The organism is Pseudonocardia sp. TRM90224 (assembly GCF_021245725.1).
GTDB lineage: Bacteria > Actinomycetota > Actinomycetes > Mycobacteriales > Pseudonocardiaceae > Pseudonocardia.
This window is the reverse complement of the sequence record NZ_JAJGSX010000003.1, coordinates 844633-886415: the sequence shown is the minus strand read 5'-3', so window position 1 is coordinate 886415 and position 41783 is coordinate 844633. Positions and strand designations below refer to the sequence as shown.

At 71.0% G+C, this 41783-nt stretch carries 35 protein-coding genes and 1 pseudogene (1 of these 36 running past the window's edge); 14 read left to right on the top strand and 22 right to left on the bottom strand.

The genetic code is table 11. The features are described 5' to 3' along the window. Nucleotides 1-153, top strand: a pseudogene (locus LL648_RS08390) (YbhB/YbcL family Raf kinase inhibitor-like protein); the annotation flags it as partial. Between the two features lie 222 nt (nucleotides 154-375). Here the strand turns inward: LL648_RS08390 and LL648_RS08385 are convergent. Both LL648_RS08385 and LL648_RS08380 read right to left on the bottom strand, forming a co-directional pair. Next, nucleotides 376-2538, bottom strand: a complete 2163-nt coding sequence (locus LL648_RS08385; protein ID WP_232661831.1) for a 3-hydroxyacyl-CoA dehydrogenase NAD-binding domain-containing protein — start codon at nucleotides 2536-2538, stop codon at nucleotides 376-378. Between the two features lie 3 nt (nucleotides 2539-2541). After that, nucleotides 2542-3762 (bottom strand): acetyl-CoA C-acetyltransferase, encoded by a 1221-nt coding sequence (locus LL648_RS08380; RefSeq protein WP_232661830.1) that lies wholly within the window; start codon nucleotides 3760-3762, stop codon nucleotides 2542-2544. Between the two features lie 58 nt (nucleotides 3763-3820). On the opposite strand from LL648_RS08380, the gene LL648_RS08375 reads away from it, so the two are divergent. Both LL648_RS08375 and LL648_RS08370 read left to right on the top strand, forming a co-directional pair. Then, nucleotides 3821-4546: a MerR family transcriptional regulator gene (locus tag LL648_RS08375; RefSeq protein WP_232661829.1), complete on the top strand. Its 726-nt coding sequence runs from the start codon at nucleotides 3821-3823 to the stop codon at nucleotides 4544-4546. A 14-nt stretch (nucleotides 4547-4560) separates the two neighbouring features. Further along, complete coding sequence (locus LL648_RS08370; protein WP_232661828.1) at nucleotides 4561-4983, top strand: acyl-CoA thioesterase; 423 nt, start codon at nucleotides 4561-4563, stop codon at nucleotides 4981-4983. Nucleotides 4984-5056: 73 nt separating this feature from the next. On the opposite strand, the gene LL648_RS08365 is transcribed toward LL648_RS08370, so the two are convergent. Together LL648_RS08365 and LL648_RS08360 are read right to left on the bottom strand one after the other, a co-directional pair. Continuing rightward, a complete protein-coding gene (locus LL648_RS08365; protein WP_232661827.1) occupies nucleotides 5057-5449 on the bottom strand; it encodes a DUF3224 domain-containing protein in 393 nt (130 codons plus the stop codon). A 50-nt stretch (nucleotides 5450-5499) separates the two neighbouring features. Further along, on the bottom strand, nucleotides 5500-6252 hold the full coding sequence (locus LL648_RS08360; protein ID WP_232661826.1) for an enoyl-CoA hydratase/isomerase family protein: 753 nt from the start codon (nucleotides 6250-6252) through the stop codon (nucleotides 5500-5502). Between the two features lie 95 nt (nucleotides 6253-6347). Here LL648_RS08360 and LL648_RS08355 point away from each other — a divergent pair, with 95 nt between their 5' ends. Continuing rightward, nucleotides 6348-7433 (top strand): S-(hydroxymethyl)mycothiol dehydrogenase, encoded by a 1086-nt coding sequence (locus LL648_RS08355; protein WP_232661825.1) that lies wholly within the window; start codon nucleotides 6348-6350, stop codon nucleotides 7431-7433. Further along, the gene (locus tag LL648_RS08350) at nucleotides 7430-8050 is read left to right on the top strand and encodes an MBL fold metallo-hydrolase (RefSeq protein ID WP_232661824.1); all 621 of its coding nucleotides are present in this window, start codon (nucleotides 7430-7432) and stop codon (nucleotides 8048-8050) included. The genes LL648_RS08355 and LL648_RS08350 overlap by 4 nt, the downstream gene beginning before the upstream one ends. Nucleotides 8051-8123: 73 nt before the next feature. On the opposite strand, the gene LL648_RS08345 is transcribed toward LL648_RS08350, so the two are convergent. Beyond that, nucleotides 8124-9281 (bottom strand): MFS transporter, encoded by a 1158-nt coding sequence (locus LL648_RS08345; RefSeq protein WP_232661823.1) that lies wholly within the window; start codon nucleotides 9279-9281, stop codon nucleotides 8124-8126. A 63-nt stretch (nucleotides 9282-9344) separates the two neighbouring features. On the opposite strand from LL648_RS08345, the gene LL648_RS08340 reads away from it, so the two are divergent. Next, complete coding sequence (locus LL648_RS08340; protein ID WP_232661822.1) at nucleotides 9345-10382, top strand: gamma-glutamylcyclotransferase family protein; 1038 nt, start codon at nucleotides 9345-9347, stop codon at nucleotides 10380-10382. Here the strand turns inward: LL648_RS08340 and LL648_RS08335 are convergent. The 8 genes from LL648_RS08335 to LL648_RS08300 all read right to left on the bottom strand — a co-directional run bounded on the left by LL648_RS08335 (nucleotide 10348) and on the right by LL648_RS08300 (nucleotide 20610). Beyond that, the gene (locus tag LL648_RS08335) at nucleotides 10348-11514 is read right to left on the bottom strand and encodes an MFS transporter (RefSeq protein ID WP_232661821.1); all 1167 of its coding nucleotides are present in this window, start codon (nucleotides 11512-11514) and stop codon (nucleotides 10348-10350) included. The genes LL648_RS08340 and LL648_RS08335 overlap by 35 nt on opposite strands. A 108-nt stretch (nucleotides 11515-11622) precedes the next feature. After that, complete coding sequence (locus LL648_RS08330; protein WP_232661820.1) at nucleotides 11623-12963, bottom strand: MFS transporter; 1341 nt, start codon at nucleotides 12961-12963, stop codon at nucleotides 11623-11625. Nucleotides 12964-13349: 386 nt separating this feature from the next. Continuing rightward, nucleotides 13350-14453, bottom strand: a complete 1104-nt coding sequence (locus LL648_RS08325) for an amidohydrolase family protein (RefSeq protein WP_232661819.1) — start codon at nucleotides 14451-14453, stop codon at nucleotides 13350-13352. A 4-nt stretch (nucleotides 14454-14457) separates the two neighbouring features. After that, nucleotides 14458-16143, bottom strand: a complete 1686-nt coding sequence (gene groL / locus LL648_RS08320; RefSeq protein WP_232661818.1) for a chaperonin GroEL — start codon at nucleotides 16141-16143, stop codon at nucleotides 14458-14460. A gap of 91 nt (nucleotides 16144-16234) precedes the next feature. Next, entirely contained in the window at nucleotides 16235-16609 is a 375-nt protein-coding gene (mimD, locus tag LL648_RS08315; protein ID WP_232661817.1) for a propane 2-monooxygenase effector subunit MimD, read from the bottom strand. Further along, the gene (locus tag LL648_RS08310) at nucleotides 16606-17805 is read right to left on the bottom strand and encodes a toluene hydroxylase (protein ID WP_232661816.1); all 1200 of its coding nucleotides are present in this window, start codon (nucleotides 17803-17805) and stop codon (nucleotides 16606-16608) included. The genes mimD and LL648_RS08310 overlap by 4 nt, the downstream gene beginning before the upstream one ends. Beyond that, on the bottom strand, nucleotides 17802-18860 hold the full coding sequence (locus LL648_RS08305) for an NADH:ubiquinone reductase (Na(+)-transporting) subunit F (protein ID WP_232661815.1): 1059 nt from the start codon (nucleotides 18858-18860) through the stop codon (nucleotides 17802-17804). Before LL648_RS08305 ends, LL648_RS08310 begins: the two co-directional genes overlap by 4 nt. 112 nt (nucleotides 18861-18972) lie before the next feature. Beyond that, a complete protein-coding gene (locus LL648_RS08300) occupies nucleotides 18973-20610 on the bottom strand; it encodes a methane monooxygenase (protein WP_232661880.1) in 1638 nt (545 codons plus the stop codon). Between the two features lie 402 nt (nucleotides 20611-21012). Between LL648_RS08300 and LL648_RS08295 the strand changes: the two genes are divergently transcribed. Beyond that, on the top strand, nucleotides 21013-22773 hold the full coding sequence (locus LL648_RS08295; protein ID WP_232661814.1) for a sigma-54-dependent Fis family transcriptional regulator: 1761 nt from the start codon (nucleotides 21013-21015) through the stop codon (nucleotides 22771-22773). A 3-nt stretch (nucleotides 22774-22776) separates the two neighbouring features. On the opposite strand, the gene LL648_RS08290 is transcribed toward LL648_RS08295, so the two are convergent. Further along, nucleotides 22777-24213: an FAD/NAD(P)-binding protein gene (locus LL648_RS08290; protein WP_232661813.1), complete on the bottom strand. Its 1437-nt coding sequence runs from the start codon at nucleotides 24211-24213 to the stop codon at nucleotides 22777-22779. A gap of 134 nt (nucleotides 24214-24347) precedes the next feature. Between LL648_RS08290 and LL648_RS08285 the strand changes: the two genes are divergently transcribed. The 3 genes from LL648_RS08285 to LL648_RS08275 all read left to right on the top strand — a co-directional run bounded on the left by LL648_RS08285 (nucleotide 24348) and on the right by LL648_RS08275 (nucleotide 27666). Continuing rightward, nucleotides 24348-25427 (top strand): helix-turn-helix domain-containing protein, encoded by a 1080-nt coding sequence (locus LL648_RS08285; RefSeq protein WP_232661812.1) that lies wholly within the window; start codon nucleotides 24348-24350, stop codon nucleotides 25425-25427. A gap of 107 nt (nucleotides 25428-25534) precedes the next feature. After that, a complete protein-coding gene (locus LL648_RS08280; protein ID WP_232661811.1) occupies nucleotides 25535-26470 on the top strand; it encodes an ABC transporter ATP-binding protein in 936 nt (311 codons plus the stop codon). Continuing rightward, entirely contained in the window at nucleotides 26467-27666 is a 1200-nt protein-coding gene (locus LL648_RS08275; protein WP_232661810.1) for an ABC transporter permease, read from the top strand. The genes LL648_RS08280 and LL648_RS08275 overlap by 4 nt, the downstream gene beginning before the upstream one ends. A 123-nt stretch (nucleotides 27667-27789) precedes the next feature. On the opposite strand, the gene LL648_RS08270 is transcribed toward LL648_RS08275, so the two are convergent. Next, nucleotides 27790-28734, bottom strand: a complete 945-nt coding sequence (locus tag LL648_RS08270; RefSeq protein ID WP_232661809.1) for an alpha/beta fold hydrolase — start codon at nucleotides 28732-28734, stop codon at nucleotides 27790-27792. Between the two features lie 146 nt (nucleotides 28735-28880). Here LL648_RS08270 and LL648_RS08265 point away from each other — a divergent pair, with 146 nt between their 5' ends. Both LL648_RS08265 and LL648_RS08260 read left to right on the top strand, forming a co-directional pair. Then, on the top strand, nucleotides 28881-31604 hold the full coding sequence (locus LL648_RS08265; protein WP_232661808.1) for a helix-turn-helix transcriptional regulator: 2724 nt from the start codon (nucleotides 28881-28883) through the stop codon (nucleotides 31602-31604). An 18-nt stretch (nucleotides 31605-31622) separates the two neighbouring features. Beyond that, nucleotides 31623-32147 carry an AAA family ATPase gene (locus LL648_RS08260; protein ID WP_232661807.1) on the top strand — a complete coding sequence of 175 codons (525 nt, stop codon included), beginning with the start codon at nucleotides 31623-31625 and terminating at the stop codon, nucleotides 32145-32147. A gap of 8 nt (nucleotides 32148-32155) precedes the next feature. On the opposite strand, the gene LL648_RS08255 is transcribed toward LL648_RS08260, so the two are convergent. Beyond that, nucleotides 32156-32530: a DUF6223 family protein gene (locus tag LL648_RS08255; protein WP_232661806.1), complete on the bottom strand. Its 375-nt coding sequence runs from the start codon at nucleotides 32528-32530 to the stop codon at nucleotides 32156-32158. 202 nt (nucleotides 32531-32732) lie between these two features. Here LL648_RS08255 and LL648_RS08250 point away from each other — a divergent pair, with 202 nt between their 5' ends. Together LL648_RS08250 and LL648_RS08245 are read left to right on the top strand one after the other, a co-directional pair. Then, nucleotides 32733-33935, top strand: coding sequence for a sensor histidine kinase (locus LL648_RS08250; RefSeq protein ID WP_232661805.1), 1203 nt, complete (start codon nucleotides 32733-32735; stop codon nucleotides 33933-33935). A 7-nt stretch (nucleotides 33936-33942) separates the two neighbouring features. Further along, on the top strand, nucleotides 33943-34626 hold the full coding sequence (locus LL648_RS08245) for a response regulator (protein ID WP_232661804.1): 684 nt from the start codon (nucleotides 33943-33945) through the stop codon (nucleotides 34624-34626). Between the two features lie 19 nt (nucleotides 34627-34645). On the opposite strand, the gene LL648_RS08240 is transcribed toward LL648_RS08245, so the two are convergent. The 6 genes from LL648_RS08240 to pdxH form a co-directional block, all read right to left on the bottom strand. Then, nucleotides 34646-35170, bottom strand: a complete 525-nt coding sequence (locus LL648_RS08240; RefSeq protein ID WP_232661803.1) for a sunset domain-containing protein — start codon at nucleotides 35168-35170, stop codon at nucleotides 34646-34648. A 68-nt stretch (nucleotides 35171-35238) separates the two neighbouring features. Beyond that, nucleotides 35239-36609 carry a cryptochrome/photolyase family protein gene (locus LL648_RS08235; protein ID WP_232661802.1) on the bottom strand — a complete coding sequence of 457 codons (1371 nt, stop codon included), beginning with the start codon at nucleotides 36607-36609 and terminating at the stop codon, nucleotides 35239-35241. Between the two features lie 123 nt (nucleotides 36610-36732). Continuing rightward, complete coding sequence (locus LL648_RS08230) at nucleotides 36733-38031, bottom strand: citrate synthase (protein ID WP_232661801.1); 1299 nt, start codon at nucleotides 38029-38031, stop codon at nucleotides 36733-36735. Between the two features lie 117 nt (nucleotides 38032-38148). Next, nucleotides 38149-39516 (bottom strand): APC family permease, encoded by a 1368-nt coding sequence (locus LL648_RS08225; RefSeq protein WP_232661800.1) that lies wholly within the window; start codon nucleotides 39514-39516, stop codon nucleotides 38149-38151. 69 nt (nucleotides 39517-39585) lie between these two features. After that, nucleotides 39586-40851 (bottom strand): MFS transporter, encoded by a 1266-nt coding sequence (locus LL648_RS08220; protein WP_232661879.1) that lies wholly within the window; start codon nucleotides 40849-40851, stop codon nucleotides 39586-39588. Nucleotides 40852-41172: 321 nt separating this feature from the next. Then, nucleotides 41173-41783, bottom strand: partial view of a pyridoxamine 5'-phosphate oxidase gene (gene pdxH, locus LL648_RS08215; RefSeq protein ID WP_255684557.1) — the 3' portion only. 43 nt of this gene lie beyond the right edge of the window; the window shows 611 of its 654 coding nt (coding positions 44-654); its start codon lies off the right edge, out of view; its stop codon occupies nucleotides 41173-41175.

Sequence of the window (41783 nt, the reverse complement as noted above, 5' to 3'; positions counted from 1 at the left end):
GGACACGGCCCGCACCACTACTACACCGCCGTGCACGCCCTCGACGTCGAAAGCCTCGAGATCCCCCCGACCGCCACGCCCGCGTTCCTCGGCTTCAACCTCTTCAGCCACACCCTCGCCCGCGCCGTCGTCGTCAACACGTACGAACGCTGAGCGCGCGCACCGGGTGGTCACGGTGGTGCCAGGAAAGTGGCTTTCCTGGCACTACAGGACAGGAAAGTGGCTTTCCTGGCAACCCGTGCGACGCGCGAGCACGCCCGCCCCGGCAAGCGCCGGGATGTGTGCGTTCCGCACGCGAGGGCAGGAAAGCCACTTTCAGGCCCCCTGAGGGCAGGAAAGTGGCTTTCCTGCCCTCACCCAGCTCCCGTTCGGCCGTCAGGCCGCAACCTCCGAGGCCCGCTTGCGCAGGCTCTCCGGCACCTCGAACCGGTCGCCGTACTTCGCCTTGAACTCGTCGGCCCGTGCGACGAAGCCCGCGGGACCGCCCGGGTAGCCCTCGACGTACTGCACGACCCCGCCGGTCCAGGCCGGGAAGCCGATGCCGAAGATCGAGCCGATGTTCGCGTCGGGGATGCTGGTCAGCACGCCCTCGTCGAAGCACTTCTGGGTCTCGATCGCCTCGACGAAGAGCATCCGCTCCGAGAGCTCGTGCAGGTCGACGTCGTGGTTGGTGGCGCCGAAGTGCTCGCGCAGCCCCGGCCACAGCCGCACGCGCTTGCCGTCGGCGTACTCGTAGAAGCCCGCGCCGCTGCTCTTGCCCTTGCGGTCGAACTCCTCGACGAGCCGGTCGATGATCGCCTCCGACGGGTGCGCCTCCCACGTCCCGCCGGCCGCCTCGAGGGCCGCCCGCGACTCCTTGCGGATCTTCTGCGGCAGCGTGAGGGTCAGCTCGTCCATCAGCTGGAGCACCGGCGCCGGGTACCCGGCCTGCGATGACGCCTGCTCGACGGTCTGCGGGTCGATGCCCTCTGCGACCATCGCGACACCCTCGTTGATGAAGGTGCCGATCACCCGGCTGGTGAAGAAGCCGCGGCTGTCGTTCACGACGATGGGGGTCTTCCGCATGCCGAGCGTCACGTCGAACGCCTTGGCCAGCGTCGCGTCGGAGGTCCGCTCACCGCGGATGATCTCCACGAGCGGCATCTTGTCGACCGGCGAGAAGAAGTGCAGTCCGATGAAGTCGCCCGGCCGGTCCAGGCCCGCGGCCAGCTCGGTGATCGGGAGGGTGGAGGTGTTCGAGCAGAGCAGCGCGTCGGGCTCGATCACCTTCATCGCCTCGCGGAAGACCTCCTGCTTGAGCGCGACCGACTCGAACACCGCCTCGATGACGATGTCGCAGCCGGCGAGGTCGTTGTAGTCGCCGGTCGGCGTGATGCGCTCGAGCAGCGCCTCACCCTTCTCGACGGTCGTCCTGCCGCGCTTGACGCCCTTCGCGACCAGGCCTTCCGAGTAGGTCTTGCCCTTCTCGGCCGCCTCCAGCGAGACGTCCTTGAGCACAACCTCCCAGCCCGACAGCGCGCAGGTGTAGGCGATGCCGGCGCCCATCATCCCGGCGCCGAGCACGGCCACCTTGCGCGGCGTGTACTGCTCGAACCCGTCGGGCCGCGAGCCGCCGTTGTTGATGTGCTGCAGGTCGAAGAAGAACGCCTTGGTCATGTTCTTCGAGGTCTGGCCGCAGATCAGCTCGGTGAAGTACCGGCCTTCGATGCGCAACGCCGTGTCGATGTCGACCTGCGCGCCCTCGACGGCCGCGGAGAGGATGTTGCGCGGCGCCGGCATCGGGGCACCCTTGAGCTGCTTGCGCAGGTTGGCCGGGAACGCCGGCAGGAAGGCCGCGAGCTTCGGGTTCGACGGGGTGCCGCCGGGCATCTTGTAGCCGGGCTTGTCCCACGGCTGCGCCGCCTCGGGGTTCGCCGCGATCCACGCGCGCGCCTTCTCCAGCATCTCCTCGTGCGACGAGGCCAGCTCGTCGATGATGCCGGTCTCCAGCGCGGCCGCCGGCTTGTGCCGCTGCCCCTGGGCGAGGACCTTCATGAACCCGTCGGCGATGCCGAGCATGCGCGTGATGCGGGTGACGCCGCCGCTGCCGGGCAGCAGGCCGAGCGTGACCTCCGGCAGCCCGTAGACGACACCCTTCGCGTCGAGCCCGATGCGATGGTGGCAGGCGAGGCCGATCTCCAGCCCGCCGCCTAGCGCGGTGCCGTTCATGGCCGCGACCACCGGCTTGCCCAGCGTCTCCAGCTTGCGCAGCTGGGCCTTGATCGCCGTCACGCGCTCCATGATCTGCGGAGCGTCCGCGGGCGTGGCCTTGATCATCGTGTCGAGGTCGCCGCCGGCGAAGAACGTCTTCTTGGCCGACGTGATGATCACACCGACGATGTTCTCCTTGTCGGCGGCGATCGCGTCGAGCGTCTCGCCCATCGCGGCCGCGTAGCGCTCGTTCATCGTGTTGGCGCTGCGGCCGGGGTCGTCGAGCGTGACGACGGCGATGCCGTCGGCACCCTTTTCCCAGCGCACTGCCTTCTCGTTCGCACTCATGGTTCAGACACGCTCCACAATCGTCGCGATCCCCATGCCGCCGCCCACGCAGAGCGTGGCGAGGCCGTAGCGCAGGTCACGCCGTTCCAGTTCGTCGATGAGGGTGCCGAGGATCATCGCCCCGGTGGCGCCGAGCGGGTGGCCCATGGCGATCGCGCCGCCGTTGACGTTGACCTTCTCGTGGTCGAGCCCGAGGTCGCGCATGTACCGCAGCGCGACGGCCGCGAACGCCTCGTTGATCTCGAAGAGGTCGATGTCGTCGACCGTGAGGCCGGCCTTGGCCAGCGCCTTGCGGCTGGCGGGCGCCGGGCCGGTGAGCATGATCGTCGGGTCGGCGCCGGACAGTGCGGTGGAGACGATGCGGGCGCGCGGGGTCAGCCCCTGCGCCTTGCCCGCCGCCTCGGAGCCGATCAGGCAGAGCGCGGCGCCGTCGACGATGCCCGACGAGTTGCCGGCGTGGTGCACGTGGTCGATCTTCTCGACCCAGTGGTAGCGCTGCAGCGCGACGGCGTCGAAGCCGCCCGCCTCGCCCATCATCGCGAACGACGGCTGCAGCCCGGCGAGGCTGTCGAGCGTCGAGCCGGCCCGGACGTGCTCGTCGCGGTCGAGGATCGGCAGGCCGTTGCGGTCCTTCACCGGCACGACCGACTTCGCGAAGTAGCCGTTGGCCCACGCCTTCGCGGCGCGGGTCTGCGACTCGACGGCGAACGTGTCGACGTCCTGGCGCGAGTAGCCCTCCAGCGTCGCGATCAGGTCGGCGCCGATGCCCTGCGGCACGAAACCGGTGGTGTAGGCGGTGTCCGGGTCCATCGCCCACGCGCCGCCGTCGGAGCCCATCGGCACGCGCGACATCGCCTCGACGCCGCCGGCGAGGACCATCTCCTCCATCCCGGAGCGCACTTTCTGCGTCGCGACGTTCACGGCCTCCAGGCCCGAGGCGCAGAAGCGGTTGAGCTGCACGCCCGCCACGGTGTCGGGCAGGCCCGCGGCGATGGCGGCTGTCTTGGCGATGTCGCCGCCCTGGTCGCCGATCGGCGAGACGACGCCGAGCACGACGTCGTCGATGATGTTGGTGTCCAGCTCGGGGAAGCGGGCGCGCAGCTCGTCGATCAGCCCGACGACCAGCGAGACCGGCTTGACCTCGTGCAGCGAACCGGAGGCCTTGCCCCGGCCGCGCGGCGTGCGGATGGCGTCGTAGACAAATGCCTCGGGTATCTCGGTCATGGGTCTTTGTTACAGCAGCACTGTCACATAGGTCAAGGTGTGACGTAACCTGCCATCCATGGCCGCACCATCCGTACCCGACCAGGGGCTTCTCACGATCGACCAGCTCGCGGAACGCAGCGGCATGACCGTCCGCACGATCCGGTTCTACGCCGGCAAGGGCCTGCTCCCGCCGCCGCAGCTGCGCGGCCGCACGGGCCTGTACGGGCCGGGCCACCTCGCCCGGCTGGAGCTGGTCGGCGAGCTCACCGCGCTCGGGTTCTCGCTCGCGGCCATCGAGGCGCAGCTGGAGAAGCTGCCCGACACCGTCGGCGCCGAGGAGCTGGCGCTGCACCGGGCACTGCTCACACCGTGGGTCCCCGAGCAGCTCGAGGAGCTCACGTCCGACGAGCTGGAACGCCGCGCCGGCCGGCCCCTCGCGGCGGCCGACCTCGACGTGCTCGAAGGGCTCGGCGTGCTGCGCCGGCTCGACGACGGACGAGTGCGGGTGCACGGCGCGGCGACCCTGTCCGAAGGGCTGGCCATCATCGACTCGGACCTGCCGGCCGAGGCGTGGAAGCGCGCGCACTCGATCATCGAGATGCACACGACCGCACTGGCCGAGGACCTCATGACGATGTTCCAGCAGGAGGTCCTGCAGCCCTACCGCGATCGCGGACGCAGGTCGGAGGAGCGCCACCGGCTCGCCGCAGCGCTCACCCAGCTCAAGCCGCTGACCGTGCGCGGGGTCGTCACGGCGTTCGGACGTGCGATGAACCGCACCATCAGGGACCGCGTCGAGTAGGCCAGTATCGGCGCATGAGCGTCCCGATCATCCACCCGCTGACGGTCCGCTACATGGAGGTCGACGCGCAGAACGTCGTCTTCAACGGGTGGTACTTCACCTACTTCGACGAGGCGATGGGCACGTTCCTGCGCGAACGCGGGCTCAGCTACCCCGGCATGATCGCGTCCGGCTACGACGTGCAGGTCGTGCACAGCGAGATGGACTGGAAGTCGGGCGTGCGCTGGACCGACGACGTCGCCGTGGCCGTCTCGACCGCACGCATCGGGCGGACTAGCTTCGCGCTCGACTTCGAGCTGCGCCGCAACGGCAGCGAGGTCACCTGCTCGGCCCGCAACGTCTACGTCGTCATCGCGGCCGACGGGAGCGGGAAGCGCGAGATCCCGCCCTCCATCGCGGCCGTGCTGGGCGCCCCGTCACCCCTCCGCCCAGCCTGACCCCAACTTCCCCACCGTTTTGGGTGGATGCGCGCCGAAAACGCGCGCAGGTGCACAAAACGGTGGGGACCTTCTACGGCAGGTCGTAGGTGAAGGTGTAGGTGTGCTCGCCCTCGTCGGATCGGACGATGTCGAGGGTGCCGGTCAGGCCGTGCAGGTCGCCCGTTCCCGAGTTCGGGACGACGTCGACCTGCATGGTGCCCTCGGTACCGTCGTGGTAGGCGGAGTGGCGCAGCACGAACGTGCCCTTCCGCCCGTCGATCTCCGCGGTCACCCGCTCGATCCCGACGTAGGCCGCCGAGTCCTGCGGCGCGACGGCCAGCAGCAGGTCGGCGACGCTCGTGCCGTTGATCCCGCCCTCGAAGGACTTCGTGTTGCGGACGCGCTGCAGCGTCGCGCCTTCGGCCTCGTCGTACGTCTCGTCGTCCCAGCTGGTGAGGTCGAAACGGCCGGTCGCTGTCGTCATACCGCGATCGTCGCCGCTCCCGGGCCACGGCCATAGGACAAACGCGACACCTATCGCCGCGTCACCGCCTTGAGGTAGCCGTCGGTCCACCCGTCGCCCGACCTGACGTCCCAGAGCTTCGTGACCTCCAGCTCCTCGTCGGCGTAGCGCTCCATCCGCTCGACGTGGTCGCGGCGCAGCTGCGCCTTCGTGGTCGCGAACGTGTCGCCGGGCACGTCGTCGGCCAGCGCCAGCGCCTCGGCCACCGCACGGGCCTGCAGCACCTCGGGCGCGACGATCTCGTCGACGATCCCGAGCGCCGCCGCTGCCTCCGGCCGGTGCGTCGCCGCCCCGATGATCAGCTTGCGCGCGGTGACGTCGCCGACGGCGTACCGCACGATCTCCAGCGGCACACGCGGGAACGGCACCCCCACCTTGATCTCCGGCACGCCGATCCGACCAGGACCTTCCGCCGCCAGCCGGACGTCGGCGCACATCGCGAGCACGCAGCCGCCGGCGATCGCGTGCCCGTTGACGGCAGCGACCAGCGGCTTCGGGAACTCGAACGCCGCGCGCAGCATCGCGCTGAGCGCCGGGAGGAACGCCGCGACGTAGGACGGCCCGCCGTCGAGATATCTGCGCAGATCCACCCCTGCCGAAAAGGTGGGGCCCGTACCGGTCAGCACGACTGCACGGACGGGCTCCGACGCGAGCGCGTGGAACGTCGCGTCGATCTCGCGGCAGAGCTCGATGTCCATGGCGCTGACCGGCCCGTGCGCCAGCCGCAAGACAGCGACGTAGCCGTCGTCCTCGCGTTCGATCACAGCCGCAAGCTACCCCGGTGCGCCCTCAACACGGCACCCGTTCCCATGGCAGGCTGCGCATGAAAAGGACTCAGCGTCGAGGGAGAGCAGTCAGCATGCCGCAACAGGTCCGCGGGGTCGTCGCGCACGGCAAGGGCAAGCCCGTCTCGCTGGAGACGATCACCGTGCCGGATCCCGGCCCCGGCGAGGCGGTCGTCGCGGTGCAGGCGTGCGGGGTGTGCCACACCGACCTGCACTACCGCGAGGGCGGGATCAACGACGAGTTCCCGTTCCTGCTCGGCCACGAGGCCGCCGGGATCGTCGAGTCGGTCGGCGAAGGCGTCACCGACGTCGCGCCGGGCGACTTCGTGATCCTCAACTGGCGCGCCGTCGACGGGACGTGCCGCGCGTGCCGTCGTGGTGAGCCCTGGTACTGCTTCTCCACCCACAACGCCACGCAGAAGATGACCCTGGAGTCGGGCCAGGAGCTCTCGCCCGCGCTCGGGATCGGCGCGTTCATCGAGAAGACGCTCGTGCACTCCGGGCAGTGCACGAAGGTCGACCCGGCGGCGAAGCCCGAGGTGGCGGGCCTGCTCGGGTGCGGCGTGATGGCCGGCATCGGCGCTGCGATGAACACCGGCGGCATCCGGCGCGGCGACTCCATCGCGGTGATCGGCTGCGGCGGGGTCGGCAACGCCGCCATCGCGGGCGCCAAGCTCGCCGGCGCGACGACGATCATCGGGATCGACATCGACGACCGGAAGCTGCAGTGGGCCACCGAGTTCGGCGCCACCCACACGATCAACTCGCGCGAGCAGGACCCCATCGAGGCGGTCAAGGCGCTGACCGGCGACAACGGCGCGAACGTCGTCGTCGACGCGGTCGGGCGGCCGGAGACGTTCAAGCAGGCGTTCTACGCCCGCGACCTCGCCGGCACCGTCGTGCTGGTGGGCGTCCCGACCCCGGACATGACGGTCGACCTCCCGCTCATCGACGTGTTCGGCCGCGGCGGCGCCACGAAGTCGTCCTGGTACGGCGACTGCCTGCCGAGCCGCGACTTCCCGATGCTGATCGACCTGCACCTGCAGGGCCGGCTGCCGCTGGAGAAGTTCGTCAGCGAGACGATCGGGCTCGGCGACGTCGAGGAGGCGTTCCACCGCATGGAGCGCGGCGAGGTGCTGCGGTCGGTGGTCCTGCTGTGATCGACCACGTCGTCACGTCCGGCACGTTCTCGCTCGACGGCGGGACGTGGGACGTCGACAACAACGTCTGGATCGTCGGCGGCGAGCGCGAGGTGCTCGTCGTCGACGCCGCCCACGACGCGGAGAAGATCGCGGCGGCGGTCGGCGACCGGCGGGTGGTCGCCGTGGTGTGCACGCACGCGCACGACGACCACGTGAACCAGGCGCCCGCGCTGGCCGACCGGTTCGGCGCGCCGATCCTGCTGAACCCGGCCGAGGCGCCGCTCTGGGAGCTGACCCATCCCGACCGCAAGCCCGACGCCGAGCTGTCCGACGGCGACGTGCTGACCGCGGGCGGGGTGACGCTGCGCGTGCTGGCGACGCCGGGGCACTCCCCCGGCTCGTCCTGCCTCTATGCCCCCGACCTCGGGACGGTCTTCACCGGCGACACCCTGTTCCAGGGCGGCCCCGGCGCGACCGGCCGATCGTTCTCGTCGTTCGACACGATCATCGAGTCGATCAAGGGCAAGCTGCTCACGCTGCCGGGCGACACGACCGTCCGCACAGGCCACGGCGACTCCACAAGCATCGGGGCGGAGCTGCCACACCTGGAGGAGTGGATCACGCGCGGCCACTAGGAGAGAGCGTCGACAACGACGTTCTGGCTGTTTGTTAGCGCTAACATCAGCCAAAACGTCGTTGTCGACGTACTCACCGCCGGCGCAGGGCGGCCGCCGCGCAGAGCACCGCCGACGTCGCGAACGCCGCGCCGTACCCGAACGGCTCCGCGACCGCGCCGAGCCCGACGGCGCCGACCCCGGTGCCCGCGTCGTAGGCGACGTTCCACGCCGCGCTGGCCGCGCCGTAGCGGGCGCTGCCGAACACGCCGAAGAGGCCTGTCAGCGCGTCGTTCTGGACCAGGCCGAACCCGATCCCGACGACGGCGGCGCCGGCGACGAGCAGCACTCCGTGGCCGGTCGCCGTCGCCACGATCTCGATGCCCATCCCCGCGGCGGCGGCGAGCACGCCGGGGCGTTGCAGCCGCCCGCCCCAGCCCAGCCGATCCACCAGCTCGCCCGCCAGCACCCGGCCGCCCATCGCGCCGCCCGCCGTCGCGAAGAGGGCCAGCGCCACGAGCAGCCCGGCGTCGGGCACGGCCAGCGGGAGGAACGTGACGAGCCCGCCTTGCGCGATCGAGCAGACGAGCATCGCCAGCACCGGCGGCACCGCCGCGCGAGCGACCGGCGCCGAGCTCCACGTCCCGGGCTCGACGGCGGCGCCGCGCGCCATCTTGATGGCGAGCACGACCACGGCCCCGAGCATCGGCGCGACGCCCGCCGCCACGAAGATCGCCGTGAACCCCCAGGTCTCCACCATCGCGACGCCCGCGGCGAGCAGCACCACCTGCGGCCCTCCGGTGGCTATGCCGTAGCGGGCGCCGGCCCGTCCGTGCTGCTCACGCGGCACGAGCTCGGCCACCAGCGCGCTCCCGGCGACCGTCGCCAGCCCGAACCCGACACCCCGCACCGCCGAGAGTGCGAGCACCGGCCCGAGCTCGGCCGACAGCGCGTACAGCGGGGCGGGCGCGCCGAGCAGCACGCTACCGATCCCGAGCACCCACCGGTGCCCGATCGTGCTCAGCAACCACGGCGCCGCCGGCTGCGCCAGCACGGTCGTGAGCATCAGCACGCCCGTCGTCGCGCCCGCCCCGAACGCGCCGGTGCCGCCGCGCGCCACCCACAACGGCACGACGGGCAGCAGCAACGCGTACCCGCTCGCCATCAGCGCGACGGAAACCAGCATCAAGCGGAACGGCGCACCCGCGATGCCGGCGGCCGGGCACGGCCGGGGATCGGGGAGCCTCGACACGATCCCGACGGTAACCCGCCGCCGGGGAGTACCGGCAAGCCGGAAACGTTCTACGGTCGGCGTGTGCAGTGGCCCGACTCGGACTTCCCGGAGGATCCGTATCCCGGCGCGGCGCCGCCGTCGTCGTTCGTGCACGTCGACGGCGTCTCGCACGCGACGATCCCCGGCTCGCACGGCTGGACGGTCGACGGAACCGACCTCGACGAATGGCTGGCCACGCGCGGTGCCCCACCGTCGGCGGGGCGCGTCCCGGTGCTGTCCTACGGCTCGAACAAATGCCCCTCCAAGATCACTTGGCTGCGGGCGGCGCTGGGGCTCGGCGCCGATCCCGTGGTCGTCCTGCGGGCCGCGACGACCGACGTCGCCGCGGTGTGGGCGGCCGGCCTGCGCTACCGCGACGGGCAGCGGCCCGCGGTGCTCGCCGCGTCGCCGGGGGCCGCCGAGCAGCACGCGGTGTGGCTCGCGACGCCCGCGCAGGTGGAGGTGCTCGACCGCTGCGAGGGCCGCGGCGACCGGTTCCGGCTGGCCAGGCTGCGCAGCGGCACCGTCCGCGTCGAGGACGGCACCCTCGTCGAAGCGCCCTGGTGTTACCTCGGGCACGGCAAGATCCGCAAACCGCTGCTGGTCGACGGGCAGCTGGTGCGCTGCGCGGACGTCCCCCAGCTGCGGGCACTCGCGCTCCAGGGCGAGCCCGCACCGGACGACGGGCTGAGCGCCACGACCGTCACGAGCGCGCCGGACCCCGACGAGTGGCCGGCCGCGCTGTTCACGTACGGCCTGCTGCAGCCGGGCCAGCCGTCGTGGGAGCTGGTCGCGCCGTACGCGGCCGGCGAGCCGCGCCGGACCTGGTTGCCGGGACAGGTCGCCGACACCGGGAAGGGCTACCCGGCGTGGCTCGCCGGCCGGCGCGGATCGACGCCGGGGTTCGTGGTGCCGCTGCGCGACCCCGTCGGGATGTTCCCCGCGCTGGACGAGTACGAGGGCGACGAGTACCGGCGGATCAGGGTCGCGCTGCCGGACGGCACGGTGTGCTGGGCCTACGCATGGCAGGGCGCAACGACAGGGCTCATTCCACTGCCGGCCGGCTGGCCCCCTGCCTGAACAGGACGAACGCGGCGACCCCGCTGGCCAGCGCGAGCAAGGCCCACAGCACCGGCAGCGCCCACGCCACCCGCTCGCCGCCGGTGTCGAGCACGTACCCGGTGAGTGCCTGGCCGGCCGCCGACCCGACCGGGCCACCCGCGCTGAGCAGCGCGATCGTGAACACGAACCCGTTGCGGGTCGACACCGTCTCGGCCAGCGTGACCTGCGAGATCATGAACGGCGCGATCGCGCAGCCGGCCAGCACGATCCCCACCAGCACCGCACCGCCCCATGCGCAGATCAGGAGCACGGCCATGGCGACCCCGAGCGCGGCGCAGAACACCAGGTAGCGCGCCCGCGGCGAGAACGTCTTCGGCAGCCAGGCATAGCAGATCCCGGCCACCGTGCTGCCGACGGCGAGCCCCGCGTAGAGGATGCCCGCAGGCACGCTGCCCTGGTCGGCCGTCACCGCGGTCTGGATCGTGCCGAAGATCGCGCCCATCGCGATGCTGCCCACGACGAGCACACCGACCGCCGGCCGGAACTCCCGACGCCGGGGGCCGGCCACCCGCGGACGCTCCACGTACATGGTCGCGAACGGCACTGCAGCGCCGACCAGCAGTACCGCCGACGCCGTCAGCGGGTTCGCGCCCGGCACCAGCGCCGGCACCGCCGTGAGCAACCCGACCAGCACCGGGCCGACGATGAACGCCGCCTCGTCCGCCGCCGTCTCGTACGAGAACGCGGTCGCCGTGTCACGGTCGAGCAGGGCCGCCCAGTGCACCCGGACCAGCGGCCCGACCTGCGGCTGGGTGAATCCGACGGCGATCGCGGTGAGCAGCATGCCCGTCGTCGAGTGCGCCGCGGCCGTCAGGATCAGCAGCGCGGTGGTCAGCGCGCACGCGACCGCCGCCGTGACCCCGACCCGGCGGGCGCCGAACCGTGAGACGAGCGAACCGATGGCAACACCGCCGGCCGCGGTCGAGAGGCTCTGCGCCCCGACCGCTATCCCGGCGAACGAGTAGCTGCCGGTCGCGCCCTGGATGAGGAGCAACGAGCCGAGCGGGGTGATCGCGTAGGGGACGCGGGCGAGGAACCCGAGCGGGAGGAAGGAGCGCGGCACCGCACGCACCAGCAAGCCGTAGGACACGAGCGTCTCCAGAGCACGTCGAGGAGACGCGCCTACCCTGCCGCCTAGCGCGTGCCTGTCCCGCTTGCTGTCACAGCCTAACCACCGTGATCGACGACCGGGGAGCGATCAGGCGGCCGTCGACTTCAGCACCGATGCCGGCGCTCCGGGGAGCGGCTGGCGCGCGCTCTCCCGCAGGACGATCACCGCGGCCAGCGAGACCAGCGCGGCGATCGCGACGTACGCGCCGGGGATCGCATTGTTGCCCGTGCTGTCGACCAGCAGCGCGAGGATCGCGGGGGCCGTGCCGCCGAAGATCGACGTCGAGACGTTGTAGCCGATCGAGAAGCCGCCGTAGCGGACGTCGGTGTCGAACAGCGCCGGCAGCGTGGCCGACATCGTGCCCATCAGCAGCACGAGCAGCAGCCCGAGGATCGCCAGCCCCGCGACCGTGCCCAGCGCGGTGCCGGAGTCGAGCAGCATGAACGCGGGGTAGGAGAGCACGATGAAGCCGACGCACGACGTCATGATCAGCGGTTTCCGGCCGATCCGGTCGGAGAGCGCGCCGATCGGGATGATCACGATCATGATCACGACCATCATGCCGAGGATGTAGAGCAGCGCGGGGGTCGCCTCGAGCCCGGACGTCGTCTGCAGGTAGGTCGGCATGTAGAAGAGCACCGTGTAGACGGCCACGTTGTAGAACAGCACCAGCCCGATGCAGACCAGCACCGGACGCCAGTGCTTGGTGAGCACGTCGCGCAGCGGCGAGTCGGAGACCTCGTGCTGCTGCTCCAGCGCGAGGAACGCCGGGGTGTCCTCCAGCTTGGTGCGCAGGTAGAGCCCGACGAGCCCGAGCGGGCCGGCGATCAGGAACGGCACGCGCCAGCCCCACGCCGCCATGTCCGCCTCGGACAGCCCGGTCTGCAACGCCGTCACCAAGGCGGCGGCGAGCACGAACCCGCCGGTCGTGCCGAACTCCAGGAAGCTGCAGTAGAAGCCGCGTCGCTTGTCGGGGGCGTACTCGGCGATGAACGCCGCCGCGCCGCCGTACTCACCTCCGGTGGCGAAGCCCTGCACGAGCCTCGCCAGCACCAGCAGGATCGGCGCGAGCCAGCCGACCAGCCCGAACGTCGGCAGCAGGCCGATCGCGAAGCTCGCGGCCGACATCGTCACGATCGTCAGCGCCAGCACCCGCTTGCGCCCGATCCGGTCGCCGAGCGGGCCGAGGATCGCGCCGCCGAGCGGCCGCACGAGGTAGGCGACGGCGAACAGCGCGAGCACGAGCGCGATGTGCGAGTCGTCGCTGTCGTTGGGGAAGAAGTTCGCCGCGATGTAGATCGTGACGTAGCTGTAGATGCCGTAGTCGAACCACTCGACGAGGTTGCCCATGGCCGCGGCGCCGACCGCCTTGCGCACGGTCGGTTCGTCGACCTCGACCGACTCCTTCGCGCTCTTCTCCTGGTCCATCTACCCGGCCTTTCCCCCGAAGTGTGCCGCCACGCTAGGACGGGCCCGGTACCCCGGCAACCGCTGGCGCAACCACAACTTCCCCACCGTTTTGCCAACCTGCACGCCGTTCTGCCTGTGCAGGTTGGCAAAACGGTGGGGACCTCGGGCCCGATCTCCCCACCGTTTTGGGTGGATGCGCGCCTGCGGAGCGCGCAAGTGCCCAAAACGGTGGGGAAGTTCTAGGAGGGTCCTGAACGACTGGGGCCGTAGCGAGCGGCGTCCAGGTGGTGTCATCGAAAGGCGCGCGGATGCGGCGATACCGCTGTTGTATCGACGTATCCGCGCAACGCCGCGAGGGCGCCGCCTGGGCGCCGCGCAGCAGGTCCCAGTTGTTCAGGGCGCTCCTAGGCCCCGGCGGCCGCAGCGGCGACGACGGACGGCGCCGCGGCGGGCGCGATCCGGTAGAGCCGCGCCGCGTTCCCGCCCAGCACGGCCCGGACGGCCGCGGCGTCGAAGCGGTAGCGGTGCCCCACCTCGGGCGGGAACCGGTAGGCCGCGAGCTCGCGGACCAGCCGGCCCGGCCGCATCATCGGGTAGCCGCTGCCGAAGAGCAGCCGTTCCGGCCCGAACGCCTCCAGCAGCCCGCCGAACGCGTGCGCGAAGTCGAGCGAGCCCAGCCACGGCAGGATCTCCGTGAGCATGACGTGCACGTTCGGCAGCGCTGCCAGCCGCAGCAGCTGCGAGCCGGGCAGGCAGCCCGCGCCGAGCACGAACCGGATCTCCGGCAGCGCCTCCGCCAGCTCGCGGAACTGCCTGGCGTCGGGCACGGGCGGCGCCACCCGCGCCGCCTCCCCGGCCCGCACCGGCTGGGCCGACCCCGCCTTGACGGGCTCGGCCCAGCGCGGCACCCGCGGGGGTCGGCGCGTGGCGACGGGTGGTGGGTGGTCACGCCGCCACGGCGCCGGACGGGTCGACGGCCCCACCCCGATGTGGACGACGTCGGCGCCGGCCTGCCCGCACCGGGCGAGCGTCTTGCGCAGCCACGGGTCGCCGAGCCGCAGCCATCCCGTCGGTCTGCGCCGCTCGCACAGCGTCAGCCCTCGCAGGTCGAACCGGCGCACCCGCGGGGTCATCCCGCGGGCGCCCGGCTGCCCGCCGTCCGGGTCGAGCTCGCCGCTCAGCACGAACCGGTCGGGCATCCACCCGGCCATCTCCGCGTGCCATTCGAGCGGGCTGAACCCGAGCACGAACAGGTCCCCCAGCACGACGGGTTGCAGCACAGCCCGGTCGACGTATCCCTCTTCGAACACGTCACGGGTCAGGCTGTGCTCCGAGACGCGCTCCACCTCATGTCTCGGTACGCCGGCACCGTCGAGCTCGCGGTGCCGGCGCAACAGGTCCGTCGCGTACAGCTCACCGTCGGGGATCGCCTGGTTGTGCGGGCTGGCGTCCCAGACGTGCACCTGCGCGTCGACGACGAACGTCTGCCTGCCACCGACGGTGAACACGGGTCTAGCCCACCTGCGGGCCGAGGCCGAGCGACTGCGGCGTGCTGGAGTCGGGCGACGGCTGCGGGATGCCGTCGTCGAGCGACCCGAACTCGGTCATGAGCGACTTGTTCCACGGCGTCTGCTCCTCGGCCACCAGCGAGTTGGTGGTGAGGATCAGCCCGGCGACGGACGCGCCGTTCTGCAACGCGGAGCGCACGACCCGCAGCGGGTCGATGATGCCCATCTCGACCATGTTCCCGAAGCGGCCCTCCAGCGCGTCGAACCCTTCGTCGACGCCCATCTCGGTGAGCTGCTTGATCACCTCGTGGCCCTGGTAGCCGGCGTTGTGGGCGATCAGGTACGCCGGTTCGGTCAGCGACCGCCGGACGATCTCTACGCCGATCTCGTAGTCGCCCTGCACCTCGAGCTTGTCGAGCGCCTGCTCGGCGTGCAGGAGCGCAGCGCCACCACCTGCGACGATGCCTTCTGCCATCGCGGCGCGGGTGGCCTGCAGCGAGTCGTCGACGCGGTGGCGGACCTCCTTGAGCTCCGCGTTGGTCGGCGCGCCGACCCAGATGATCGCGGCCTTGCCCGAGAGCTTGGCGATGCGGTCGTTGAGGAAGTCCTCGTCGGTGCCGATGCTCGCGCGTTCCAGCTCGGCGCGCAGCGACGTGAGCCGCAGCTCCAGCGCGTCGGGTTCGCCGCCGCCGCCGATGATCGTCGTGTGGTCGTTGGTCGCGCGGACCTGCGACGCCCGACCGAGGTGCTCGATGCCCACCTGTTCCAGCGAGAACGACGACGCCTTGCTCAGCACCTTGCCGCCGGTCAGCGCGGCCATGTCCTCCAGGAGGTGCACACGCTTCTCACCGAAGCCGGGCGCCTGGATCGCGGTGCACCTGAACGTCCCGTTGACGTGGTTGTGCACCAGCATCTGCAGCGCCGTGCCTTCGACCTTCTCCGCGATGATCACCAGCGGCCGCGGGTCGCGCATGATCTTGTCGAGCATCGGCATCAGCGACTGCACCTTGGTGATCTTCTCGGCGCAGAGCAGGATGTACGGGTCGTCGAGCACCGCTTCGAGGCGCCCGGGGTCGGTCACCAGGTAGGGCGAGACGTACCCGTTGTCGAACTCGAAGTCCTCGACGAAGTTCACCGAGAGCCCGTTCACCGGCGCGTCCTCGACCGTGACGACCCCGTCGTCGCCGACGGTGTGCAGGGTGCGGGCCACGACGGCGCCGATCGTGTCGTCGTCGTTGGACGAGATCGCCGCCACGCGGGCCAGCTCTGCCTCGCTGTCGACGGGGTGCGCGACACCGGCGAGGTGCTCGACGAGCGCGGCGACGGCGAGGTCGATACCCCGCTTGACCAGCACCGGGTTGCCGCCCGACGTGATCGCCTTCATGCCCTCGCGGACGATCGCCTGCGCGATGACGGTGGCGGTCGTGGTGCCGTCGCCGACCATGTCGTTGGTCTTGATCGCGGCTTCCTTGAGGATCTGCGCGCCCATGTTCTCGAACGAGTCGCGCAGGAAGATCTCGCGGGCGATCGTCACGCCGTCGTTGGTGACCTCCGGCGTGCCGGTGATCTTCTCGAGGATGACGTTGCGCCCCTTTGGCCCCAACGTCGACTTCACCGCTTCCGCCAGCTGGTCGACACCAGCTTGCAGCAGGTCACGGGCTTCTTGACCGAACTTCAGTTCCTTCGCCATTGATCCTTCTCCTGGTCGTGCGGGCGCGGGCCGTAACGACGTACGGGTCGCCGCCCGCGGCATTGCGGGCGACGACCCGGAGTCACTGGAACTACTTGACGGTCGAGGGCAGGTCGAAGCCGATGTACTCGGCGGCGTCCTCCGGGTTGGCGAACATGATCGTTCGGTCGTCCTCGTGGACCATCCGTCCGTAGTGCGTCGACATGTTCTCCTCGAACTCGGCGGCGTCGTAGAAGCCAGGCTCCTCACCGAGTGCTTCGGAGATCTCGTCGTAGACGAAGTCCATCCGGTTCACCGCATCGACGCGGATCATCGAGGGCAGGTGCGTGATGGTGACCTGCTCCTGCCGGTCCATCACCTCGGCCACCACCGCGCCGACCTGGTTGTTCATCAAGGTCACGCCGCAGAGGTTCGACGAGGTGTTGTTCGACTTGAACGGGCTTTCGGATGTCTTGAAAGCGGTCACTGCTTCAGCTCCTCGGGTGCGTCGAGTCCAAGATCGGAAAGGATTCCGGCGAACCTGTTCTTCGCGCGGTCGAGCGCGTCCTCGAACCGCGGCGGCTTCTGGTCGGGCTGCGACCAGAGCGGCTGCAACGTGCGGGCCGCGTCGAGGCACTGCGGCACCCAGTGCGAGAGCCAGCCCTGCATGAGCGCCTTGTTGTGGTCGGCGAACTCGCGGTCCGACGTCAGCGGGCCGAAGCACGCCTGCGTCCAGCGCAGGTCGCGTTGTGCGTAGTCGTACTCGCCGGCACCCATGACGGTCGGGGTGACGAAGTCGCCGTTGGCGGCCGCGCACTGCTGCACGAGGTTGCTGCGGAACAGCTCGCCGAGCAGCGGCTCGAAGACGACGTTCGTGGCGAAGATCGACTCGCCCCAGTCGTCGTCGACGGCGGTGAGCGCCTCGGTCACCTTCCGCACGCCCTGCCACTCGGCGTCGGAGTTCCAGGCCTCGACGTGCGCAGCACCGTCGAAGCTCTCGATCTCTTCGGAGAGCGTCAGGTTGTAGAGCGCGAGGTCCTGCGCGAACCGGATCTTGTGCATGCTGTTCACCGCCATGGCGGTGTTGTGCATGTTGGTCGGGCCGGACCGGTTGCACGCGGCGAACACGTAGAGCCCGAGGATGTGCTCGATGTGCATCCACGCGCCGACGTTGCGCTCGACGAAGTTGATCCAGTTCGGCGTCCACTGATCGAACGCCTTCGCCTGCTTCGCGTTCTCGATGTTCTGGTTCACCTGCCGGACGACGTTGGCGTTGTACCGGTAGAAGGTGAGCTCCCACTCCTCGTTGGGGTCGCGGAACTCGTGCCAGCCGTGCGCGGGCCATTCGAGGTCCTTGCCGCCGCCACCGGTGCCCGGGCCGCGCTCGGGTTCGGGCAGGTCGACGCCCCACGCCTTCAACTTCGTCCAGTGCAGCGGGTAGCCCGCGTCGCCGTTGGCGAAGCCGTAGATCCAGCCCTGCGACAGGTAGTGCCGCGGGTCGGGCTGGACGTCGACGGTCACGTCCTCGTAGTGCGTCTGCTTGCGCTTGGCCGGCTTGTAATAGTTGTAGCGCCGTGCGCTGGCACCCGAGTCCGGAAACTCCCGAGCACCGGCCTCAGCATCGGTGAACTGTGGTTTGGGAACGCTGCGTTCTGGGCGCTCTGTGGTCGTCTCGGTAGTCACTGACCGTCCTCGCCTTCTCCTTGTTCACCAGTGGTGGTGAACTTGTCGTAGAAGATGTTCTCCTCGCGCACGCCAAGTTCTGTGAGCATCGGAATTGCCGCGTCCACCATGGGCGGCGGTCCGCAGACGTAGGCGTCCATTCCTTTCAGATCGGTGCACTTGCTTTTCACGACCTCGGTGATGAGACCGACGTCGCCGTCCCACTCGTCGCCGTCGGACGGCTCGGAGAGTGCCGGGACGTAGGTGAACCCGGGCAGCTCCTCCTCGAGCGCCTGCAGCTCCTTCTCGAAGCACAGGTCGCGCTTGGTGCGTGCGCCGTAGAAGAAGGTCGCCTTGCGCTCCACGCCGCGTTCGGCCATCGAGCGCAGCAGGCCGAGCACGGGCGCCATGCCCGCGCCGCCCCCCACGAACACGATCTCCGACGTCCTGCTCTCGCGGAGCGTGAAGGTGCCGAACGGCCCCTCGACGTCGAGCCGGTCGCCGACGGCCAGCGTGTTCGCCAGGAACTCCGAGAACAGGCCGTTCGGGTAGACCTTGATGACGAACTCGAACCGACCCTCCCGACCGGGGGTGTTGGCCATCGAGAACGAGCGCGACTCGTCCGTGCCCGGCACGGTGAGGTCGAGGTACTGCCCGGGGAAGAACTTGATCTCCTCGGGCTCGACGAGCCGCAGCACCAGATGCCGCATGTCGTGCGTCACCGGCTCGTTCGAGACGACCTCGGCCACGCCTTTCCGCAGCGGCAGCCCGGATCGGATGATCTCCTCGTCGTAATTGAGGAGCTCGATCACCAGATCCTCATAGGCATGCGCCCTGCAGAGCAGCGTCGACCCTTCCTCCTTTTCGTAATCGGGCAGCGCGAACGTCGAGTACTTGTCGAGTTCGATGTCCTCGCCTTCGAGCACGAACGACTTGCACGCCGCGCATTGCCCTTCCTTGCAGCCGTGCATGAGCTGCACGCCCTGCTCGGCCGCGGCGCGCAGGATCGTCTGGTCCTCGTCGACCTCGATCTCGATGCCGACAGGCTCGAACCGCACTATGTGCTTCTCGCCCATGGGGAACCTTCGGACCCTTTCCGATTGTGACGACAGGACAACCTGGTGCGGGCATGGCAGGGAGAGGACCGGCGGAACGCACCGCCGGCCTCTCCCCTCGCCTGACCCGCGCTCAGGCGCTGGCGGGCGCCGGTCGGCCTGCCGGCCCCTGACGCCGGTAGTCCTCGACGAATGCCGTGCGCTGCTCATCGGTCATCTCGTTGAACAGCACGTTCGGGCTCTGCAGCGGCGGGCAGCGCCGCAGGTGGTCCAGCGTCCACATCTTCTTGGGGTCCAAGTTGAGGTGGGGCTGTGCCGTCATCGTCTTGCCGTCGTCACGGACGTAGCCCATGTCGGCGACCACATCGGCCCAGTTCCAGCCGTGGTAGAGCGTCTCCCATTCCCGCTTGCCGACGAGCCGGCCCATGTTCGGGGTTTCCCGGCCCATGTACGTGGGGCGGAACGCCTCGACGTCGGTCCAGCGGCAGACCTCGTGGCAGTACGTGCGGTGCACGCCGTCCACTTCGGCCGTGACGATGTCCTCACGGACCAGACACGGCACCATGCAGGTCCAGCAGCGGTTCGGGTAGACGTAGTCGACGGGCTCGAAAACGATCGGGTTGTGCCCGTTCGGCGTGGCGAGCCGGTTGTAGTTCTCCCACCACGCACCGTACTTGTCGTACCAACCCGGGTACTTGTACTCGAACCACTCGAAGTCCGTGTCGGTCATGCCGTCCATGCGCCAGTAGTTGGCGAGCCAACCGGTGCAGAAGAACTGCGCGACCTCGTGGACGTAGCCCTTCTCCCAGATCTGCTTCCACGACTCTTCGATCAGGTCGTGCGGGATGACCAGGCCGTACTTCTCGAGCGGTACCAGGTACGAGCGGTAGTAGTCGTCGTAGATCCAACGGCGCCACATCTCGGCGTAGGACTCGCGGTCCTTGCGCCGGTCCTTGGTGCCGTACTCGATGAACGTGCCGATCGCGGCGTCGACCACGCGGTGGTTGTTCCACCACGCGTAGCGCAGGTCGCGCTCCAGCAGCTGGCGGTTGTCCTCGTCGGACAGTGCCATCAGCAGCGTCGCGTAGCCGTTCGAGATGTGTCGCGACTCGTCCGACTGCACCGAGTGGAACACGGTGGGCAGCAGGTAGTCACCGTTTGCGGCCGCCTCGGCCGGCATGGCCACGAACAGGGTGTTCGTGAACGCCGTCTCGGCGACGATCGTCAGGTAGATGCTCGCCGCGGTGATCGCGTCACCGGTGATGAATCCTTCGGCGAACTGCCGGCCGATGGTGCCGCAGTAGTCGTTGTGGAAGTTGCGCAGGCTGTTGTTGAAGCCCGCTGGGTCGATGTAGTTGTTCATGTAAAGGCGCTTGAGGTTCTGCTGGATCGTCGAGTGCCGAACCTCATCGATCATCTGGATCGCCTGGCCGTTGTGCAGCTCCGGGTTCGGAACCACGTGGAACAGCATCGGCATCGAACGCGCTGCCGATACCTCCGGCAACGGGATGATCGACAGGAAGAGCTTCTGCCACTCCAGCCAACGCTCTTGGACCTGCCGGAACATGTTGCCGCGAATAGCGCCGTCGGAAGCGCCGTAAACGCGGTGGTCCTTTTCTTCCTGCATCGGGAAGTAGGACCGAAGAACCTGCTTGAGCGGATCCTTCTTGGAGGCCTTCCGGAAGGTGTAGTCGGTGCCGTACTTCATGTACGGCTCGTGATACTGCGGCTCCCAGGCGAGTTCCTGGATCTTCTGGTGAGCCTTAGCCAGACTCTGCCGACTCACGGTGTCTCCTCACGTGGTGGTGGGCCGGGAGACGCGTCCGTGCTGCGCGGTGCGCGGGACGTCCCCCGTGGTCTGCCCCCGTCCGCGGTGCCGGACCGTGGCGCGGGTGGCGCCGGCAGCGGAGGTGACCCGAGACCTCGACGCAGATTCCGAACGCGCGCCGTTGCCTCGTGCTGGGAATCACACCGCCCCGGATGAGGCGCCGAGGTCTCAATATGAGACTGTGCGCAGTTGGCTGTGCCTCTGCGCGGCCGTACCCGGTACCTTCCAATGGCGCAGGCTCCGCATTGCAGCGGAGTCCCACCACTGCGCCGAGGAGGGCATCGCTTGGCACTCGCCAACCAAGGCCCAGTACTTCGACGGCCCGACGGGACCGCCGAGAGTCTCGTGCGCGCCCGTACGTCCTTCATCGTCGAGAACAAGATCGAAGCCGGCGTCGTCCGCGACTCCATTCTCGCGTCCTGGACGCGATCGCGAGAATGGCACGTCACATCAGACAACATCGAGCTCTCGAACGACTTCGATCTCGAACCGGACTCGCCGCTGTCGCGGGCCGCTTCGCCGATTCTCTCCGACGTGGCCGACCAAATGGCGACCGAGCCCGTCAGCGTCATCCTCACCGATGCCGACGGCGTGGTGCTCGACCGCCGCACCGGCGACTCGGCGTTGCACCAGCACCTGGACAAGGTGTGGCTGGCGCCCGGGTTCAGCTATGCGGAGAAGTTCATCGGCACCAACGGCATCGGCACCGCGCTGGAGGGCCGCGGGCCCGCCCAGGTGTTCGGCCACGAGCACTACGTCGAGAACCTCGCCGACCTCGCCTGTGCCGGCGCCCCGATCTGGCACCCGGTCAGCGGCAAGCTGCTCGGCGTCGTCGACCTGACGTGCTGGCGTCGCGACGCCGGCCGGTTCATGTCCACTGCGGTCGCCCGGATCGCCCGCCAGATCGAGGGCGCACTGCTCGACCAGTCGGGGCCGCGTGAGCTGGCGCTGCTGCACGACTACCTCACGGCGTGCCGGCGGCACCGCGGCGCCGTCTTCGGCATCAGCCCCGACCTGGTGATGATGAACGACAAGGCGCGGGAGCTGATCGACCCCGCCGACCAGGTCGCGCTCATCGCCGGCGCCAGCGAGGCCATGAACACCGGGCGCCGCCTGCTGATGCTCGACCTGCCCAGCGGGGCCGTCGCGCGCGTGCAGGTGCGGCCGAGCTGGATCCGGCAGGGCATCGCGGGCGGCGTGCTGCACGTCCAGCTCGCGCCCCCGGAGATCGCCCAGAAGCCCCGCAGCCTCGCCGGCGGGCACGCCTCGCCGCTGTCGGCCGCCGTCGGCTCCAGCATGCTGTGGGCGAAGTGCTGCCAGGCGATCGACCGGCACTTCCAGAGCCGCGAGTGGCTGGTGCTGGAGGGCGAAGCGGGCACCGGCAAGACGACGGTCGCCAAGGCCACCCACCAGATGCGTTCGCCGGCCGCCCACCTGCGGATACTTGACGCCGACGACTACGGCCCACGCTGGATCGCCGACGTCATCGAGGAGCTGGAGACCGGTGGCGGCACGCTGGTGCTCACCCACGTCGACCGGTTGACGACGGAGGGCATGCAGACGCTGGCCGACGCGCTCGAGCCGCACCGCGAGTCGACCGACCCCGATCGGCCGTGGGTCGTCGCGACCGTCAGCAGCGGCGGTCTCGCCGGCGGCGAGGCCGCCAACCTGCTGGAGTCGTTCCCGCGGACGGTCGAGGTGCCACCGCTGCGCCACCACGTCGAGGACGTCGCGGAGCTGGTGCCGCACCTGATCGCCCGGCTCACCCGCGGTTCGGAGCTGACCTGCTCGCCCGAAGCGCTGCGGGTGCTGATGCGCAACCGCTGGCCCGGCAACGTCGAGCAGCTCTACCAGGTGCTGCGCAAGGTCGTGGCGCGCCGCCGCGCCGGCGTCGTCGTGCCGGCCGACCTGCCACCGGAGACGCACGCGATCACCCGCCGGGTGCTCACGCCCCTGGAGGCGATCGAGTGCGACGCGATCGTCGACGCGCTGCTGGACAACAACGGCAACAAGGCCGAGGCGGCCCGCCACCTGGGCATGTCCCGCGCGACGATCTACCGCAAGATCCGCGGGTACGGCATAACCACCGGCGCGGGCACCGGCTGACGATCAGGGCCGTCGACGATCAGGGCCGTCGACGATCGCCCGCGCGGCACCGGCTGCCTGCGCGGCGACGCCCGGGATGCTGGACGTGATGAACGACCCGCCCCCGGCGAGGTCGCCGACCACGTGCAGGCGCGGATCGAGCGCCACCAGCCCGCCCGACGGGTGCGGCTCGGCCGCGCCGTCGGCCAGCAGCGAGTCGACCAGCTGCCGCGCCCCCTGTGGCACCGACCGCGGTGGCGGGTTCACGGCGTTGACGACGACGTCGGTGGTGCTGCTGATGCGGGAGCCGCGCACCCGGAACCGGCCGTCCACCGCCTCGATCCGGTGCGCGCCCGCGGCGAGGACGAGCTGCCCGGAGTCCAGCAGCCGCATCACGACGGTGGCGTTCACCGGGACCATCGGTGAGGCGACGCTGGTCGCCACACGGAAGTGCTGCCGCAACCGCTCGCGGTCGGCTTCGGGCAGCAGCCGCCACGCGAACGGGCCGACGCTGTGCGCCGTCTCCTGGAGCACCCGCCGGCCGATGCGCGGGTCGTCGACGGCAGCCAGCTGCGCCCGCAGGCGCCGGGCCGGGTCGTCGGTCGAGGTCGCCAGCAGCTCGGCCGCGAACTCGTCGAACGACTCGCCCGCCTCGGCCAGCTCGGCGCGCAGCAGCCCGACCAGGTCGTCGAGGGTGACGACGCCGTGCTCGCGGTGCAGCGCCGCCACGCGCTCGGCGGTGACGTGCCGCGGCCGGTGGCCCGTCGGACGCTGCCAGACGTGGGGCAGCACGCCGCTGCGGGACAGCAGCGTGATCCGCCCGCTGTGGCCTCGCGCAGCGAGCGTCACGACGACGTCGACGGCGGTCAGGCCGCTGCCGATGACGGTGACGTCGGCGCCGGGCGGGACCTCGTCGAGCGTCGTGGCCAGCGGGTACGGGTCGGCGATGAAGCCGGCGGCTCCGCTCAGGCCGTAGTGGTCGTGGGGCGTCCCGCCGCCCACGCACAGCGCAAGATGATCGGTTTCGAGAGCACGGCCGTCGCGGGTGCGCAGCGACCAGCGGGCTCCCGATCTGCTCGCCGCAGTCAGGCCGGCGGGGACGACCCGCACGTCCCGGCCGTTCTCGCGCAGCATGGCCATCGCCTTCTCGGCGGTGTCGACGAGGTACTCGCCGTAGAGCGCGCGTGGGACCAGCGGCTGTCCGAGCAGGTCGTCCATGTGGGCGGCGCCGCGGGCGCCCAGCCACGACGCGTAGTGCGCCATGTCGCCGCCCCGGATCGACATGATCGCCGGTGGCACGTTGACCAGCACCGAGTCCGAATCGGGGCCGTACGGGCGGCCCTTCCACAGGTGCGGGGACGGCTCGACGACCGTGATGGTGCCGGGGCCGCTCGCGGAAGCGGCGAGCGCGTCCAGCAGACCGACCGCGGCGGCGCCCGCTCCGACGATGGTGATGTCCATGGGTCCGAGCCTGTTCGACACCGGAGCCGCCGCCCATCCCCCGCATGCGGTGAGCGGCCGGGAATCACCCCCTCAAACGGGGGGTTGGGGCCGAACAGGGGGCCGGGCACCCTGACGGGTGGGGAGGTAGCCGGATGTCCGTGATGAGAGGCCGCGCCGAGGTGCTGTCGAGCGCCGGCCGCGCCACCGACGCGCTCGGGCTCTTCAGCCGGACGTCCGCCCGGCTGCGGCGGCTCGTGCCGTTCGACTCGGCGGTGTGGGCGGCAACCGATCCGGAGACCGGTCTCATCACCGCGCCGATGCTGGTGCAGGACCTCGGCTCGCGCGAGGACTGCGCTGCCTACTGGGCGAGCGAGCTGCTGGAGGAGAACGTCGTCCCGTTCCGCGACCTCGCCCGCGCCGACGTCCCGGCGGCCGGCCTGCGCGCGGCCACCCGCGACCTGCCCGCACGCAGCGCCCGCTTCCGACGGTTGCTGGAGCGCCAGGGCGTCGACGACGAGCTGCGGGCGGTGCTGCGGATCGGCGACCGGCCGTGGGCCGTGGTGAGCCTGTTCCGCATGCACGGTGGTCGTGGTGGTGGCGCCGCGTTCGTCCCGGCCGAGACGGCGCTGCTCGCCGAGCTGTCCGGTCCGCTCGCGACGCTGCTGCGCGGCTTCGCCCGGCCGTCCACGACCGGCGGTCCCGACGGCTCGCAGGCACCCGGGCTGGTGCTCTTCGATCCCGCCGGCGAGCCGACGTCGATCAACGAGGAGGCGCGGCGGTTCCTCGCGCTGCTCCCGGCCGGCCCGTCCGTGCCGTCCCCGCTGGGCCTGCGGCTGCCGATCTGGGTGGTCGCCACGGCGCTGCAGGCCCGGGCCGTCGCCACCGGACGCGAGCGCGATGGCGCGAAGATGCGCATCCGGACCGTCGACGGCCGGTGGCTGACCTGCCACGCGTCCTGCCTCAGCGGGCCGGACGGACGGCCCGGCCCGGTGGCGCTCGTCATCGAGCAGGCGCCGGCCGCCGACCTGGCAGTGCTCATCGCGGAGGCCGACGGGCTGACGCCGCGCGAGCTGGAGATCACCCGGCTCGTCGCGCGCGGGCTGGCCACCGCCGAGATCGCGGCGGCGCTGTCCATCTCACCGCACACCGTGCGCGACCACCTCAAGACGATCTTCGCCAAGGCCGACGTCTCCAGCCGCGGCGAGCTGGTCGCGCGCCTGTTCGCGTCCTGAGCGGACACCGTCGACAACGACGTAATGGCTGTTTGTGAGCGCTAACAACAGCCAGAACGTCGTTGTCGACGGTCACTCGGTCCGGCCTGCGCGGCGTCGCGGCCGGGATGGTCGGGCCTACTAGGGTCGCTGGCGTGCTCGACATCGACGGCGTGTCCAAGCGCTTCGGCGACCGGCAGGCGTTGGACGGCGTCACGTTCTCCGTGCGGCCCGGTGAGTTGTTCGGTTTCGTCGGCGGCAACGGCGCCGGCAAGACGACGACCATGCGGATCGTGCTGGGAGTGCTGGCCGCCGACGCAGGCGAGGTGCGGTGGAACGGCAAGCCCGTCGACGCCGAGCTGCGCAGGCGCATCGGCTACATGCCGGAGGAGCGCGGGCTCTACCCGAAGATGAAGGTCGGCTCGCAGCTGCGCTACCTCGCCAGGCTGCACGGGCTGTCCGCCGCGCAGGCCAGGGCGTCGATCGAGCACTGGACGGAGCGGCTCGGCATCGCCGCGCGCACCGGCGACGAGGTGCAGAAGCTCTCGCTCGGCAACCAGCAGCGCGTGCAGCTGTGTGCGGCGCTCGCGCACGACCCCGAGGTGCTGGTGCTCGACGAGCCGTTCTCCGGTCTCGACCCGACCGCCGTCGAGGTGATGAGCGGGGTACTGCGGGAGAAGGCCGACGCCGGCGTCCCGGTGATCTTCTCCAGCCACCAGCTGGAGCTGGTCGAGCGGCTGTGCGACCGGATCGGGATCATCGCGACGGGCCGGATGGTCGCCACCGGCAGCGTCGAGGAGCTGCGGGCACGCGACGGCTCCACCGTCGTCGACGTGCACGGGCCGCCTTCCGGCTGGGCCGAGACCACCACGGGTGTCGACGTGCTGGAGAGCAACGGCACCCGCACACGCATCAAGCTCGCCGACGGCACCGACGACCAGGACGTGCTGCGCGCCGCGCTGGCGGCCGGGCCCGTGCACGAGTTCCGGCGCTGGCGACCACCGCTCACCGAGCTCTACCGCGACGTCGTGCAGGACGCGCACACCGAGGAGGCGCCGGCATGAGCACCGCCGTCCGGTCCGGGCCCATCAGCGCCAACCAGGCTGTGCTGCTGGTCGCGCGTCGGGAGTTCGTCAGCCAGGTCAGGTCGCGCAGCTTCGTGATCGGGCTGGTGATCACGCTGGCGCTGTTCGCCGGCGGCGCGCTGCTGGGCGGCTTCCTCGCGAGCCAGAGCTCCAGCAAGTCGCTCGGCATCGTCGCGGCGGCCGCCCCGCTGCGGGCGGGCATCGAGGAGGCGGCCCGCACGCAGGGCCTGGACCTGCAGATCACGGAGGTCGACGAGGCCACCGGACGGGCCGACGTCCAAGGCGACCGGCGCTCCGCGCTGCTGGTCGGCACCGCAGGCAGCTACGAGCTGGTCGGACGCGACACCGTCGACTCCGGCCTGGAGGCGATCGTCGCGACAGCGGTACAGCAGCAGGCGCTGCGCACCGCGCTGGCCAGCGCCGGCGTCGACCCCGCCCAGCTGGCGGCCGGCTCACAGGTGGCGACAACGACGACCGAACCGGTCGACCCGCACCGCGGGGAGCAGCTCGTGCTCGCCATCGTCGGCACGATCCTGCTCTTCATCTCCTTCAGCGGCTACGGCCAGCTCGTCGCAACCGGCGTCGTCGAGGAGAAGCAGAGCCGGGTCGTCGAGCTGCTGCTGGCGACGATCAAGCCGTGGCAGCTGCTCGGCGGCAAGATCCTCGGGCTGGGCGCGGTCGGGCTGCTGCAGCTGGTGATCCTCGGGGCGATCGGGGTGGTCGGCGCGTCGCTGACCGGGATGCTGACGGTGCCCGGCGCGGCGTTCGGCATGTTCGTGATGGTGATCGTCTGGTACCTGCTCGGGTTCTTCCTGTTCGCGGCGCTGTACGCGGCGATCGGCTCGACGGTCTCGCGCCAGGAGGAGCTGAACTCCGTCATCGCCCCGATGATCTTCGTGATCATCATCCCGTTCATCCTCACGCTGAACCTGCTGCCGAACGACCCGCGCAACCAGGTCGCGACCGTGCTCTCCTACGTGCCGTTCTTCTCCCAGACCGTCATGCCGGCCCGCTACGCGCTCGGCGTCGCGTCGGTCTGGGAGGTCGTGGTGTCGGCCGTGCTCGCGCTGATCGCGATCGCCGTCGTCGTGCGGCTGGCCGGGCGGGTGTACCGCAACTCGATCCTGCGCACCGGCGCGCGCGTGAGCCTGCGGGACGCGCTGCGCGGCAGCTGAGTCGGCGTTCCCCGGGATGTGTGCGGCCCGCACGCGAGGGCAGGAAAGCCACTTTCCTGCCCTGTGAGGGCCGGAAAGTGGCTTTCCTGCCCTCCCAGCCGACCGGACGGAGCAGCCCCGCCCCTATGGCCGGTCCAGGAACGCGGTTGTGGTCGCCACGACCGCGTCGCTGCGCTCGGTGAGCACGCCGAGGTGCCCGGTTGCGGGGAGCACGGTCAGCTGCGCGTCGGGCAGGCCCTTGTGGTCGCCCGGAGTCCCGCCGCCCAGCAGCTCGAAGAGCCGAGCGGCGTGGGCGATGCTGACGTCGTCCGAGTCGCCGACGATGACGAGCGTGGCGGCGGCGATCGAGGCGATCTGCTCCGGCGGCACACCTTGGAACTGCAGGTCGAGCTGCTTGACCTTCTCCACGAGCCCGGTCCAGGCGCCGGGGTCGGGCGCGACGCTCGCGTAGATCTCGGGCAGCCCCGAGCCCGCGAAGTTGTCGGGGCTCATGGCGGCGATCCCTTCGAGCACGCCCGGGTAGTACCCGGCCTTGTCGAAGGCCGCGGAGGCGACCACCAGCTTCCGGACGAGGTCCGGGTGCTGGATCCCCAGCTTCAGCGCGGTCACGCCGCCCATGCTGTAGCCGAACACGTCGGCCCGGCCGACCCCGAGGTGCCTGAGCACGGCCACGGTGTCCGCGGCCATCCGGTCGTAGCTGAGCGGGCCGCTGCGGTCGGCCGTGTGGCCGTGGCCCTGCTGCTCGATCGCGATGACCTGGCGGTCCGCGGCCAGCCGGGGGATCATCCCGCCGAACGACATGTCGATCGCGACGAGCCCGCCGTGCAGCAGCACCAGCGGGGCCTTGCCCTCGCGCGCAGCTCCGTGCACCTCGTAGTAGACGTCGATCCCGTCGACGGGCAGGTAGCCGGTGGTGCGCGGCGCCGAGCCCGGTGCCGGTTCCGGGCCCGGTGGTGCCGGGCTCGGCGTCGCGCACGCGGCCAGCAGGATCCCGAGCGCGGCGATCCCCGCCGAGGACGCCAGAAGACCTCGCCGGCTGCCCTTCAGGGCTGGAACCGTCCTGACCATGTCGAATCTCCCCTCCGCTGCTGCGCCGTTCCAGCGCGGCGGCGACGTTATGGGAGGGAAGGAGCTGCTCGAATCGGTATCGCTACCGTCGGTACCGCTGTGCCGTATCGGACGAACGACGTAGCCGCGTTTGTTAGCGTCCTCGGATGATGCTGGGCCGGGTCGCGGAGCGCGCCCGTCTCGACGAGCTGCTCGCCGGAGCGCGCGCCGGCAAGGGCGGCTCGCTGCTCGTGCACGGTGAGGCGGGCATCGGCAAGACCGCGCTGCTCGGGCACGTCGCGGAGGCCGCCGATGTGCGGGTGCTGCGGGGCGTCGGGATCGAGTCCGAGGCCGAGGTGCCCTATGCGGGGCTGCACCTCCTGCTGTATCCGCATCTCGATCTCATCGACGCCTTGCCCGCGCCGCAGGCGGCCGCGCTGCGGATCGCGTTCGGCCTGGTCGGCGGCCCGGCCGGAGAGCGGTTCCTCGTCGGCGCCGCGACCTTGTCGTTGCTCTCCGAGCTGGCCAAGGAAGGGCCGCTCGCCTGCCTCATCGACGACGCACAGTGGTTCGACCAGGCGTCGGCCGAGGCGTTGCTGTTTGCCGGGCGCCGGCTGGAGGCCGAACCGATCGCGATGGTGTTCGCCGCCCGCGACGACACCGGACGGTTCCCCGCCCGCGGGATCGAGGCACTCCCGTTGCGCCGCCTCGACGGGGAGAGCTGCGCCGACCTGCTGAACCAGCACGCGAGCGGGCTGGCCGAGCACCTCAGGGCAAGGATCCTGAGCGAGGCGCGGGGCAACCCGCTCGCCATCGTGGAGCTCACGACGGCCGCCACCGAGCAGCGCACCGACCGCACCTGGTCGGTGCCGTACGAACCGCTGCCGGTGGCCGAACGTGTGCAGAACACGTTCCAGGCCCAGGTCAACGCCCTGCCCGAGGCGACCCAGCGGATGCTTCTCATCGCGGCGGCGGACGGCACCGCCAGCGTCGAGCTGATCATGGAGGCGGCCCGGCGGCTCGGGCTGGCGGCCGGCGACCTGGAGCCTGCCGAGCGGGCGCGCCTCGTCCGGGTCACCGGCGACGCGCTGAGCTTCCGGCACCCGCTGATCCGGGCCGCCGTCTACCAGGGCGCGCCACGCGCGTGGACGGCCGACGTGCACAGGGCACTGGCCGATTCGACGACCGGTGGCCAGGAGGACGATCGGCGTGCCTGGCACCTCGCCGCCGCTTCGGCCGAGCCGGACGAGGCCGTCGCCCGCGAGCTCGACCGGGCAGCACGACGCGCCCGGCAGCGCGGCGGGTCCGCGGCCGTCGCCGCCGCGCTCGAGGGTGCCGCCCGCCTCAGCACCGACACCGCGCTCCGCGCCGAGCGGCTGGTCGGCGCGGCCCGCGCGGCCTTCGACGCCGGCCGGCTGGACCGCGCCGCGGAGTTCGCCGCGGAGGGCGGCCGGCTGACCAGCGACACCCGGCTCGTGGCCGAAGCCGTCTGGATCCGGGCCCAGATCGCCTACGAGCGGGAGTCGCCGGCGGCCTGCGCCGCGCTGTGCTTGCAGGCCGCCGAGCCGATCGTCGAATCGCACCCTGAGCTCGCCGTCTCGATCCTCACCGACGCCATCGGATGCGCGAAGGACGCCGGTGCCCACGACATCGCCCGCGACGCGAGCCGGTTGCTGGCGGCGGTGGCTCTCCCGCGCAGCTCCGCGCAGGCGCCCGTCCTCGCCGGCATGATCGCAGTGGGCGAGCTGATCGACGGCCGGGCCACCCCGCAGGCCGTCACCGCGACCCAGGAGCTCGTGGACGCGGCACAGGCCGGACGGGTCACGGGATTCGTCGAGCGCGTCCTGGCCGCCTACCTCGCGCTGATGATCGCCGCCGACGACGACGCCACCCAGCTGATGGAGGCGCTCGTCGCCGAGACCCGCCAGCAGGGGTCGCTCAGCTGGCTGCCGTACGCGCAGGAACCGCTCGCGATCGCCCAGCTGCTGCGCGGCGAGTTGCGCGACGCCGAGACGACGATCGCCGAGGCCATCGCGCTGGCCACCGAGCTGGGGCAGGACACCCAGGTCGGCATCATGAACGCCATCCCGGCCTGGCTGGCCGCCGTCGCCGGCGACGCGCCCGGATGCGCGAGCCAGGCGGGCACCGCGCTGCAGGCCCGCGACTCGCACCCCACGAACGCAGCGCTGGCCTCGTGGGCCCTCGGCCTGCTCGACCTCGCCGAGGGCCGGTACGAGTCGGCGGCCGAGGACCTCGACGGCGTGTGCGGCGGGCCGGCCGCGAACGACTTCCCGATCCGGGCAGTGCCCGACCACGTCGAGGCGACGATCCGGAACCGGCAGCCGGAACAGGCCGAACGGCATCTGGCCGCCTTCCGCGAATGGGCACACCGGACGGCGCAGCCGCACTCGATCGCGCTCCTGCACCGCTGCGACGCGATGCTCGCGAACAGCGAGGACGCCGAGAAGCACTACGTCGCCGCCCTGGAGATGCACCGCCGCGGCACCCGCTTGTACGACCTCGCGCGGACGTCCTTGCTGTACGGCGAGTGGCTCCGACGCCAGCGGCGCCGCACGGACGCGCGGGCGCGGCTCACCGAGGCCCTCGCCGCGTTCGACCAGCTCGGCGCGGCCACATGGGCCGAACGCGCGCGGACCGAGCTGGCCGCGCTGGGCGACCGACCGGTGGCGCGGAGTCTCGACGCGGATCCCGTCGCCCGGCTCACGCCCCAGGAACGGCAGGTCGCGCGGCTGGCCGCCGCCGGGTTCAGCAACAGCGACATCGCCGCGCAGCTCTTCCTCAGCCCGCGGACGGTCGGCCACCACCTGTACCGGGCCTACCCGAAGCTCGGCATCACGAAGCGGATGGAGCTGTCCCGCTTCACCATCTGACTCCCGTAGGGTCCGGTCGTGCTTTGGTTGATCGTCGGGCTGCCGGGTGCCGGCAAGACGTCCAGGGCACGGGAGATCGCCCAGGCCCACGGGGCGCTGCGGTTGTGCCCCGACGACTGGGCCGCACCGCTGCTCGGCACGCTGCACATCGGCGACCTGCGCGACACCCTCGAGGGACTGCTGCTCGACCTCGGGATCACGGCCTTGCGGGCCGGGGCGCCGGTCGTCGTCGAGTTCGGGCTCTGGAGCCGCGACGAGCGCACGGCGCTGCGCTGGCTCGCGGCGCAGGCCGGGGTCGAGTGCCACGTCGAGTACCTGGCCGTCGACGAGCAGGAGCAGCGGCGCCGCGTGCGCGCCAGGGCGCTCACCGGCGCCGGCCCCGACCTCACCGACGCCGAGCTGGCCGAGGGCCGGATGCTCTTCGAGGAACCGAAGCCGGACGAGGTCGACGGCGCGCCGCTCGACGAGCCACCACCGCCGCACCCGGACTGGGGGCGGTGGGCGGCGGATCGCTGGCCCGGCCTGCGGGTCGGGCACGCCTGACGACCGGTTCAGCCCGTGCGGCGCGATCGGGCCACGGCGAGCCGGCCGAGCACGACGGCGACCAGCCCGATCCCCAGCGCGACGATGGCTCCGGCCCGCCCGTTGCCGGTCCCTATGCCACCGGTGGAGGTCGCCAGGTGCAGGCCGGCGAGCGCCATCCCGATCGGACCCACGACGAACGCCACGGCGGCGCCGGACCGGCCGGAACCGATCCGCCCCCAGGCTCGGGCCAGCGCCAGCCCGCCGGCGACCACGCCGACCAACCCGACGAGCCCGGCCGCAATGGCCCCGAGTCGCCCGGAGCCCCCGCCCACCGCAGGGGCGGCGAGCTGCGCTTCGAGCAGGACGGCCCCGGTGGCAGCGACCATGTGATCGATGAACATGACGATCCCTTCGTCGGCGGAACGATGGCAGCGATCGTGCGCGGCGGGACGGGCCGGCGCGTCGGGCCGCGGAGGTGTCTTCGGGCTGACGCGCTCGGCGTACCGTCCGCCGCTGGTGGTATCCACCTGCTACCGGCGCGGTAGTGGAGGGCCACGCCCGTCAGTGGATGCGGTGCCGCCGGTCGGCCGCGACGATGGGTCCGTGAACACCACGCGTGAGCCGGCCCGCCGCGGCGCGCTGCGGCCGGCCGCCGCCGACGCGGCACTCGGCGGGGTGGTGGCGCTCGCGATCCTCGTCGCCGCGTCCGTCGGTGTCGGGCCGGTGGTGACGGCGGCCCCTCGCCCGCTGGACGGCGGGGCGGTCGCCCTCGCCGTCGTGGTGGTGGCCGCGGTCGCGGTGCGCCGCCGGTACCAGGTCGCAGCGCTGATCCTGCTCAATGCCGTCCCGGTCGCCTGGTTCCTCGCTGCCTATCCCGGGCGGCTGATCACGGTGGCCCCGCTGATCAGCTGCTACACGCTCGCTGCGCACCGGGGCTGGCGGTGGGGGCTCGCGGCCGCCGTGCCCACCGCGACGATCGCGGTACTCACGATCCGGGTGGTGGCCGGCGACACCACGACCGCCGGCGTAGTCCCCGAGGCCGTGCTGCTGGTCGCCACCGCGGCCAGCGCCGGCGCGGCCGTCGGCTACCACCGAGCGGTGCTCGCGGCCACCCGGACCCGGCTGCTGAGGGAGACCCAGAACCGCGAGGACCGGGCGGGCCGGCTCGCAGCGGAGGAGCGGCTGCGCATCGCGCGCGAACTGCATGACGTGTTCGGGCACACCATGGCCACGATCAGCGTGCAGGCCGGGGTGGGCCTGCACGTCGTCGAGGAGCGCCCCGAGCAGGCTCGCGAGGCGCTGACCACGATCAAGAAGGTCTGCGACGAGGGCCTGATCGACGTCCGGACCATCCTCGGCGTCCTGCGCACCGACGTGACGAGCGAGGAGCCCGAGCACCCGCGCGAGCCCCGCAACGGGCTGCACCGGCTCGCCGATCTGATCGACACCGCGGCGGCCGCGGGGCTGCGGGTCGACCTGGACGTCGAGGGCGATCCCCGGCGCCTGCCCGCGCCGGTCGACCTCGCCGCCTACCGGATCATCCAGGAGGCGCTCACCAACGTGCTGCGCCACGCTGACGCGCGCACCGTGCGGCTCGCGGTGACGCACGAGCCCTCGCGACTGCTCATCCAGATCCTCGACGACGGCCCCGGCGTGAGCGGCGCCGACGGGCACGGCACCGACGGGCACGGCATCGACGGGATGCGCGAGCGCGCCCGCGCGTTGTCGGGTCGGCTCACCGCGGCCCCGCACCCGGACGGCGGATTCGAAGTGCGCGCCGAGCTGCCGGTGCCGCCCCGGCGATGATGTCCGCATGCACCCACCCGGCTCGGCGACCGAGCCCATCCGCGTGCTGATCGCCGACGACGAGGCCCTCGTCCGCGGCGGCTTCCGCGTGCTCATCGACACCGAGCCCGGCATGGTCGTGGTCGGCGAGGCGGCCGACGGGGCCGCCGCGGTGCGGCTGGCCAAGGAGACCCGCCCCGACGTCGTGCTCATGGACATCCGGATGCCCGGCGTCGACGGGTTGAGCGCCACCCAGCAGATCGCGGCCGACCCCGAGCTGGCCGGTGTCCACGTGCTCATCCTGACCACGTTCGACCACGACGAGTACGTCATCGAGGCGCTCGGCGCCGGCGCCGCCGGTTTCCTGATCAAGAACACCGAACCCCGGCAGCTCCTGGCCGGGATCCGCGTCGTCAGCGGCGGCGAAGCGCTGCTGTCGCCGGGCCTGACCCGGCGGCTGATCGCCCGGCTCGTCGAGCGGACGCCCCCACGCCTCGACCCCCGCGCGCTGGAGCAGCTCACCACCCGCGAGAGGCAGGTCGTCGGGCTCGTCGCCCAGGGCATGAGCAACTCCGACATCGCCGCAGCTCTCACCATCAGCCACGCCACCGCGAAGACCCACGTCAGCCGTGCCATGACCAAGCTCGGCGCCCGCGACAGGGCGCAGCTCGTCGCGCTGGCCTATCAGCACCGGCTCGTCGAGCCTTCCTGACGACGGCCCGGCGCGCCCGCTACTTGCTCGCGCGCTTCTTCGGCGTCCATTCCGTGAAGCCGGCGGCGGTGGCCTCCTCCGGGGTGCGGAACCACACCTCCGCCTTCGTGCGCTTGTAGTACGGGCTGCTCGGCGGGTGGAAGAGCATCGAGCCCGCGTTGCCCTTGATCGTGTACTCAGGGCCGGGGGCGGCACCGTCCGGACCGGCCGGAGCGCCACCCTCGGGTGTCGCGGCGATCGGCTGGGGCTTCGGCTCGCTCTTGGCCTTCGGCTCCGCCTTGGGCCGCGGTCTCGGCGAGGGCTTCGGGGTCGCTGCCGGCACGGGCTCGGCGGCGGGCCGCGCCTCGGTCCGCACAGCGCCGTTCGTCGATGCACCCGTCGACCCAGCCGGCGGGACCACGCGGACGGGCTCCCGTTCCGGCCACGGGCTGACGTCGGCCGCGGCGGTCCGGCGCGACCACAGGTACCACCCGCCGGCGCCCGCCACCACCAGGAGGACGGCCCACCCGCGACGGCGGCGACGGGGCGTCGAGTCCTCAGCCATGACCCATCCCTCTCCCTCGAAGTCACCGAAAGTATTCCCGACCCGCACAGGGAGCAATCGCCCACCCGTCAACTACGTGCGGATTTGACGGCCTCGTAGCGCGCGAGCGCTTCGAGGCGTTCCGCCTTGTGATCGACGATCGGCTCGGGATATCCGTCGGGAATGCCGTCGGGCAGGTTCCAGGGCTGGTGCACGGCCTTGCCCTGGACGCCAGCGAGCTCCGGGACGAACCGCCGGACGTACGCGCCGTCGGGATCGAACTTCTCGCCCTGGGTGATCGGGTTGAACACCCGGAAGTACGGCGACGCGTCGGTGCCGCTGCCGGCCGTCCACTGCCATCCGTGCTGGTTGGAGGCCAGGTCGCCGTCGACGAGCAGCTGCATGAAGTGGTGGGCGCCCCACCACCACGGCAGGTGCAGATCCTTCACGAGGAAGCTGGCGACGATCATCCGGACGCGGTTGTGCATCCACGCCTGCGCACGCAGCTGGCGCATTCCGGCGTCGACGATCGGGAATCCGGTGCGGCCCTCGCACCACGCCTCGAAGTGCGCGTCCGCGGCCTTCCCGGAAGCGAGCGGCAGCGCGTCGAAGGCGGTGTCGTAGTTCTTCCGGGCGGAGTCGGGGCGCTGGAACAGGATGTCGGCGTAGAACTCCCGCCACGCGATCTCGGTGCGGTAGACCTGCGCCGATCCGGAGCGGCGCCGCACGAGGTCGGCGAGCATCGTCCTGGGGTGGATCAGGCCGAACTTGAGGTACACCGACATCCGCGAGGTGCCGTCGCGGTCGGGTCGGTTCCGCTCGTCGCCGTAGTGGGCGACGCCGTCGTCGACGAACTCCTGCCACCGCTCGTGCGCGGCCTCCTCGGTGGCCTCCGGGAGGTCGGCGGCGACGGGCACGTCGTCCGGGATGGCCACGCCGCCGTTGTGGTCGAGCCACTCGACGGTGCCGGTGTCGGTCTGCGCCGGCCCGCGCCAGCCGTGCTCGTCCCACGCCCTGCGGTACGGGGTGAACACGCGGAACGCGCCGCCGTCGGTCTTGCGCACCCGTCCCGGCGCGACGGCGTAGGGCGAGCCGGTGCGGACCAGCTCGCGGCCGTCGTCGGCGAGCGCCTGCTCTACCGCCTCGTCCCGACGGGTGCCGTACGGGCCGTAGTCGGCGGCGACGTGCACCGTCGCCGCCCCGACCGCACGCGCGACCGCCGGCACCACCTCGGCCGGGTCACCCTCGACGACGTGCAGCTTGCCGCCGAGCGCGGCGTCGAGCGAGCGCAGCGTGCGGTACAGGAACGTCAGCCTGGCCCCACCCGCCGGCCCGAGCAGCGCGGGATCCAGCACGAACAGCGCAACCGCGGAGTCCGCCGCATCGGCGGCGGCGAGGAAGATCGGCTGATCGCGCACCCGGAGATCACGCCTGAACCAGACGACAGCGGTCGTACCCATCGCCCGAAGCTAGCCGCGCCTCCACCACCCCGCAGCACGGCGCGCCCACGAAACTTCCCCACCGTTTTGCCTACTTGCACACCCTGAAAGGCGTGCAAGTTGGCAAAACGGTGGGGAAGTTCGTCAGCGGTTCGACATCGACACGTACTCGCGCTCGGTGGCGCCGATGTACAGCTGCCGCGGGCGGCCGATCTTCGTGGTCGGGTCGTTGATCATCTCGCGCCACTGCGCGATCCAGCCGGGCAGCCGGCCGAGCGCGAACAGCACCGTGAACATCTTGGTCGGGAAGCCCATCGCCCGGTAGATGACGCCGGTGTAGAAGTCGACGTTCGGGTAGAGCTTGCGCTCGATGAAGTAGTCGTCGGCGAGCGCCTTCTCCTCCAGCTGCTTCGCGATGTCGAGCAGCGGGTCGGTCACGCCGAGCTTCTTGAGGATCTCGTCGGCGCTCTGCTTGACGATCTTCGCGCGCGGGTCGTAGTTCTTGTAGACCCGGTGCCCGAAGCCCATCAGGCGGGCGCCCTTCTCCTTGTTCTTCACGCGCTCGACGAACTTCTCGACGTCGCCGTTCTCCTCGTCGCGGATGCGCTGCAGCATCTCCAGCACCGCCTGGTTCGCGCCGCCGTGCAGCGGCCCGAAGAGGGCATTTATCCCAGCGGAGATGCTCGCGAAGAGGTTGGCGTGCGACGAGCCGACCAGCCGGACCGTCGAGGTCGAGCAGTTCTGCTCGTGATCGGCGTGCAGGATCAGCAGCACGTCGAGCGCACGGACGAAATCGGGATCGACCTCGTACGGCTCGGCCGGGAACCCGAACGTCAGCCGCAGGAAGTTCTCCACCAGCCCGATCGAGTTGTCGGGGTAGAGGAACGGCTGGCCGACCGACTTCTTGTAGGCGTACGCCGCGATCGTCGGGACCTTGGCGAGAAGGCGGACGGTGGACAGCTCGACGGCGTCGGAGTCGAAGGGGTCGAGGCTGTCCTGGTAGAAGGTCGACAACGCGCTGACGGCGCTGGAGAGCACCGGCATCGGGTGCGCGTCACGCGGGAAGCCGTCGAAGAACCGTTTCAGGTCCTCGTGCAGCAGCGTGTGCCGGCTGATCTTCGTGGTGAACGCCTCGAGCTCCGATTTCGACGGCAGCTCCCCGTAGATCAGCAGGTAGCTCGTCTCGAGGAACGTGGAGTTCTCGGCGAGCTGGTCGATCGGGTACCCGCGGTAACGCAGGATCCCCGCGTCGCCGTCGATGTAGGTGATCGCGGAAGAGCACGAGGCGGTGTTCCCGTAGCCGGAATCGAGTGTGACAAGCCCTGTCGAGGGCAGCAGCTTCGAGATGTCGAAGGCGGACGCTCCCTCGGCGGCGCTGCTGATCTGCATCTCGTGCTCACCGCCGGGGTGGTGCAGGACAGCGGTGGTTTTCTCGTCGGCCATGTGGAGGTTCCCTCACACTCAGGTTTGTGCGTTTGTTGCGCACAACGCTAGTGCTCAGCGGGCGTGTCGCGCCCGCTGGAGCCTGTGATGTCGCTGATGTCGCCAGGGTTTGCCTGACTACTCCGGCTCGGCGCTCGAGAGCTTGGCCGGGTCGACGTTCACCTTGCCGACGACGAAGTAGTTGATCACCCAGAGCACGACGCCGACACCGAGCAGGATGATCGCGATGAGGTAGCGGTCCCACGGGACACCGGCGAACGGGGTCACGAGGTAGCCGCACAGGACGATGCCCACCCACGGCGTCCACTTCGGCGCCTTGAAGTGGTCGTGCTCGACCTTGTCCTTGCGCAGCACCAGCACCGCGATGTTGACGATCGTGAACACCGCGAGCAGCAGCAACGCCGTCGTGCCGCCGAGCAGGGAGATGTCGGCGCTCGCCACGAGGATGATCGCGATGACGCTGGTGAACACGATCGCGACCCACGGGGTGCGCCGGCCCTCGTGCACCCGCCCGAAGATCGTCGGGATGATCCGCTCGTTCGACATGCCGTACAGCAGCCGGCTCGCCATCAGCATGTTGATCAGCGCCGAGTTGACGACGGCGAACAGCCCGATCACGGCGAAGACCGCCAGCGGGAAGCCGGGGGCCCCGACCTGCAGCACGCGGAAGAGGGCATCGCTCTTGGCGGCGGCGAGGTCGGCCGTCGGCACGAGCATCGACGACAGGATCGCCACGGCCACGTAGATCGTCGCGGCAGCGGTCATCCCCCAGAGCATCGCTTTCGGGAAGATCCGCACCGGGTCGTGGCACTCCTCGGCCATGTTGACGGAGTCCTCGAACCCGACCATCGCGAAGAAGGCGAGCGAGGTCGCCGCGGTGATCGCGAAGAACGCCGGCTGGGTGCCGGTGTTGATCTCGATGAGGCGCGAGGGCTCACCCTGGCCGCGTGCGACCGCGTAGAGCCCGACGCCGATGATCAGCAGCAGGCCGGAGAGCTCGATGCAGGTCAGCACGACGTTCGCCTTGACCGACTCGCCGACACCGCGGAAGTTGATCAGTGCGAGGCCGAGGATGAAGACAGCGGCCACGGCCCACGTCGGCAGCACGATGAACTGCTTCAGGTAGGTGTCGCCGAACGCCTTCGCCGCCGAGGCCGCCGACGTGATCCCCGACGACATCACGGTGAACGTGACCATGAACGTCAGGAAGTTGATGCCGAACGCCTTGTGCGTGTAGAGCGCGGCGCCCGCAGCACGTGGGTACTTGCCCACCAGCTCCAGATAGCTGAACGCCGTGATGAAGGCGACGATGAACGCCAACAGGAACGGGATCCACAGCGCGCCGCCGATGACGCCGGCCACCGAGCCGGTCAGCGCGTAGATGCCGGTACCGAGGATGTCCCCCACCACGAAGAACAGCAGCAACTTCGGCCCGATAGCCCGCTTGAGCGGAGGCTGGCCGGTGACTGTGCTCACATCCGTCATCCCCCGATGGTGACGGACGCGGTGACGCCCGTCACCCGCTGGGAGGGTGCTGATTCCCGATCGAAACAATCATGAACCGGTCGGTGCGCGGTACCTCCAGAACAGGGGGAAGACCAGCACCACCACCACGGCCAGCACGATCACCAGCACACCACCGACCGCGGACGCCGGCCCGGGCCCGATCGCGGCGGCCGCCGGGCCGTGCCAGAGGTCGGCGAGCCGCGGCCCGCCCGCCACGACCACGATGAACACGCCCTGCATCCGACCCTGCATCTCGTCGGTCGCGACGGACTGCAGCATCGAGGAGCGGAAGACCCCGCTGACCATGTCGCCGGCCCCGGCGAGCGCCAGGAAGACCACGGCGAGGAACAGCGAGTTGGTCAGCCCGAACAGCGTGATGCCGACGCCCCAGGTGCAGATCGCGATCGTGACGGCGACACCTTGGCGCTGCACGCGGTGCAGCCAACCCGAGAGCAGCCCGGCGGCGACCATGCCGATGGGGATCGCGGCGAACAGCAGCCCGAGCGCGATGCCGCCGCTCGGCGGATCGCCGTAGACGGTGTGCGAGATCTCGGGGAAGACGACGCGCGGCATGCCGAGCATCGCAACCACGTCCATCAGGAACGACACGAGCAGCACGGTGTGCGTTGCGGCGTAGCGGAACCCGGCGGCGACCTCGCGGACGCCGGCCTTCCGCCGTCCCGTCGGGTTGCGCTCCGGCGGCACCGACGGCAGCCGCCACGTCGCCCACAACGTCGCGAGCAGCGCGACGGCGTCGATCAGGTACAGCGTCGGCAGCCCGATCACCGGTATCAGGACGCCGGCCAGCAGCGGGCCGGCGATCGCGCCGACCTGCAGGACCGTCATGTTCAGCGCGTTCGCCGCCGGCAGCTGCTCGACGGGCAGCAGGCGCGGGATGACGGCGCTGCGCGTCGGCTGGTTCACGGCGAGGAACGCCGTCTGCACCGAGTACAGGCCGAGGATCGTCCACACCCCGCCGACGCCGCTCGCGGCCGTCACCCACAGTGCGAGCGACGTCGCCGCGATGCCGGCACCGGTGACGAGCAGCAGCACCCTGCGGTCGACGACGTCGGCGATGGCGCCGCCCCACAGGCCGAACACGACGAGCGGGACCAGCCCGAAGAGCCCGGTCAGCCCGACGTACGCGGACGAACCGGTGAGGTCGTAGATCTGCGTCGGGACGGCGACGACGGAGAGCTGCGAGCCGATCACGGTCACGATGCCGGCGAGCCACAGCCGCCGGTACGAGTCGGTGCGCAGCGGGCGCGTGTCGGCCAGCGCCCCGCGCAGGCGGCGGCGGGCGCCGGCGAGCATGCGCGTGGGCGCGTCCGGGCCGGCCGCGATCGCTCCCGTCCGCGGATCCTGGGCGGGGTTGGGCCGCGTGGGATCGTCGGGACCGGGAGGCGTCACACGTCCAGACCTACCACCTCTAGGAGGGTCCGGAACAACTGGGGGCCGTAGCGAGCGGCGTCCAGGTGGTGTCCTCGCAAGGCGCGCGGATTCGGCGATACCGCTGTTGTATCGACGTATTCGCGCAACGCCGCGAGGGCGCCGCCTGGGCGCCGCGCAGTAGGTTCCAGTTGTTCCGGGCGCTCCTAGGAAGTCATGGGGTGCTCGGGTGAGGCGATTCGCAGGTCACGGCGCCAGCCTGCGCACCTTCCACGTCCGCGTGATCTGGTCGACCTCGAAGCGCAGGCGGTCGTGCATGCGGTCCTCGCTGCCCTGCCAGAACTCGACCCGCTCCGGCGCGATGCGCCAACCACCCCAATGGTGGGGAAGCGGGACCGGCTCGTCGGCGGGGAACCGCTGCTCGATGTTGGCGAGCGCGTCGTCGAGCACCCTGCGGTCGCGCACCACCGTCGACTGCGCCGACGCCCACGCCCCCAGCTGCGACCCGCGAGGGCGGGTGGCCCAGTAGGCGCGGGTCTCCTCGGACGCCACGAGCTCGACCGTCCCGCGGATGTGCACCTGCCGGTGCACGCCGTACCAGGGGAACGTGACCGACGCGAACCGCGTGACCCGCAGGTCGCGGCTCTTCGCCGACGTGTAGTTGGTGTAGAAGACGACCCCGCGCTCGTCGAGCCCCTTGCACAGAACCGTGCGCGACGACACCCGCCCGTCGGCATCGGCCGTGGCGAGCACCATGGCGTTCGCCTCCGCGACACCGGCCGCCTCGGCCTCACCGAGCCACTTCGACAGCTGCTCGTGCCATGTCGGAGCAAGTGCATCGACGTCGAATCGTTCCG

Excerpts from the sequence above, each read along its gene's own strand:
- LL648_RS08385 (WP_232661831.1), bottom strand. The coding sequence starts at position 2,538 with ATGAGTGCGAACGAGAAGGCAGTGCGCTGGGAAAAGGGTGCCGACGGC.
- LL648_RS08380 (WP_232661830.1), bottom strand. The coding sequence starts at position 3,762 with ATGACCGAGATACCCGAGGCATTTGTCTACGACGCCATCCGCACGCCG.
- LL648_RS08375 (WP_232661829.1), top strand. The coding sequence starts at position 3,821 with ATGGCCGCACCATCCGTACCCGACCAGGGGCTTCTCACGATCGACCAG.
- LL648_RS08370 (WP_232661828.1), top strand. The coding sequence starts at position 4,561 with ATGAGCGTCCCGATCATCCACCCGCTGACGGTCCGCTACATGGAGGTC.
- LL648_RS08365 (WP_232661827.1), bottom strand. The coding sequence starts at position 5,449 with ATGACGACAGCGACCGGCCGTTTCGACCTCACCAGCTGGGACGACGAG.
- LL648_RS08355 (WP_232661825.1), top strand. The coding sequence starts at position 6,348 with ATGCCGCAACAGGTCCGCGGGGTCGTCGCGCACGGCAAGGGCAAGCCC.
- LL648_RS08330 (WP_232661820.1), bottom strand. The coding sequence starts at position 12,963 with ATGGACCAGGAGAAGAGCGCGAAGGAGTCGGTCGAGGTCGACGAACCG.
- groL (WP_232661818.1), bottom strand. The coding sequence starts at position 16,143 with ATGGCGAAGGAACTGAAGTTCGGTCAAGAAGCCCGTGACCTGCTGCAA.
- LL648_RS08305 (WP_232661815.1), bottom strand. The coding sequence starts at position 18,860 with ATGGGCGAGAAGCACATAGTGCGGTTCGAGCCTGTCGGCATCGAGATC.
- LL648_RS08290 (WP_232661813.1), bottom strand. The coding sequence starts at position 24,213 with ATGGACATCACCATCGTCGGAGCGGGCGCCGCCGCGGTCGGTCTGCTG.
- LL648_RS08285 (WP_232661812.1), top strand. The coding sequence starts at position 24,348 with ATGTCCGTGATGAGAGGCCGCGCCGAGGTGCTGTCGAGCGCCGGCCGC.
- LL648_RS08280 (WP_232661811.1), top strand. The coding sequence starts at position 25,535 with ATGGTCGGGCCTACTAGGGTCGCTGGCGTGCTCGACATCGACGGCGTG.
- LL648_RS08275 (WP_232661810.1), top strand. The coding sequence starts at position 26,467 with ATGAGCACCGCCGTCCGGTCCGGGCCCATCAGCGCCAACCAGGCTGTG.
- LL648_RS08270 (WP_232661809.1), bottom strand. The coding sequence starts at position 28,734 with ATGGTCAGGACGGTTCCAGCCCTGAAGGGCAGCCGGCGAGGTCTTCTG.
- LL648_RS08265 (WP_232661808.1), top strand. The coding sequence starts at position 28,881 with ATGATGCTGGGCCGGGTCGCGGAGCGCGCCCGTCTCGACGAGCTGCTC.
- LL648_RS08255 (WP_232661806.1), bottom strand. The coding sequence starts at position 32,530 with ATGTTCATCGATCACATGGTCGCTGCCACCGGGGCCGTCCTGCTCGAA.
- LL648_RS08245 (WP_232661804.1), top strand. The coding sequence starts at position 33,943 with ATGCACCCACCCGGCTCGGCGACCGAGCCCATCCGCGTGCTGATCGCC.
- LL648_RS08240 (WP_232661803.1), bottom strand. The coding sequence starts at position 35,170 with ATGGCTGAGGACTCGACGCCCCGTCGCCGCCGTCGCGGGTGGGCCGTC.
- LL648_RS08235 (WP_232661802.1), bottom strand. The coding sequence starts at position 36,609 with ATGGGTACGACCGCTGTCGTCTGGTTCAGGCGTGATCTCCGGGTGCGC.
- LL648_RS08230 (WP_232661801.1), bottom strand. The coding sequence starts at position 38,031 with ATGGCCGACGAGAAAACCACCGCTGTCCTGCACCACCCCGGCGGTGAG.
- LL648_RS08225 (WP_232661800.1), bottom strand. The coding sequence starts at position 39,516 with ATGACGGATGTGAGCACAGTCACCGGCCAGCCTCCGCTCAAGCGGGCT.
- LL648_RS08220 (WP_232661879.1), bottom strand. The coding sequence starts at position 40,851 with ATGCTCGCCGGCGCCCGCCGCCGCCTGCGCGGGGCGCTGGCCGACACG.